The 57375-nt window shown below is 66.3% G+C and carries 47 protein-coding genes, 1 pseudogene and 1 riboswitch (1 of these 49 running past the window's edge); of the genes and pseudogenes, 17 read left to right on the forward strand and 31 right to left on the reverse strand.

What is annotated here, in order from left to right; all coding sequences use genetic code 11:
- Positions 1-127 precede the first annotated feature (127 nt).
- From TEP_RS16060 to TEP_RS16070, 3 genes are all read right to left on the reverse strand, one after another.
- On the reverse strand, positions 128-1288 hold the full coding sequence (locus tag TEP_RS16060; protein ID WP_132825920.1) for an MFS transporter: 1161 nt from the start codon (positions 1286-1288) through the stop codon (positions 128-130).
- Between the two features lie 219 nt (positions 1289-1507).
- Positions 1508-2257: a TerC family protein gene (locus TEP_RS16065; protein ID WP_059066043.1), complete on the reverse strand. Its 750-nt coding sequence runs from the start codon at positions 2255-2257 to the stop codon at positions 1508-1510.
- A gap of 31 nt (positions 2258-2288) precedes the next feature.
- Positions 2289-2684, reverse strand: coding sequence for a diacylglycerol kinase (locus TEP_RS16070; RefSeq protein ID WP_132825921.1), 396 nt, complete (start codon positions 2682-2684; stop codon positions 2289-2291).
- A 224-nt stretch (positions 2685-2908) separates the two neighbouring features.
- Here TEP_RS16070 and TEP_RS16075 point away from each other — a divergent pair, with 224 nt between their 5' ends.
- A complete protein-coding gene (locus TEP_RS16075; protein WP_132825922.1) occupies positions 2909-3607 on the forward strand; it encodes an SGNH/GDSL hydrolase family protein in 699 nt (232 codons plus the stop codon).
- Positions 3608-3758: 151 nt separating this feature from the next.
- Here the strand turns inward: TEP_RS16075 and TEP_RS16080 are convergent, their stop codons facing one another.
- From TEP_RS16080 to TEP_RS16090, 3 genes are all read right to left on the reverse strand, one after another.
- Entirely contained in the window at positions 3759-5030 is a 1272-nt protein-coding gene (locus tag TEP_RS16080) for a HAMP domain-containing sensor histidine kinase (RefSeq protein ID WP_132825923.1), read from the reverse strand.
- A gap of 150 nt (positions 5031-5180) precedes the next feature.
- Positions 5181-5894, reverse strand: a complete 714-nt coding sequence (locus TEP_RS16085) for a response regulator transcription factor (protein WP_002811889.1) — start codon at positions 5892-5894, stop codon at positions 5181-5183.
- A 90-nt stretch (positions 5895-5984) separates the two neighbouring features.
- Positions 5985-6632 (reverse strand): arylesterase, encoded by a 648-nt coding sequence (locus TEP_RS16090; RefSeq protein ID WP_059066041.1) that lies wholly within the window; start codon positions 6630-6632, stop codon positions 5985-5987.
- A 75-nt stretch (positions 6633-6707) separates the two neighbouring features.
- Here TEP_RS16090 and TEP_RS16095 point away from each other — a divergent pair, with 75 nt between their 5' ends.
- Positions 6708-7355, forward strand: a complete 648-nt coding sequence (locus tag TEP_RS16095; protein WP_132826556.1) for an ATP-binding cassette domain-containing protein — start codon at positions 6708-6710, stop codon at positions 7353-7355.
- Positions 7352-9865 (forward strand): FtsX-like permease family protein, encoded by a 2514-nt coding sequence (locus TEP_RS16100; RefSeq protein WP_132825924.1) that lies wholly within the window; start codon positions 7352-7354, stop codon positions 9863-9865. The genes TEP_RS16095 and TEP_RS16100 overlap by 4 nt, the downstream gene beginning before the upstream one ends.
- Before the next feature lie 285 nt (positions 9866-10150).
- Here TEP_RS16100 and TEP_RS16105 read toward each other — a convergent pair whose 3' ends face one another.
- From TEP_RS16105 to TEP_RS16125, 5 genes are all read right to left on the reverse strand, one after another.
- Positions 10151-11086 (reverse strand): DUF6607 family protein, encoded by a 936-nt coding sequence (locus tag TEP_RS16105; RefSeq protein WP_132825925.1) that lies wholly within the window; start codon positions 11084-11086, stop codon positions 10151-10153.
- Between the two features lie 72 nt (positions 11087-11158).
- On the reverse strand, positions 11159-11761 hold the full coding sequence (locus tag TEP_RS16110; protein WP_099782885.1) for a Hemin transport protein: 603 nt from the start codon (positions 11759-11761) through the stop codon (positions 11159-11161).
- Between the two features lie 4 nt (positions 11762-11765).
- A complete protein-coding gene (locus TEP_RS16115; RefSeq protein WP_206140230.1) occupies positions 11766-13952 on the reverse strand; it encodes a TonB-dependent hemoglobin/transferrin/lactoferrin family receptor in 2187 nt (728 codons plus the stop codon).
- A 152-nt stretch (positions 13953-14104) separates the two neighbouring features.
- Entirely contained in the window at positions 14105-14299 is a 195-nt protein-coding gene (locus tag TEP_RS16120) for a hemin uptake protein HemP (protein ID WP_005412278.1), read from the reverse strand.
- Between the two features lie 198 nt (positions 14300-14497).
- Positions 14498-15469, reverse strand: coding sequence for an aldo/keto reductase (locus TEP_RS16125; RefSeq protein ID WP_132825926.1), 972 nt, complete (start codon positions 15467-15469; stop codon positions 14498-14500).
- A 192-nt stretch (positions 15470-15661) separates the two neighbouring features.
- On the opposite strand from TEP_RS16125, the gene TEP_RS16130 reads away from it, so the two are divergent.
- The 5 genes from TEP_RS16130 to TEP_RS16150 all read left to right on the forward strand — a co-directional run bounded on the left by TEP_RS16130 (position 15662) and on the right by TEP_RS16150 (position 20511).
- Complete coding sequence (locus tag TEP_RS16130) at positions 15662-16960, forward strand: nucleoside transporter C-terminal domain-containing protein (RefSeq protein ID WP_032974926.1); 1299 nt, start codon at positions 15662-15664, stop codon at positions 16958-16960.
- A 26-nt stretch (positions 16961-16986) separates the two neighbouring features.
- The gene (locus TEP_RS16135) at positions 16987-17952 is read left to right on the forward strand and encodes a ribokinase (RefSeq protein ID WP_100462979.1); all 966 of its coding nucleotides are present in this window, start codon (positions 16987-16989) and stop codon (positions 17950-17952) included.
- Between the two features lie 130 nt (positions 17953-18082).
- A complete protein-coding gene (locus tag TEP_RS16140) occupies positions 18083-18493 on the forward strand; it encodes a hypothetical protein (protein WP_132825927.1) in 411 nt (136 codons plus the stop codon).
- 184 nt (positions 18494-18677) lie between these two features.
- Positions 18678-19673: a tRNA dihydrouridine synthase DusB gene (dusB, locus tag TEP_RS16145; RefSeq protein ID WP_132826558.1), complete on the forward strand. Its 996-nt coding sequence runs from the start codon at positions 18678-18680 to the stop codon at positions 19671-19673.
- A 10-nt stretch (positions 19674-19683) separates the two neighbouring features.
- Positions 19684-20511, forward strand: a complete 828-nt coding sequence (locus TEP_RS16150; protein ID WP_099841926.1) for a class I SAM-dependent methyltransferase — start codon at positions 19684-19686, stop codon at positions 20509-20511.
- A gap of 109 nt (positions 20512-20620) precedes the next feature.
- Here TEP_RS16150 and TEP_RS16155 read toward each other — a convergent pair whose 3' ends face one another.
- The 3 genes from TEP_RS16155 to TEP_RS16165 form a co-directional block, all read right to left on the reverse strand.
- On the reverse strand, positions 20621-21679 hold the full coding sequence (locus TEP_RS16155) for a metal-dependent hydrolase (RefSeq protein WP_132825928.1): 1059 nt from the start codon (positions 21677-21679) through the stop codon (positions 20621-20623).
- 117 nt (positions 21680-21796) lie between these two features.
- Complete coding sequence (locus TEP_RS16160) at positions 21797-22597, reverse strand: UDP-2,3-diacylglucosamine diphosphatase (RefSeq protein ID WP_132825929.1); 801 nt, start codon at positions 22595-22597, stop codon at positions 21797-21799.
- Entirely contained in the window at positions 22594-24303 is a 1710-nt protein-coding gene (locus TEP_RS16165) for a GNAT family N-acyltransferase (RefSeq protein WP_132825930.1), read from the reverse strand. The genes TEP_RS16160 and TEP_RS16165 overlap by 4 nt, the downstream gene beginning before the upstream one ends.
- A 314-nt stretch (positions 24304-24617) precedes the next feature.
- Between TEP_RS16165 and metK the strand changes: the two genes are divergently transcribed.
- Both metK and TEP_RS16175 read left to right on the forward strand, forming a co-directional pair.
- On the forward strand, positions 24618-25829 hold the full coding sequence (gene metK, locus TEP_RS16170; protein ID WP_132825931.1) for a methionine adenosyltransferase: 1212 nt from the start codon (positions 24618-24620) through the stop codon (positions 25827-25829).
- A 191-nt stretch (positions 25830-26020) separates the two neighbouring features.
- On the forward strand, positions 26021-26527 hold the full coding sequence (locus tag TEP_RS16175; RefSeq protein WP_025876535.1) for an acyl-CoA thioesterase: 507 nt from the start codon (positions 26021-26023) through the stop codon (positions 26525-26527).
- A 67-nt stretch (positions 26528-26594) separates the two neighbouring features.
- On the opposite strand, the gene ppc is transcribed toward TEP_RS16175, so the two are convergent.
- Both ppc and TEP_RS16185 read right to left on the reverse strand, forming a co-directional pair.
- Positions 26595-29306, reverse strand: a complete 2712-nt coding sequence (gene ppc, locus TEP_RS16180; RefSeq protein ID WP_132826559.1) for a phosphoenolpyruvate carboxylase — start codon at positions 29304-29306, stop codon at positions 26595-26597.
- Positions 29307-29471: 165 nt separating this feature from the next.
- Positions 29472-31988: a prolyl oligopeptidase family serine peptidase gene (locus TEP_RS16185; protein ID WP_132825932.1), complete on the reverse strand. Its 2517-nt coding sequence runs from the start codon at positions 31986-31988 to the stop codon at positions 29472-29474.
- A gap of 123 nt (positions 31989-32111) precedes the next feature.
- A riboswitch (S-adenosyl-L-homocysteine riboswitch) is annotated at positions 32112-32194 on the forward strand.
- Positions 32195-32230: 36 nt separating this feature from the next.
- Here TEP_RS16185 and ahcY point away from each other — a divergent pair.
- The 3 genes from ahcY to TEP_RS16200 all read left to right on the forward strand — a co-directional run bounded on the left by ahcY (position 32231) and on the right by TEP_RS16200 (position 35064).
- Positions 32231-33676: an adenosylhomocysteinase gene (gene ahcY / locus TEP_RS16190; protein ID WP_132825933.1), complete on the forward strand. Its 1446-nt coding sequence runs from the start codon at positions 32231-32233 to the stop codon at positions 33674-33676.
- A gap of 411 nt (positions 33677-34087) precedes the next feature.
- A complete protein-coding gene (ybaK, locus tag TEP_RS16195; RefSeq protein ID WP_132825934.1) occupies positions 34088-34561 on the forward strand; it encodes a Cys-tRNA(Pro) deacylase in 474 nt (157 codons plus the stop codon).
- The gene (locus TEP_RS16200) at positions 34561-35064 is read left to right on the forward strand and encodes a hypothetical protein (RefSeq protein ID WP_132825935.1); all 504 of its coding nucleotides are present in this window, start codon (positions 34561-34563) and stop codon (positions 35062-35064) included. The genes ybaK and TEP_RS16200 overlap by 1 nt, the downstream gene beginning before the upstream one ends.
- Here TEP_RS16200 and TEP_RS16205 read toward each other — a convergent pair.
- Both TEP_RS16205 and TEP_RS16210 read right to left on the reverse strand, forming a co-directional pair.
- Positions 35061-35723 (reverse strand): energy transducer TonB, encoded by a 663-nt coding sequence (locus TEP_RS16205; RefSeq protein WP_132825936.1) that lies wholly within the window; start codon positions 35721-35723, stop codon positions 35061-35063. The genes TEP_RS16200 and TEP_RS16205 overlap by 4 nt on opposite strands.
- Positions 35724-35764: 41 nt before the next feature.
- Positions 35765-36322, reverse strand: a complete 558-nt coding sequence (locus tag TEP_RS16210; protein WP_132825937.1) for a DUF3228 family protein — start codon at positions 36320-36322, stop codon at positions 35765-35767.
- A gap of 136 nt (positions 36323-36458) precedes the next feature.
- On the opposite strand from TEP_RS16210, the gene TEP_RS16215 reads away from it, so the two are divergent.
- From TEP_RS16215 to TEP_RS16225, 3 genes are all read left to right on the forward strand, one after another.
- Positions 36459-37982, forward strand: coding sequence for an amidohydrolase family protein (locus TEP_RS16215; RefSeq protein WP_132825938.1), 1524 nt, complete (start codon positions 36459-36461; stop codon positions 37980-37982).
- Between the two features lie 72 nt (positions 37983-38054).
- Positions 38055-38882, forward strand: a complete 828-nt coding sequence (gene metF / locus TEP_RS16220; RefSeq protein WP_132825939.1) for a methylenetetrahydrofolate reductase [NAD(P)H] — start codon at positions 38055-38057, stop codon at positions 38880-38882.
- Positions 38883-38923: 41 nt separating this feature from the next.
- Positions 38924-39502, forward strand: a complete 579-nt coding sequence (locus TEP_RS16225; RefSeq protein WP_132825940.1) for a DUF4124 domain-containing protein — start codon at positions 38924-38926, stop codon at positions 39500-39502.
- A 152-nt stretch (positions 39503-39654) separates the two neighbouring features.
- Here the strand turns inward: TEP_RS16225 and TEP_RS16230 are convergent, their stop codons facing one another.
- The 5 genes from TEP_RS16230 to TEP_RS16250 form a co-directional block, all read right to left on the reverse strand.
- The gene (locus TEP_RS16230) at positions 39655-40608 is read right to left on the reverse strand and encodes a Nudix family hydrolase (RefSeq protein ID WP_132825941.1); all 954 of its coding nucleotides are present in this window, start codon (positions 40606-40608) and stop codon (positions 39655-39657) included.
- Positions 40609-41652: 1044 nt separating this feature from the next.
- On the reverse strand, positions 41653-42471 hold the full coding sequence (locus TEP_RS16240; RefSeq protein WP_165933933.1) for a HEAT repeat domain-containing protein: 819 nt from the start codon (positions 42469-42471) through the stop codon (positions 41653-41655).
- A gap of 54 nt (positions 42472-42525) precedes the next feature.
- Complete coding sequence (locus TEP_RS20035) at positions 42526-42651, reverse strand: hypothetical protein (protein WP_276321419.1); 126 nt, start codon at positions 42649-42651, stop codon at positions 42526-42528.
- Positions 42652-43395: 744 nt separating this feature from the next.
- The gene (gene secA / locus TEP_RS16245; RefSeq protein WP_132825944.1) at positions 43396-46122 is read right to left on the reverse strand and encodes a preprotein translocase subunit SecA; all 2727 of its coding nucleotides are present in this window, start codon (positions 46120-46122) and stop codon (positions 43396-43398) included.
- Between the two features lie 292 nt (positions 46123-46414).
- The gene (locus TEP_RS16250) at positions 46415-47368 is read right to left on the reverse strand and encodes a M23 family metallopeptidase (RefSeq protein ID WP_132825945.1); all 954 of its coding nucleotides are present in this window, start codon (positions 47366-47368) and stop codon (positions 46415-46417) included.
- Positions 47369-47380: 12 nt separating this feature from the next.
- Between TEP_RS16250 and TEP_RS16255 the strand changes: the two genes are divergently transcribed.
- Positions 47381-47830, forward strand: coding sequence for a DUF721 domain-containing protein (locus TEP_RS16255; RefSeq protein ID WP_165933934.1), 450 nt, complete (start codon positions 47381-47383; stop codon positions 47828-47830).
- A gap of 280 nt (positions 47831-48110) precedes the next feature.
- Here the strand turns inward: TEP_RS16255 and lpxC are convergent, their stop codons facing one another.
- From lpxC to ftsW, 8 genes and pseudogenes are all read right to left on the reverse strand, one after another.
- Positions 48111-49022, reverse strand: a complete 912-nt coding sequence (lpxC, locus tag TEP_RS16260; RefSeq protein ID WP_132825946.1) for a UDP-3-O-acyl-N-acetylglucosamine deacetylase — start codon at positions 49020-49022, stop codon at positions 48111-48113.
- Between the two features lie 171 nt (positions 49023-49193).
- A complete protein-coding gene (gene ftsZ / locus TEP_RS16265; RefSeq protein ID WP_025876577.1) occupies positions 49194-50429 on the reverse strand; it encodes a cell division protein FtsZ in 1236 nt (411 codons plus the stop codon).
- Between the two features lie 171 nt (positions 50430-50600).
- A complete protein-coding gene (gene ftsA / locus TEP_RS16270) occupies positions 50601-51836 on the reverse strand; it encodes a cell division protein FtsA (RefSeq protein WP_025876580.1) in 1236 nt (411 codons plus the stop codon).
- A gap of 68 nt (positions 51837-51904) precedes the next feature.
- Positions 51905-52582, reverse strand: a pseudogene (locus TEP_RS16275) (cell division protein FtsQ/DivIB); the annotation flags it as partial.
- Positions 52579-53583 carry a D-alanine--D-alanine ligase gene (locus TEP_RS16280; RefSeq protein ID WP_132825947.1) on the reverse strand — a complete coding sequence of 335 codons (1005 nt, stop codon included), beginning with the start codon at positions 53581-53583 and terminating at the stop codon, positions 52579-52581. The gene TEP_RS16280 and the pseudogene TEP_RS16275, both read right to left, overlap by 4 nt.
- Positions 53580-55016: a UDP-N-acetylmuramate--L-alanine ligase gene (gene murC / locus TEP_RS16285; protein ID WP_132825948.1), complete on the reverse strand. Its 1437-nt coding sequence runs from the start codon at positions 55014-55016 to the stop codon at positions 53580-53582. Before murC ends, TEP_RS16280 begins: the two co-directional genes overlap by 4 nt.
- 40 nt (positions 55017-55056) lie before the next feature.
- Positions 55057-56145 (reverse strand): undecaprenyldiphospho-muramoylpentapeptide beta-N-acetylglucosaminyltransferase, encoded by a 1089-nt coding sequence (gene murG, locus TEP_RS16290; RefSeq protein ID WP_132825949.1) that lies wholly within the window; start codon positions 56143-56145, stop codon positions 55057-55059.
- A protein-coding gene (gene ftsW, locus TEP_RS16295) for a putative lipid II flippase FtsW (RefSeq protein ID WP_132825950.1) crosses the window boundary here: on the reverse strand, positions 56142-57375 show its 3' portion. 86 nt of this gene lie beyond the right edge of the window; 1234 of the gene's 1320 nt are visible here — the last part of the coding sequence; the start codon falls outside the window, past its right edge — the gene reads right to left on this strand; it ends in the stop codon at positions 56142-56144. Before ftsW ends, murG begins: the two co-directional genes overlap by 4 nt.

Consider the following 57375-nt stretch of genomic DNA (forward strand, 5'->3'; position numbering starts at 1 on the left):
CGTCCCCCTCAACCGGACCCACCCCGCCAACCCACGGAATGCCCGCCGTTGCTGTTGAGGTTGCCGGCCAGCGGCCGGCACTACCGCCTCTCTGGGTGCAGGGCGCAGCCCTGCCGGAACACATCCCTCAGCAAGCCTCAGCCACCGGCGCGCGTGCCCGCCCCAGCCACGCCAGCAGCAGCGCCGACGCTGCCAGCAGGCCACCGGCCACCGGAATCGCCGCGTACCCCAGCCCCAGGCTGATCACCGCACCACCCAGCGCCGCGCCCAGTGCATTGCCGAGGTTGAATGCACCGACGTTGATCGACGACGCCAGGCCCGGCGCCTCGCTGGCCGCCTGCATCACCCGGATCTGCAACGGCGGCACGATGGCGAAGGTCGCCGCACCGAACAGCAGTACACCCAGCGCCGCAGTCGCGTGGCTCATGAAGGCCAGCGGCAGCACGAACATCAGCACCGCAAGTACCGCCAGCAGGATCCGGGTGGCGCCGTCCAGCGACCAGTCGGCCAGGCGCCCGCCAATACCGTTGCCGAAGGTAAAGCCGATGCCGATCAATGCCAGCGACAGCGCGATGAAAGCATTCGACGCACCGGTCAGTTCAGTCAGCACCGGCGCCACGTAGGTGTAGAGGGTGAACATCGCACCTGCACCCAGCACCGTAGTGGCCATCGCCAGCAGCACCTGCGGCTGCATGATCGATTTCAGTTCACGCCGCACATCCGGACGCGCGCCCGCGGCCGACGGCGGCAGTGCCATGGCCAACGCGGTGATCGCAACCACACCGAGTGCGGCGGTACCGGCAAAGGCCAGGCGCCACCCCAGCTGCTGGCCGACCCAGGTCGCCAGTGGCACGCCACCGATGTTGGCGATGGTCAAGCCCATGAACATCGTCGCCACCGCCGCGGCCTGCTTTTCCTTCGGCACCAGGCTGGCGGCGACCACCGCGCCGATGCCGAAGAACGCACCGTGATTGAGGCTGGTCACCAGCCGTGACAGCAGCAGCAGGCCGTAGTTCGGGGCCAGCGCCGACAGCAGGTTGCCGATGACGAAGATCGACATCAGCAGCATGAGTGCGGTGCGCTTGCCGAAGCGTCCCATCAGCAGGGTCATCACCGGTGCGCCCAGCATCACGCCCGCCGCATAGGCGGTGATCAGCATGCCGGCGGTGGGGATGCTGACGCCCACTCCGTTGGCGATGACCGGCAGCAGGCCCATCGGCGTGAACTCGGTGGTGCCAATGGCGAAGGCGCCGACGGCGAGGGCCAGCAATGCGGCTCTGGAATTCATGGGGGTTGCCTGCGTGGGGCAGGCCCTGTGGAAAATGAGCGCGTAGCCTGCGCGCTTTGCCGGCCGGGAGTAAGCCACTACGCGGGAAAACAGTGTTGATCCCGATTCACAAGTGGCGGGCAGTTGGGCCATCCGGGTAGCGCCGGGCCATGCCCGGCGAGCGCAGCGGCGCCTGGAACGCAGAACCCCCGGCCGGGCCGGGGGTTCTATCTCGCTTGCTTACCAGTCGCCGGCGCCCGGCACGTGGTGTTCGCGTGCGCGGCGGCGCATCAGCAGGTTCAGCCACTCCACCAGCACCGAGAAGCCCATCGCGGCGTAGATGTAGGGCTTGGGCACGTGCACGTCCAGGCCGTCCAGGATCAGCACCGCGCCGATCAGCAGGATGAAGGCCAGGGCCAGCATCTTCACGGTCGGGTTGGCATCGATGAAGCGGCCCAGCGGATTGGCCGCCAGCAGCATCACCGCCACCGACAACAGGATCGCAGCCACCATCACCGGCACGTGGTCGGCGATGCCGACGGCGGTGATCACCGAGTCCAGCGAGAACACGATGTCGATGACCGCGATCTGCGCGATCACGTAGCCGAACACGGCCGAGGTCTTGGTGGTGGTCGGGTCCTCGTCCTCGCCACCGGTGATCATCTCCTTGATCTCCATCCAGCCCTTGATGATCAGGAACAGGCCACCGACGATCAGCACCAGGTCGCGGATGGAGATGCCCATGCCGGCCACGGTGAACAGGTTTGCCTGCATGTGCGCCAGGTACGCCAGCGACACCAGCAGACCGATACGGGTGATGCAGGCCACGGCGATGCCGAGGCGGCGCGCGAACGGGCGGCGGTTTTCCGGCAGCTTGCTGACGGCGATGGAGATGAACACCAGGTTGTCGATGCCGAGCACGATTTCCAGCGCGCTGAGGGTGAACAGGGTCAACCAGACGTTCGGATCGGCGAGAAACTCAAGGGACATGGGAAGTCTTCAACAAGGGGGGGAAGAAGGATCAGCCGACGCTGACCGGGAACAACCGCGGCACCAGCACCAGGGCCCAGCACAGCAGCACGTTCATCATCAGCACGAACACCGCTGCCGAGCCCATGTCTTTGGCGCGGCCGGCCAGTTCGTGGATTTCCGCGCCATAGCGCTCGATCACCGCCTCGATGGCCGAATTGGCCAGCTCCATCGCCAGCACCAGCAGCATCGAGCCGATCATCAGCGCGCGCTCCACCGGGGTCTGGCCCAGCCAGATCGCCAGCGGGGTCAGCAGCACCAGCAGGTAGACCTCCAGCCGGAACGAGGACTCGTGCAGCCAGGCAGCACGCAGCCCCTGCCACGACCAGCGGGCGGCCTGGAAGATGCGGCGCGGCCCGCGCGGCATGTGGCCGAACTGATCAGCCACGGGTGAAGCATCCAGCAACAGGGGCGCGGCGCAGCGACCGCTCAGACGCACGGCAGGACATCATGGGTGCACAGGGATAGGCAGACAGCCCCCATTTTGCCACAAGGGCGGCAACGGCACCCCGCACGCCCCGCCGCGTGGCCGCGCGAACGGCCCAGCACAGCCAAGCGCGGGTCCAGCCCAGCTTCTATGATGGATATCCCCCTGCCCTGCCGGAGAGCCTGATGACCCGTCCCCGCACCTGCCTGATCCTGCTCGGCCTGCTGGCCGCGCCGCTGGCCCAGGCCCTGAGCCCGCCGGCACCGCCGCAGATCCCTGCGCAGGTCTCCAACGTAGCCTGGGAGGCCGACATGGCCGCCTTCGCCGCCGCCGACCGGACCAATCCGCCGCCGCGTGGTGGCATCGAGTTCATCGGCAGTTCGTCCTTCCGCATGTGGGACAGCCTGGCCCGGGATTTCCCGGGACAACCGGTGTTCAACCGCGGCTTCGGAGGGTCGGAAGTCCGCGACAGCACCTGGTATGCCGGCCAGGCCATCGTGCCGTACGCGCCGTGCAAGGTGTTCTTCTACGCAGGCGACAACGACCTCAACAGCGGCCGCAGCGCGACCCAGGTACGCGACGACGTGGTGGCCTTCGTGCAGCGCGTGCATCGCGACCTGCCGCAGACGAAGGTGGAATACGTATCCATCAAGCCCAGCCCATCGCGGGCGCACCTGCTGCCGGCGATCAACGACGCCAACGCCAAGATCAAGGCTGCGTTGGCGAAGCTGCCCAACACCGGCTACACCGACATCTACACACCGATGCTCGGGGCCGACGGCCAACCCGATGCGTCGTTGTTCCGCGAGGACATGCTGCACATGACCCCTGCCGGCTATGCGATCTGGACCAAGGCGCTGGCGCCAAAGGTCAACTGCAACTGACTGATGCTGTGGTTGCCGGCCAGCGGCCGGCACCACCGCGACAACGCGCGTGCTCCGGTAGTTGCCAACCTTGGTTGGCATGAATGCGTCCACCTGCATCCCAGTGAAAGCGCCGACCAAGGTCGGCAACTACCGAGGTGGCAAGCGGCCCTCAGCGGAAAATCACCGTCGCCTCGGTGCCCTTGCCCAGCTCGCTGGCCAGGCTGACCTTCCAGCCGAAGCGGTCACACAGGCGGCGCACGATCGACAACCCCAGGCCAGTGCCCTGCGGTCGGCTGGGATCGGCACGATAGAACGGCTCGAACGCACGCGACAGCGCGTCAGCGGACATGCCGATGCCGGTATCGCTCACCACCACCCGGTCGTTGTGCACGTGCACGTCGATGCGGCCTTCATCGGTATAGCTGCAGGCGTTGCGCACCAGGTTGCTGACCACCACCTGCAGCACCCGCGGCGGTGCGTGCAGCTGCACGGCCGCGTCGCTGTGCAGGTGCACCGCCAGCGGCCGGCCCACCAGCAGCTCGTTGGCGTTGTCCACTTCGTAACGGACGATGTCGTTGACGTCGAACAGCTCCACCTGCGGCTCGACGTCGGCCTCACGGGCCAGGATCAGGAAGGCATCGATCACCGCTTCCATGTCCCGCCCGGCACGCTGGATGCGCTGCAGGCTGCGGCGCAGGCGCGGCTCCAGGCTTTCATCGCCCAGCGCCATGTCGCTGGCCACGCGGATGACGGTCAGCGGCGTGCGCAGTTCATGGCTGGCATCACGGGTGAAGTTGCGCTCGCGCGCCACGTGCGCGGTGACCCGGTTGGCCAGAGAATGCAGCGCTGCCGCCAGCTGCCGGGTCTCGCCCTGCATGTCCGCCGGCAGCTTGTCCGGCTCCAGGTCGGCCGCTTCCGGATGGCCCGGATCCCAGCGCGAGACACGACGCGCCAGCCAGTTCACCGGCGATACCAGGCGTTTGGAGGCACGGTAGGTGATCCAGGAGGCGCCATATACCGCCAGCAGGGTCAGCAGCACCGGCACGATGCCGAACCAGAACGCCAGCATTTCCGCGCGCGAGCGCAGGAACACCAGGTACAGGCGCCCCTCTTCGCGGGCGTCGACCAGCACCAGCTGATCGTCGTCGGGCAGTTCGTGGAAACCCGGTTCCAGCGTGCGCAGGTTGGCCGGCAGTGACAGGCTGGACTGCCCGCGTTCCAGCAGGTAGCCACGGATGTTCTGGGTATTGGGCGGCGGCTGCACGGGCGAGGCCTGGTGCAGTGTCCAGTAGTACGCCGCTTCTTCGCGCAGGGCAGCGCCCACCAGGCTGTGCTTGATCACCAGCGAAACCAGCCAGGCACCCAGCAGGATACCCAGGCTGGCCAGCACGGCTTGCAGGATGAAGGCGATACGGATCTTGCGCGGCAGGCCGTGCGGCATTGCGGTGTCCCGGTCAGAGCGCTGCGATTATAGGCAGCGCGCTGTGCCGTGATCGTGCATGGACGATGACGACCCGGTATCCGGAACGTGCACCCCTTCCCTGCCGACCACGGCCGTGCCGGTTCTGCTGCAACACCGGCACGACGTCGATCAGGCCATCGGCTGGGCGATATCGGCGATGCGATAGCCCGCGCTCTGCACGGTGTGCAGCAGCGGCCGATCAAACGGCTTGTCGATGATCTTGCGCAGGTTGTACAGATGGCTGCGCAACGTGTCCGAATCAGGCAGGCCGTTGCCCCAGATCTCGCGCTCGATTTCCTGGCGGGTGACCACACGCGGCGATTCACGCATCAGGATGGTCAGCAGGCGCAGGCCGATCGGCGACAGCTGCAGTTCGGTGCCGGCACGGGTGGCACGCATGCTGACCGGATCGAGCACCAGGTCGGCGACCTTGAGCACTTCCGAACCCACCTGGCGACGTTCGCGGCGGATCAGCGCGCGCAGGCGGGCTTCCAGTTCCTGGATCGCGAACGGCTTGGTCAGGTAATCGTCGGCACCAAAGCCAAGGCCGGTGAGCTTGTCATCCAGCGTGTCGCGCGCGGTCAGCATCAGCACCGGGGTCGACTTGCGCGCGTCGTTGCGCAGCCGGCGGCACACTTCGATGCCATCCAGCCGCGGCAGCATGAGGTCCAGCACGACGACGTCGTAGCTGTTCTCGGCAGCCAGACGGTAGCCGTCCAGGCCATCCTGCGCATAGTCGACCTCGAAGCCACGGCCTTCCAGGTATTCACCGATCATCTCGGAGATATTGCGGTTGTCTTCGACCACCAGCACCAAGCCGGAAGTCTCCTTCGTCTGACGCATGAGAATCCCTCTTTCTTCAGCTTTGTGAAACATGCCCGATCGACGGTGCACGCGATGTGAAGTTGCGTCAATGAAAAGAAGATGGCGTGCTCACAGCAGCGGTTTCAGCAGCGGCCAGACATTGTCCAGCACCTTCGGCTGCGCCTGGGCGGTGGGATGCAGGCCGTCGGCCTGCATCAAGCCGGGCTGCAGGGCCACGCCTTCCAGCAGGAACGGCAGCAACGGCACCTTGTACTGCGTGGCCAGTGCCCGGTACGCCGCAGCCAGGCGCTGGCGGTAGCCCGGCCCATAATTGGGCGGCACGTCGATGCCCAGCAGCAGCACCTTGGCACCGGCCTTCTGGCTGGCCTGCACCATCTTTTCCAGGTTGCCCTGCACCTGCGCCGGGGTCAGCCCGCGCAGCGCATCGTTGCCACCGAGGGCGATCACCACCACCGTGGGCTTCTCCCGGCCAAGCAGGCCCGGCAGGCGGGTCAGCGCGCCAGCGGTGGTTTCCCCGCTCATGCTGGCGTTGACGATGCGCGGCGGGGTTTTCGACTGCTGCCTGACCCGCTGCTGCAGCAGGCTGACCCAGCCGGCATCGGCCGGGATATTGTGGGCGGCACTGAGGCTGTCACCGAGCACCAGCACGGTACCGCCGCCCGGACCTTTGGCACACGCCAGTGCCGGCAACAGCAGCAACCCTAGCAGCAGCATCATCATTGCGCCGGCTTGCCGGCTCCATTCCGTCTTGTGCATTGGAGTCTCCTCATCGACAGCCTGTCCCCCCGCAGCGCGCCCGTCGCCATCGCCGTCGACCAGGTCGGCAAATCCGTGCATGGCCCGGAGGGTGAAGTCCACATACTGGACAACATCACCCTGACCGTCCATGAAGGCACCAGCGTGGCCATCGTCGGCGCCTCTGGTTCCGGCAAGACCACCCTGCTCGGCCTGCTGGCCGGGCTGGACCTGCCCAGCCGTGGCCGCATCGCGCTGGCGGGCCAGGAGCTGACGGCACTGGACGAAGAAGCGCGGGCACAGCTGCGCGCGCGCGAGGTCGGCTTCGTCTTCCAGAGCTTCCATCTGCTGCCGGCGCTGACGGCGGCCGAGAACATCGCGCTGCCGCTGGAACTGGCCGGGCGCGAGGACCGCACGCGGGTGGACGAGGTGCTGGCGGCGGTCGGGCTCTCGCACCGCGCCCGCCACTACCCGCGGCAGTTGTCCGGCGGCGAGCAGCAGCGTGTCGCCCTTGCCCGCGCATTCGTCAGCCGCCCGCGCATCCTGTTCGCCGACGAACCCACCGGTTCACTGGACCAGGCCACCGGCCAGCACATCAGCAATCTGCTGTTCGAACTCAATGCCGGCAGCGGTACCACGCTGGTGCTGGTCACCCACGACCTGCGCCTGGCGCAGCGCTGCCAGTACATCCATCGCATCGACAACGGCCGCCTGCAGCCGGTGGAACATGGAGTGGACGCATGAACCTGCTGCGGCATGCGTGGCGCGCGCTGCGCCGCGAGGCCCTGGCAGGTGACCTGTTGACCGTGTTCGCCGCCCTGGTACTGGGCGTGGCGGTGATGACGGCGGTGGGCACGCTGGTGAACCGGGTCAACCTGGCATTGACCGGCAGCGCGGCGGAAATGCTCGGCGGCGACCTCGGTGTTGCCGGCCGCGATGACCCGCCCGCCGCGTTCGCTGAGGAGGCGCAGCGACGCGGCCTGGCGCATACGCGGCTGGCCAGCTTCGGCAGCGTGCTGTTCCAGGGCGATGCCAGCCAGATGGCCAGCATCAAGGCCGTGGAAGCGGGCTACCCCCTGCGCGGCGCGCTGCGCGTGCGCGCCACGCCCGGCGGTGCGCTGATCGCTGATGCCGGCATGCCGGCCAAGGGCCAGGCCTATGCCGACCCACGCCTGCTGCAGGCACTGGGCCTGAAGGCTGGCGACGATCTGGAATTCGGTGCGGGCACGCTGCGCATCGCCGGCATCATCGAATCGGAACCGGATGCCGGTGGCGACCTGCTGACGCTGTCGCCGACCCTGCTGGTCAACCGCGCCGATGTGGAAGGTACCGGCCTGCTCGGCCCCGGCAGCCGCATCAATTACCGGGTGATGTTCGCCGGCCCTGCCGCCGACATCGCGTCATTCCGGCAATGGCTGCTGCCGCAGGTAAAAGGCATGCGCCTGCTCGGCGTGAACGATACCCAGCGCGGTGTTCGCCAGGCCTTCGACCTGGCCGGTCGTTTCCTGGGCCTGAGCGCGCTGCTGGCGGTGCTGCTGGCCGGCGTTGCCACCGCACTGGCGGCCAATCGGTTCGCGCTGCGTCGCATCGACCAGGTGGCGATCCTGCGCTGCCTGGGTGCACGCCAGCGCGACATCCTGGCCGGCCTGGCCCTGCAGCTGCTGATGCTGGCGGTGCCGGCGTGTGCGATCGGCATCGGCCTGGGCATGGCGGCACAGGAAGGCCTGGTACAGGTACTGGGCAGCCTGGTGCCACAGCGCCTGCCGCTGCCCGAAGCCATGCCTGCGCTGACCGGCGCGGGAATCGGCCTGTTGCTGCTGTTCGGCTTCGGACTGCCACCACTTCTGCGCCTGCGTGGCGTGCCGCCGATGCGCGTGCTCAACCGTTCGTTCGCTGCCTTGCCGCCGGCCTCGCTGCTGGCCTATGTGGCTGCGCTGGCGGCCAGCCTGGTACTGGCGGTGCAGGTCACCGGCGATCTGAAACTGGCGCTGTGGGTGCTGGGTGGCCTGGCCGGGCTGGCGGTGGCCGCGGGCGTGGTCGGGTTCCTGCTGCTGCAGCTGCTGCGCGGCCTGCAGCACCGACTGCACGGCAACTGGCGGTTGGGCCTGGCGGCGCTGACGCGGCGGCGGATGCTGGCGGTGATGCAGCTGGTGGGGCTGTCACTGTCGCTGTGCGCCCTGCTGTTGCTGGCGGTGATCGGCCCCGGCCTGCTGCAGCAGTGGCGCGAGCGCCTGCCTGCGGACACGCCCAATTATTTCCTGATCAACATCCAGCCGGAGCAGCGCGACAGCGTGCTTGCCACCCTGCAGGGCCTGGGTGCGCACGATGCCAGCATCGAACCGATGGCCACCGGCCGCCTGATCGCGATCAACGGCAAGCCGCCGCTGCGGGTGGATCGCACGCCGGCCGACGACAATCAGCCGCAGGGCGAAGGCCAGCGCGACGACGATGACGAGAACCGGCCGCTGAACTTCAGTTGGCGCAGCACGTTCCCGCCGGCAAATACGCTGGTCAACGGCACCTTCTGGAAACCGGACAGCACCGCCGCCGAGGCCTCGGTGGAGATCGGCTGGGCCAAGCGCTACGGCGTGTACCCCGGTGACCGCATCACCATTGCGGTGGGCGAGCAGGAGCGCGAGTTCAGCGTCACCAGCGTGCGCAAGGCGGACTGGAACACCTTCCGGCCGAACTTCTTCGTGTTGTTGAACCCGAACGCGGTGGGCGATACACCGCACAACCTGCTGTCGGCGTTCCACCTGCCGGCGGGACAGGCAGCGGGTCTCGGGGCCCTGGTGCGCGCGCAGCCGAACCTGTCGCTGCTGGACGTGGATGCAGTGATCTCGCAGGTGCGCGATGTGATGGAACGGGTGGCGCAGGCGGTGCAGCTGGTGATGGTGTTCAGCCTGCTAGCCGGCGTGCTGGTGCTGCTGGCGGCGCTGCAGGCAACAGCGGGCGAGCGTCGCTATGACAGCGCGGTGCTGCGCACGCTGGGTGCGACGCGGCGCCAGCTGCGTGGCGCGGTGCTGGTGGAGTTCGGTGCCCTGGGCGCGCTGGCGGCGCTGCTGGCGGTGGGCGCGGCAGCGGTGATCGGCGTTGCGGTGTCGCAGAAGGTGTTCGAACTGCCACTGCTGCCGCCGTGGCCGGGCCTGCTGCTGGGTGGCCTGCTCGGCATCGCGCTGAGCCTGCTGGCCGGCTGGCTGGGGACCCGTCGGATCCTGCACACGCCACCGGCATTGGCGCTGCGCGAGGCCTGACGCTGTTCTGTGGCAAAGGCATCCACGCATGGCGTGGATCTACCAGCGAGCCCAGTAGATCCACGCCACGCAAGCAGGTGGATCCACGCCATGCGTGGATGCAGTGCCGATGATCCCGGTAGATCCACGCCGCGCACGCAAGTAGATCCACCCCATGCGTGGATGCCGGGTGCAATCACCGCCGGAGAGCGTGCCGAGCAAGCTCGGCACCCACCAGAGCAGCGCGCGTCCGGTAGATCCACGCCATGCGTGGATACGGTGCCGGCCGGCACCGCACCGCGCCGATCAACCTTCCTTCGGCGCCTTTTCCACGTACTTGGCGAAGACTTCGTCGATCTGCGCGTCCTTCACCTTCTTGCCGGCCTGCACGTCCTCGGCCTGGGTGAACAACGGGATGATCATCGCCATGCCGTCGAGCCTGGTCTTCAGGTGCACGCCCGGGGCCTGGGTCAGGAAACCGTCCCAGCGCTGGCGCACCTTGCTCCAGTAACCGGCGGTGGCCTTCCAGTAATCGCGCGCCGGGGTGAAGTCGACCTCGGTGGTCCTGATGTAGTCGTTGAAGCCGAATTCGCGGGCGATTTCCACCTGGCTGCCATCCGCGTTGCGCTGCACCTTGGTGTTGAACTGCTCGTGGGTCCAGCCGTTCGGGGTCAGGGTGTGGCGGTTGACCACCGCCAGCGCGTTGTAATCGCTGCGCTTGGTGTACTCGCGGCGTGGCAGCGGCCGCCAGCTGATGTCGCTGGTCCAGGTCGGCACATTGTTGGCGTAGGTCCACGTGCCGGTGCCGCAGTAGCGCGGTGCATCGCTGACTTCGTACACGCACTGGGTCCAGGCGCCCTGGTTGGTCGCAGCTGCGATCGTGCGCACCTGCCAGGTCTGGTCGGCGCTGAACTCGAAGCGGTTCGGCGCTTCGTACACCCAGTCCTGCCGCCAGTGCTTGGTCACGTGGCCGCTCTTCTCGTCCAGCAGCAGGTGCTGCAGCACGATGCGCTTCGGCGTGTCCTCGACCACGATCACCACTTCGTTGCCACCGCTGCGCATGGCCGGCGCGCGCTCGTAGCCCGGCTTCAGCAGCACGGTCTCATCGAAAGCGAAATCCACCGTGTACTCACCCTGCATGGCAAGGATGCTGTCATGGTCGCGGGCGATGTCGGAGGGCTGCGCGCTGGCGGCGCCACTGGCGGCGAGCAGCACCATCACGCTGGCTGTCTGGAACTTCATCGGGTCTTCCTTCGGGGTTGCAGGTTTCGTGGAAAGGCCATCCTGGCCGGCAGGCAATCCATCGCAATCAGGTCACAGGCGGACCAGCGGCAGGTCGCCGGGAGCGCGCGCGGCAGGGCGGCGTGCGGCGTCGGCGCAACAGCAGTCGTCGATCGCCAGTTCGCCTTCGGCGCCTTCCATGCGTGCGATGCGGCGCGCGGTGGCGGCACCGAGCGAAGACAGCGTGGACAGGCTGGCGGCCAGGGTCCGGCCCTCGTCGGCGGCGTGCAGGCGCAGCGTGCACAGACGCCAGCGTTGTCCGCCCAGGTGCCCGGCCAGGCGCCGCCACAGGCGCTCACCGACGCTGCCATCGCTATCGTGCGAAGGACCCGGCGGCAGCGTCGCCACCAGCCGGTCCCAGGCCAGGAAATCGCTGTCCGGCAACAGGTACAGGCGCCACACGCAACGGCCACGTGCATCGAGGAAGCACAGGCTTTCGCGCAGGCCCTCGCTGTCCACGCCCTGGCAGGCATGCACCGATACCGCCTGGCGCCAACCGCCCAGCTCGTTGCCATCAGCGTGATACAGGCACAACACGGTGCCGAGCGCTGCCAGCTGTGCCGGCGCAGGCCAGGCCCGCAGCGACGAACGCGACAGGGAGGACGGCAGGCGACGCGCGGACAGGGCTCGGCTCATGGGATCACCAGGACACGGCAAGGCTGGCCGACAGAGTGCGGCCGGGGCTGGTATAGCGGTCCAGAACGGTACTGGTGGCCGACAGGGTCGAGCCGACGTTGGACCAGTCGATGTAACGCTTGTCACCCAGGTTGAAGACACCGACGTTGAAGGTGGCGCCCGGGGCGAAGTTCCAATGCGCCATCAGGTCGGCCACGCCATAACCGGCCGGGCGATAGGCGGTGGTGCTGGCCAGCCGGTCCTTGCGCTTGACGAAGGTGCCTGCCAGTTCAACACCCCAGGTATCGGTGTCGTACATCAGGCCGACGGTGCCGCGGAGCGGATCGACCGAATCCAGCGGCGTGTCTTCGGTCTTGTTGTCGCCGCGCGACCACGCCACCGCACTGCGCAGTGCCCAGCCCTGCAGTGCCGGACGGATCTGGCCGAAGTCGACGCCGGCCTTCAGTTCGGCGCCGTAGATGCGTGCGTCGGCGATGTTGCGCGACTGGAACACCATCAGGCCCTGCGGGTTGGTACCCACCAGCGTCTGCGACTCGATGAAGTCCTTGTAGTCGTTGTAGTAGCCGCTCACGCTCACGTACGCCGCCGGCGACAGGAAGCGCAGGCCCAGCTCAACGCCGTCGCTGGTTTCCGGCTTCAGGTCAGGATTGGGAATGGCGGTGTAGCCGAAAGCGAAATTGGTGAAGCCGAGGTTGACGTCGTTGTACGGCGGCGAGCGGAAACCACGCGAGTAACCGGCAAACAGCGACCACTCGTCGGTGAAGCGATAGACCAGGCCGAACTTCGGCGACACGCTGGTCTTCTTCAGCTCCGACACGGCCACGCCGGGGTTGTCCTCGGCGAAGATGCTGTCCACGTCCGGCTTCAGTTCGTAGCGGTCCACGCGCACGCCCGGCACCAGCGACAGCCTGCCATCGGCCAGGCGCATTTCATCCTGCGCGTACAGGCCCAGCTCGGTCGTCTTGCTGATGGGGAAATCGCGCACGGGGAACGCGTCGGGCAGGATCGTCGTGCTGACCACGCCACGATTGCTGACCTGGTAGCCATCGCGCTTCTGGCGGATCTCGGTGCGGGCGCCATCGAAGCCATAGGTCAGCGCGTGTTCGACGCTGCCGGTGCTGAAGGCCTTGTTGAACACCGCCTGCAGGCCATACACGCGCTGGTCGAAACTGAACTCGCGATGGCGGCGGCTGCCATTGGCGCGCGCCTCATCGGTGCGCTGCGTGGTTTCGCTGTCCTGCGTGTAGACCTGCCAGTGCAGGCTGTCGGCGAAGCCCTTGTCCAGCGCATCCATCTCGTGGGCGAAGGACACGCGGGCGCGGTTCTGCTTGTCGCGCGCCTTCATGCCGGTGGTGGTGGTGCGGTCGATGGAGGACAGCACGTCGGTATCGGTGTTGTCTTCGTTGCCTTCCACGGTCAGACGGAAACGCTGGTCTTCGCTGGGCGCATAGACCAGCTTGGCCAGGCCGCTGCGACCATCGCGGTCCTGCGGGTTGGCCGCGGTGCGCGTGTTGTCGTTGCTGCGCACATCGCCCTTGTTGTCGGTTTCCTGGCCCTGGCGGTGGTTGATGTTGACCATGCCGCTCCAGTGTTCGCCACCGAAGGCGCTGGTGACGCCGCCGAGCAGGCCCTTCCACTCGCCGTCGTAGCCGAATTTCAGGGCGACGTAGCTGTCCTTGCCCTCCTTGAGGTAATCAGCCGGATCCTTGGTGACAAAGGCCACCACGCCGCCAAGTGCGTCCGAGCCGTACAGCGAACTGGCCGGGCCGCGCACGATCTCCACGCGCTTGAGCGTGTCCAGGTCGGTGAAGTTGCGGTTGGCGTTGGAGAACGAACCGATGTTGAAGCTGGTCGGCATGGCGATGCCATCGGTCTGGATGCGCACGCGGTTGCCATCCAGGCCACGGATGCGGATGCTGCCGAGGCCGAAACGGGTGGCACTGCGGCTGACCGACAGGCCCGGCTCGTAGCGGACCAGATCCTTGATGTCCTGCACCAGCTGCCGGTCCATCTGCTCGCGGTCGATCACATCGACGGTGGCGGCGACATCGCTGACCGCACGTTCGGTACGGGTGGCGGTGACCTGCACGCGATCGAACTCGCGCGCGTCGGGCGCGGCATCGGCAGCAGCGTGGGCGGACAGCGGCAGAGCCATCCACAGGGCAATGGAAAGGGCAGTCGGGCGGGTCATCGGCATCGTTCGGTCAGGCAGGGGGACCCCCGGCCACCGCCACGCCAGACAGGCATGAACGGTAGACCGAGGGGGAGAGAGCAGGCGCGGACGGGTCGCCCACCCTGCCGGCGCTGCCGACAGGAGGGAGGGAGGCGGGCGACCAGACCGCGTTACTTGGTCAGGATCAGCTTGTCGTTGCTGGTATGACGCAGACGGTAGAAGCGGTCACCGTGCTGGATCAGGATTTCACGACGGCCCTTGAGCAGGGCTTCGCTGTCGATGACCTCTTCCGGCGGCACGACACGCACCGGGCGGTCGCGGAGGGTCAGCGTTTCGGGGCGCAGCAGTACAGGTTGAGCATTCATGAGCATCTGGACTCGTGCGAGGGACGAGTTAAATGATAATGATTCTCAGTTGACAATCAACAACCATTCTCAACTTCATTGATGGAATTAATGATCGAAATTTAAAATTCGATAGTTACCATCTATTGAAAATGGGCCCGGCTGGGCGCGGGAGGGCCGACCAAGCGTGGGTCCGGCCCTGCCACCTGTCCCCGTTCCTCAGGCGAATACGGCTTCTACCTGCGCCCAGCCGGCGTCGTCCACCTGCGCCAGCACGTCCAGCGCCTGCAGGTTCTGCAGCAGCTGGCTGACCCGGCTGGCGCCGAGGATCACGCTGGAGACGTTGGGATTGCGCAGGCACCAAGCGATGGCCACGCTGGCCGGGGCGTGACCCAGCTCGCGGGCCACCGCACTGAAGCGGCGCACCCGGGCCAAACGCTCATCGGCGTTGTCGCCCAGCACCAGGTCCTGCAGCCAGCCCATGCCTTCGCGGCCCAGGCGCGCATCGGCCGGCACGCCGTCGTCGTACTTGCCACTCAGCAGGCCCGAGGCCAGCGGCGAGAAGATCGTGGTGCCCAGTCCGGCGGTGGCATACAGCGGCGCGTACTCCACTTCCACGCGCTGACGGTGCAGCAGGTTGTACTGCGGCTGCTCCATCGACGGCGCCTGCAGGTTGTGGCGCGCGGCGATGTCCACCGCCTCCTGGATCTGGTTGGCCGACCATTCCGACGTGCCCCAGTACAGCACCTTGCCCTGCCGGACCAGGGTGTCCATGGCATGCACCGTCTCAGCGATCGGCGCGTCCGGATCCGGGCGATGACAGTAATAAAGGTCCAGGTAGTCCACCCGCAGGCGCTTGAGCGCAGCATGGCAGGCGTCGGTCACATGCTTTCGCGACAGGCCGCGCTGGGTGGGCCGGGGGTCCTTGGCACTGCCGAAGAACACCTTGCTGGACACGCAGAAGCCATCGCGCGGCAGGCGCAGGTCGGCCATCACATCGCCCATCACCTGCTCGGCGCGGCCGTTGGCATAGCCCTCGGCGTTGTCGAAGAAGTTGATGCCATGGTCCCAAGCCGCCGCCACAAGATTGCGCGCCTCGTCGCGCGGCACCTGGTCGCCGAAGGTCACCCAAGCGCCGAAGGACAGGGCGGACATCGGCAGGCCGGTGGAGCCGAGGCGACGGTAGAGCATGCGATTCTCCTGCTGCGGGCCCGCATACGGGCCGGATCAAGCAACCATTCTACCTGTCCCGGCAGGCGCAACCCCTTGCTGTTGCTGGCCTGATCGGAGCCGATGGCCGCGCGCAGACGGCTTTTCCTTGCTCCGGCCCCTGCCCTGCACTAGGCTTCCCGTTTTTCGCGACGCCCCAGGGGAGTCACTCAGATGGTCGAAGGTTTGGGCAGGATCGGCTTCGGCCTGTTCGGTTTGGCGGTGCTGATCGGCATCACCTGGCTGTTTTCCAACAACAAGCGCGCGGTGGACTGGAAGCTGGTCGCCACCGGCATCACCCTGCAGATCGCCTTTGCGGCCCTGGTGATCCTGGTACCGGGCGGGCGCGACGTGTTCGATGCGCTGGGCCAGGGCTTCGTGAAGGTGCTGAGCTTCGTCAACGAAGGTTCGAAGTTCATCTTCGGCTCGTTGATGGACGTCAAGAACTACGGTTTCATCTTCGCCTTCCAGGTGCTGCCGACGATCATCTTCTTCTCGGCGCTGATGGGGGTCATGTACCACCTCAATGTCATGCAGGCGATCGTGCGGGTGATGGCCTGGTCGATCACCAAGGTGATGCGCGTGTCCGGTGCGGAAACCACCAGCGTCTGCGCCAGCGTGTTCATCGGCCAGACCGAGGCACCGCTGACGGTGCGTCCGTACATCGCCAGGATGACCCAGTCCGAGCTGCTGACGATGATGATCGGCGGCATGGCCCACATCGCCGGCGGCGTGCTTGCCGCGTACGTGGGCATGCTGGGCGGTGGCGATCCGGTGCAGCAGGCGTTCTACGCCAAGCACCTGCTGGCGGCCAGCATCATGGCGGCCCCGGCCACCCTGGTCGTGGCCAAGCTGCTGATTCCGGAAACCGGCACCCCGCTGACCCGCGGCACGGTCAAGATGGAAGTGGAGAAGACCTCCAGCAACATCATCGACGCGGCCGCCGCCGGCGCCGGTGACGGCCTGAAGCTGGCCCTGAACATCGGTGCGATGCTGCTGGCCTTCATCGCCCTGATCGCCCTGCTCAATGCGCCGCTGACCTGGATCGGTGAAGTGACCGGCCTGGCGGCTGCGATCGGCAAGCCGACCGACCTGTCGACCATCTTCGGTTACGTGCTGGCCCCGATCGCCTGGGTGATCGGCACCCCGTGGGCCGACGCCACCACCGTCGGTTCGCTGATCGGCCAGAAGGTCGTGATCAACGAGTTCGTCGCCTACACCGAACTGTCGAAGATCGTGAATGGCCAGGTGCCGGGCATGAGCCTGTCCGACGAAGGTCGCCTGATCGCCACCTACGCCCTGTGCGGTTTCGCCAATTTCAGTTCGATCGCGATCCAGATCGGCGGCATCGGCGGGTTGGCACCGGAACGTCGCCACGACCTGGCCAAGTTCGGCCTGCGCGCGGTGCTGGGCGGTACCATCGCCACCTTCATGACGGCTACCATCGCCGGCGTGCTGACGCATTTCAGCTGAACCCCAGTTTCGAGAACAGATTCCCTATGAGCAGCAGTGTCGTTGTCGTCGGTTCCTTCAATGTCGATCACGTGTGGCGGTGCGAGTCGCTGCCGGCACCGGGTGCGACCATTGCCGGCCGCTACAGCACCGGTCCCGGTGGCAAGGGCTTCAACCAGGCCGTTGCCGCCTGCCGTGCCGGCGCTGACACCAGCTTCCTGTGTGCGCTGGGCGACGACGCCGGTGGTGCCACCGCCCGTGACCTGGCCGCGCAGGATGGATTCGCGCTGATCGCCGAAGCCAGCAGCGAGCCGACCGGCACCGCGGGCATCTACGTCGATGCCCGTGGCCGCAACACCATCGTCATCGGCCCGGGTGCCAACGCGGCGTTGAGCACCGATTTCGTACAGCAACAGCAGGCCCTGCTGACCGGCGCCAAAGTGGTGCTGGTGCAGCTGGAATCGCCGGTGCAGACCATCGAAGCGGCCCTCGCCGTGGCGCGCGAGGCCGGTGTCACCACCGTTCTCAACGCCGCCCCGGCCGACGCCCCGTCTAGCATCGGCCTGCTGAAGCTGGCCGATGTGATCACCCCGAACGAGACCGAGTTCGCCGCCCTGCTCGGCCGTCATGTCGGCGAGCGCGTGGATGCCAATGACGTCGCCGCGCTGGACGGTGCCAGCCTGCACGCGCTGTGCCGCAAGCTGGTCGGCAACGGCACGGTGGTGGTGACCCTGGGTTCGGTGGGCGTGTTCGTGTCGCATGCCGACGAGCACCTGCGTGGCGACACCCAGCCGTACTACCGCGTGGGTGCCGAACAGGTGCAGGCCATCGACACCACCGGTGCCGGCGATGCCTTCAACGGTGCGCTGGTGGCCTCGATCGCACAGGTGCCGGACGCTCCGTTCGCCCGCCACGTGCGCTTCGCCAACCAGTTCGCCGGTCGCTCGACCGAGAAGGAAGGCGCAGCGGCGGCGATGCCGCGCTTCACCCCGGCCGATGCCGAAGTGAAGTAGATCCACGACATGCGTGGATGAGAGGCCCGGGTGTGCAGACACCCGGGCTTTTTTTCGCGCAGGCCTGCACACGCGATGTGCGACGCTCTGACGCATTGCCCCGGGACGCGACCGCTTCCACCATCGGCACATGAACGGATTCCCCTGGCTGCTGGTCGCGGCCGCCGGCAGTGCCATTGCGGCCCTGTTGCACATCGGCTGCATCGCCTTCGGTGCCTCCTGGTATGAACGCTTCGGTGCCGGTCGGCGGGTGGTCCGGCTGGCCGAGGCCGGGCATTGGTGGCCGCCGCTGATGACAGCCGGCATCACCGCCGTGCTGCTGCTCTGGGCCCTGTATGCGCTGGCCGCAGCACGGCATGCGCCTTTGCCCGGTAGTGACTGGGTGCTGCCCGGCATCGCCACGCTGTTGCTGCTGCGCGCCGCCATGGGGTTCGCGCTGGGCGTGCTCCGCCCGGGTTACAACGGGCGCCGGTTCTGGCTTCTCAGTTCACTGGCCTGTCTGGCCCTGGGCCTGGCGTTCGCCTTGGGCGCGGCCCGCTGAATCCAGCCGCAGGGGTCTGCGCGCAGTGCAGCCTCAACCCACCATCCTTCCCTGCCCTTTGGGGCGGCGGAAGCAACCGTCAAGCATCTGCTGATGCCGGTACGGCATGAGCTCGGTGCTGATCGGCCTGAACCCGGCCGTACCGGACACGATCGCGTGGGCGCCCGCGCCCTACAATGGGCACATGCAGATCGGCCCGTACTCCATTGCCCCCAACGTCGTGCTGGCGCCCATGGCCGGCGTTACCGACAAACCCTTCCGCCTGCTGTGCAAACGGCTGGGCGCGGGCCTGGCCGCCTCGGAAATGACCATCAGCGACCCGCGCTTCTGGAACACGCGCAAGTCCATCCACCGCATGGACCATGCGGGTGAACCGGCGCCGATCAGCGTGCAGATCGCCGGCACCGAGCCGCAGCAGCTGGCCGAGGCCGCGCGTTACAACGTCGACCATGGCGCGCAGATCATCGACATCAACATGGGCTGCCCGGCCAAGAAGGTGTGCAACGCCTGGGCGGGGTCAGCGCTGATGCGCGACGAGCAGCTGGTCGCGCGCATCCTCGAAGCCGTGGTGAACGCGGTGGACGTGCCGGTGACGCTGAAGATCCGCACCGGCTGGGACTGCGACCATCGCAACGGCCCGCTCATCGCGCGCATCGCCGAAGACAGTGGCATCGCTGCGCTGGCGGTGCACGGCCGTACCCGCGACCAGCATTACACCGGCCAGGCCGAGTACGCCACGATCGGCGAGATCAAGGCGGCGCTGCGCATCCCGGTGATCGCCAACGGCGATATCGATTCGCCACGGAAGGCCGCCTTCGTCCTGCAGCAGACCGGCGTGGACGCGGTGATGATCGGCCGCTCCGCACAGGGCCGGCCGTGGATCTTCCGCGAAGTGGCGCACTACCTGGCCACCGGCGAGGAACTGCCGCCGCCGTCTCTGGCCGAAGTGCGCGACATCCTGCTGGGCCATCTGCACGCGCTGCACGATTTCTATGGCGAACCGCAGGGTGTGCGCATCGCGCGCAAGCACCTGGGCTGGTACGCCAAGGACCGGCCGGAGAATGCCGCGTTCCGCGCGGTGGTCAACCGCGCCGAAGATCCGGCCAGCCAGATCGCGCTGACCACCGACTATTTCGATCGCCTGATCGCCGGGGAACCGGCGCTGTCTTCTGCTGCCTGAGCCCGCCCCCATGACCCCGCCTATTTCTTCCCCGACCTACCTGCACGGGTTCTCCGGCACCGAGCAGCAGCGCCTGATGACCCAGGCGCGCCTGCTGGAATCGAGCATCTTCGGCCAGATCGATTACAGCGGCGCAAAGCGCCTGCTGGAAGTCGGCAGTGGCGTGGGCGCGCAGACCGAGATCCTGCTGCGCCGCTTCCCCGAGCTGCACGTGACCGGCGTGGACCTGAGCGAGGCCCAGCTGCAAACCGCGCGGGAAAACCTGGCGCGCACGCCGTGGTGCAACGACCGTTACACCCTGCAGCAGGCCGATGCCGGCGAACTGCCTTTCGAGGCGCGCAGCTTCGATGCAGCCTTCCTGTGCTGGGTGCTGGAACACGTGCCGTCGCCGGCGCGCGTGCTGAGTGAAGTGCGCCGCGTGTTGGCCCCGGGTTCGCCGGTGTACATCACCGAAGTGATGAATGCCTCGTTCCTGCTTGATCCGTATTCGCCGCACATCTGGCGCTACTGGATGGCCTTCAACGATTTCCAGTACGACCACGGCGGTGATCCGTTCGTCGGCGCCAAGCTGGGTAACCTGCTGCTGGCCGGTGGCTTCCGCGATGTGCACACCGAGATCAAGACCATCCACCTGGACAACCGCGAACCGGCACGTCGCAAGACGATGATCGCGTTCTGGGAACAGCTGCTGCTGTCGGCGGCCGACCAGCTGCTGCAGGCCGGCACGGTGGACGAAGAGACGGTGGAGGGCATGCGCCGCGAGTTCCGGCTGGTGCAGAACGATCCGAACGCGGTGTTCTTCTATTCGTTCGTGCAGGGCCGCGCAACGGTGTATTGAGCGGCCGCGGTATACGCCATCCACGCATGGCGTGGATCTACTGGTGCCGACGCATTGCGCTATCCACGCGTGGCGTGGATCTACTGTGCTGATGGGCTGTGGCGTGGATCTACGGGTGCGCGGCGGCGCCGTCCGCCGCCGCCGGTTCGTGCCAGATGCGCTGCCACATCGCCGACAACCGGCGGCCGGCATCGGCACGCGCGGCCGGGCTGCTGTAGTCCACCCGCAACTGCTCGGGCACGATCGCGCGCCACTGACCATCAACCTGCTCGGCCACCGCGAAATTGAAGGTGTAGTCCGGCTCCAGCCCCATGCGCAGGTCGCTCAGCACCAGCCTGCCGTGCACCACCTGTGCGCGCATGAAGCCACGGTTGAACCACTGCAGGCGCCGTACTGCCGGAATCCCCGCCGCTTCGCGCAAGGCCTGCACGTTGGAGGGGTGCCCCTCGAAACGCATCGGCCCGTGGTCAGCCACCAGCGAACGGTCACCGACCACGTAGCCATTCGGGGTCATCGCCACGACCCGCCACAACAGGGTGTTGAACGGCATCGGCACCGAGAACCGCGGCGCATCGCCCAGGCCCATCGCGGCCAGGCTCTGCTGCGCGGCGCGGTCGACCCGTGCCTTGGCGATCAGCCCCCAGCCCAGGTACGCACTGCTGAGCAGCAACGAAACGCAGAGCACCTTGCCCACCCACGCGTGCGCGCGGCCGAACCACGCCAGCACGCAGCCCAGCAGCAGCCACACCGTGTAGCCGGGATCGATGATGAAGACACTCGAGCCCATCGCGGGATGGGGCTGCAACGGCCACCACAGCTGCGTGCCGTAGACCGTGAACGCATCCAGCACCGGATGGGTGACCAGCGCCAGCTGGATCGCCCAGAACCAGCGCAGCGGTGATTGCGCCACCCGGCCATTGCCGAAGTGCTTGAACAGCCACCAGATCAGCGCGGCCACCCACGGCAGCACCAGCAGCGAATGGCTGAAGCTGCGATGGTCGGTCATGTTCGCCACCGGGTCGGCGGCGGCAAAGCCCAGCCAGAGGGCATCCAGGTCCGGCAGGGTACCGAGCGCGGCGCCGGCCAGCAGGGCGGCACGGCGGTGTCCAGGCGGGGCGATGGCGGCCGCGACGGCGCCGCCGAGAACGATCTGGGTCAATGAGTCCATCGGCCGATGCTAGCGGCTTGGCGCCCTCCGTGCAGGGGCGGTTTCCTGCCCGGCGGCGCGTCGGTCAGCTGCCAGTGCCGCTGCGGCCGCGCGTGGGCCTGTGCCTGCAGCTGTGCATCACGCCGCCTGCGACAACCGTGCTCCCGGCAGCTCCACCAACGTCCGCCCGTTGTGGTCCAGCAGGCGCAAGGCGCCGTCGTGGTCCTCGGCCAGTGCCGTCAGGCTCTCCACCCAGTCGCCGTCATTGGCGTAGACCAGACCATCGCGTTCGATCAGTGCGGCGCGGTGGATGTGCCCACAGATGATGCCGTCGAGGCCTCGCCGGCGCACATCGTCCAGGCCGGCCTGCACGAAGCGCTCAATGTAACGTTCAGCGGCACCACTCTGCCGTTTCAGGAGTTCGGACAGTGACCAGTAGCGCATCCCGAGTCGGCGCCGCACCGCATTCAACAGATGGTTGCCGGTGAGGATGCGATAGTACAGCCAGTCACCAAACCGCTCCTGCAGGCCGCCGAAATGGGTGACACCGTCATAGTCGTCGCCATGCGCCACCAGCAGCCGGCGGCCATCGGCGGTGGTGTGGATCGCGCGGCGGCGCACCTGCATCGCCGGCAGCATCAGGCCGCACACCTGGCGCAGCGAGGCGTCATGGTTGCCGGGGATGTAGATGATCTCGGTACCGGCGCGTCGCAGCGCGTGCAGGGCCAGGATGACCTCGCTGTGCGACTGCCGCCAGTTGGCGCGCCGGTGTGCCATCCACCACAGGTCGATGATGTCGCCGACCAGATACAGGCGTTCGCAGCGCAGAGTGCCGAGGAAACGCGCCAACTCGGTGGCGTGGCAATGTCGCGACCCGAGATGAACATCGGAGACGAACACGGCGCGACGATGCGGTGCCAGGTTCGCCAGCGTGCTCATGCCGGCATCCCCGCATCGCGCAGATAGCGTTTGCGCTTGTGTGGCCGGATCGCGTGCAGGTCGACTTCGATCAGGCCGTCGATCGAGTCGCTGAAATCAGGATCGACGCCAAACGCCAGGAACCGTGCACCGCCGGGTTCGCACAGGTCTGTGTACTGCCGGTACAAGGTGGGCACACCGGTACCGAGCGCGGCGAGATTGGCTTTGAGCACGTCGAAGGCGGCCGCCGCATCCATCTCACCAAAGCACGGTGGCGCGGCGAAGTACTGGAACGGCCGGTTCGACTGCACCCGGCCATCGGCTGCGCCGTAGTAACGCTGGTAATAGGCCACCAGCTGTTCGCGCGCATCGCGTGGCAAGGCGGCGCTGATCGACACCGCACCGAACAGGTAGCGGATGCCGGGCTGGCATTGCAGGTAGGCGCCGATGCCCTGCCACAGGTAATCCAGGCTGCGGCTGCCCCAGTAATCGGGCACCACGAAGCTGCGGCCCAGTTCCAGGCCTTCGGCAATGCGGGGAATGGCGTCGTCGGAATAGCGGAACAGCGAAGCGCTGTAGAGCCCGGCCAGGCCCCGGCGCGCCAGCGCCTGCGCGCCCCGCATGATCCGGTAGGCACCGGCGATGCGCTGCGCGGCGCTGTCCCAGATCACGATGTGCTGGTAGTGCAGGTCGAAGTCATCCAGGTCGCGACTGCGCCCAGTGCCCTCGCCCACCTGGCGGAAAGTCAGTTCGCGCAGGCGCCCCAGCTCGTGCAGCAGCGGCGAATCGGCCGTGCAGCGGGCCAGCAGGATCTGTTTGCCATCGGCGGTCTGCCCCAGCACGGTGGCGGCTGCAATCGCAGCAGCGACCTGTGCAGGCGGCACCGGCGCGGCCATCGGCTCGGGCCCTGCCGGGCAGCCTTCGGCAATCGCTGTGCCTCGCCCCAGCGCATATACCGCGCGGCGCACCGCCAGCAGCTGCGCGCCGGGATCACCCTGCCCCAGCTGCATCGGTTGCCCGATGCGCAGCCGCAGCGGCCGGCCGCGGCGGGCGAACATCTCCCGTGCCAGCAGTGCCGTACCGGCCGGCTTGAACAGGGTGGATGCGCCGTAGAACAGCGCCGAATTGCGCGCTTCCACCCGCACCGGCAGTACCGGTGCGGCGGCGCCACGGGCAAAGCGGACAACCCCCCGCTGCCAGCGGCCATCGCGGATGCCAAGCAGCGACAGCCGCGAGACCTCGCCGGCCGGGAACACGATCACGCACTGCTCGGCCGCCAGCGCCTGCTCCACCGCCTGCAGGCTGCTGCGCTGGACCTTGCCGCCGAGGATGCGTACCGGCAGCAGCAGGTCCTGCAGCGGCCCGATCGCGCCCAGCAGATCATTGGCCACGATGCGCACGTCGCGGCGGATGCGGCCGACCGCATCCAGCAGCGCCAAGGCATCCAGCGCGCCGGAAGGGTGGTTGGCCACGATCAGCAGGCGGCCGGTGGCCGGGATCCGCGCCAGCGCGGCGGGGTCCACATGGTAGCGGCCCTCGATGAACTCCAGCCCGGCGGCGACGAAGTCGAAGCCGCGCACGTTGGCGTTGCGGCGCAGGAACGACTCGATCCGGTCCAGCCGCGACCAGCGCCCGACGCTGCGCAGCAGGGGCCGGGCCAGTTGGCCGCGACGGCCACGGAACCAGTCGGGATAGCGTTGCTGCAGACGCTGTTCGAGTTCCTGCATGGCGTGTCCACTCCTGCCCGGCGGCCGGGTTGGCCGAGAGCCTGCGCCCGGCAGGCGGCAGCCAGATGGCGGTTTGGCGGCAGAATGATGACGGCGCAGGTGCTGGCACATCCGGTCCCGGCGGGGGGCGGCAATGGTCACGCCAGTGGAACACTGCCTGTGCACGATGTCGCCGCAATGCCCGCCAGGCCTTGCCCTGCCGGGCACAACACCTTAACCACCGGCAACCCATACGGGTTCACAATGCACAGGCGGCGCGCCCCGTGTATCATTCGCGCCCATCTTTCCATCCGAATCAAAGGATATTAAGCCTGATGTCCAGCTACCTCTTCACCTCCGAGTCGGTCTCTGAAGGCCATCCGGACAAGGTTGCCGACCAGATCTCCGATGCGGTGCTGGACGCGATCCTGACCCAGGACCAGCGCGCCCGCGTGGCCTGCGAGACCATGGTCAAGACCGGCGTTGCCATCGTTGCCGGCGAAATCACCACCAGCGCCTGGATCGACCTGGAAGCGCTGACCCGCAAGGTCATCGTGGACATCGGCTATGACAGCTCCGACGTCGGCTTCGACGGCGCCACCTGTGGCGTGCTGAACCTGATCGGCAAGCAGTCCCCGCACATCGCCCAGGGCGTTGACCGCAAGAAGCCGGAAGAAATGGGCGCTGGCGACCAAGGCCTGATGTTCGGCTATGCCACCAACGAAACCGACAGCTACATGCCGGCGGCGATCCACCTGTCGCACCGCCTGGTCGAGCAGCAGGCCAAGATCCGCAAGAAGCGCAACTCGGCGCTGTCCTGGCTGCGTCCGGACGCCAAGAGCCAGGTCACCCTGCGCTATGAAAACGGCGTGGTCTCGGCCATCGACGCGGTGGTGCTGTCGACCCAGCACGCCCCGGGCATCAAGCAGAAGGACCTCATCGAGGCCGTCCGCGAAGAGATCATCAAGCCGGTGCTGCCGGCCAAGTGGCTGCACAAGGGCACCAAGTTCCACATCAACCCGACCGGCAAGTTCGAGATCGGCGGCCCGGTGGGCGACTGCGGCCTGACCGGCCGCAAGATCATCGTCGACACCTACGGCGGCTGGGCCCGTCATGGTGGTGGCGCGTTCTCCGGCAAGGACCCGTCCAAGGTCGATCGTTCGGCTGCCTACGCTGCCCGCTACGTTGCCAAGAACGTGGTGGCCGCCGGCCTGGCCGACCGTTGCGAAGTGCAGGTCTCCTACGCCATCGGCGTGGCTGAGCCGACCTCGATCTCGGTCACCACCTTCGGCACCGGCAAGATCAGCGACGACAAGATCGAGAAGCTGATCCGCAAGCACTTCGACCTGCGCCCGTACGGCATCATCAAGATGCTGGACCTGGTGCACCCGATGTACCAGCAGACCGCGGCCTATGGCCACTTCGGCCGCAAGCCGAAGGAGTTCAGCTACATCAACGGCGAAGGCGAAACCGTCAACGCCACGGCCTTCTCCTGGGAGAAGACCGATCGCGCCGCCGCCCTGCGCGCCGATGCGAAGCTGAAATAAGAAACACGAAGGGCCGCTGTAGAGCCGACTGTCAGTCGGCTGACCTTCAAGAAGGGCCGCGCAAGCGGCCCTTCTGCTTTCGGTAGTGCTGGCCGCTGGCCGGCAACCCTGCATCGGTTTGCGCACATCATGAGGGTCCCGGCCGCTGGCCGGCAGATGGTAGTGCCGGTGGTTGCCGATACAATCGCCCCATGTCGACCGAACTCAAATCCCACCAGCTGTCCATGACCGTGCTGATGTCGCCGGAGATGGCCAATTTCTCCGGCAAGGTCCACGGTGGCGCGATCCTGCGCCTGCTCGACCAGGTCGCCTATGCCTGCGCCAGCCGCTATGCCGGCCGCTACGTGGTCACCCTGTCGGTGGACCAGGTGGTGTTCCGGCAGCCGATCGCGGTCGGCGAACTGGTCACTTTCCTGGCCTCGGTGAACTACACAGGCACCTCGTCGATGGAAATCGGCGTCAAGGTGGTGGCCGAGGACATCCTCAAGCGCAGCGTGCGCCACGCCAACAGCTGCTTCTTCACCATGGTGGCGGTGGACGAGGACGGCCGGCCGACGCCGGTTCCATCGCTGCAGCCGGCCAGCTCGGACGAAAAGCGCCGGCAGGCCGCAGCCTTGATCCGCCGCCAGCTGCGGCAGGAAATGGAGCAGCGGCATCTGGAACTGTTGGCGTCCAATCCGCCTTCGCCGGAAGAGTGAGGGCGTGCGGGGCAAGCCCCGCACCCACCGAGGCAGGTAGCGCCGGGCCATGCCCGGCGGATGCGCATCACCCGGTGTTCTGCACGCCCTGCGAGACACCATTCACGCAGGCCACCAGCGCGCGCAGCAGGTCGTCGTCCTCGCGCCCGCTTTCGCGCCAGCGCTGCAGCAGGTCCACCTGCAGCACGCTGATCGGGTCCACATAAGGATTGCGCAGGCGGATCGACAGCGCCAGCCGCGCGTCGTGGTCCAGCAGGGTCTGCTGCTCCATCAACGCCAGCAGCCAGTGCCGGGTCAGTTCAAGTTCGCGTTCGACCTGCGGGAAGAACGCGTCGTGCAGTTCGCCCGACAAACGCGAGAACTGTTCGGCAATGGTGATGTCCCCCTTGGACAGCACCATCGCGATGTCGTCCAGGAAGGTGCGGAAGAACGGCCAGTCCCGCGCCATTTCACGCAGCGTGGCTTCATGGCCGGCGTCGGCGGCCGCCTGCAGGCCGCTGCCGACCCCATACCAGCCCGGAATCACCGCGCGCGCCTGGCTCCAGGCGAACACCCACGGAATCGCGCGCAGGTTGGTCAAGGCCGCATCCTGGCCGAGCCGGCGCGACGGCCGCGACCCCAGCGTCATCCGTTCGATCACATCGATCGGCGTGGCAGTACGGAAATAGTCCATGAAGCGTGGCTGGCCGACGAACGCCCGATAGACCTCGCTGCTGGAACCGGCGACCACGTCCATCACCGGGCGCCAATCATCCTCGCGCGGTTCGGCGGCACGCGGGCGCAGGCTGGCGCGCAGCACCGCACCGGTGGCCTGCTCCAGCGAACGCAGTGCCAGCGCGCGGATGCCGTACTTGCGGTGGATCACCTCGCCCTGCTCGGTCACCCGCAGGCGGCCATCGATGCTGCCGCGTGGCGAGGCATCGACCGCGTGCGTGGTTTTGCCACCACCGCGGCTGATCGAGCCACCGCGGCCATGGAAGAAGGTCAGGCGCAGGCCCGCTTCGGCGGCCACCTCCAGCAGTTCCACCTGTGCGCGCTGCAGGCCCCAGCGTGATGCGGCAATGCCACCATCCTTGCTGCTGTCCGAATAGCCGAGCATCACCATCTGCACGTCCTCGCGTGCCCGCAGATGCGCGCGGTACACCGGATCGGCCAGCAGATCGCGCAGCGTCGCGGTGCCGCGCTTGAGGTCGTCCACGGTTTCGAACAGCGGCGCGATATCCAGCGGCACGTGGCCGGCGTCATCGACCAGGCCGCCACGACGCGCCAGCGCCAGCACCGCCAGCACATCGCCACGGTCGTGCGCCATCGAGATGATGTAGCTGCCCAGCGCGTCGCCACCATGCCGCGCACGTGCATCGGCCAATGCAACGAACACCGCATCCAAGCGCTGGTTGCCTTCATCATTGCCAACGGGCAAGGGTGTTTCGCCACTGGCATGCGGTGCCAGCAGGCGTGCGCGACCCGCTGCATCCAATGCGTCCCATGCCGCATCGCCACCCAGCGCTGCCGCCAGCGCGCGCGCATGCACGCTCGATTCCTGGCGCACATCCAGCCGCGCCAGATGGAAACCGAAGGTCTTCACCCGCCACAACAGGCGCTGCACCGCGAAGCCACCGGCATGTTCGCCCCGGTTCGCGCGCAGGCTGTCGAGGATCAGCTGCAGGTCATCGATCAGCTCGTCCGGGCCGGCATAGGCGCCGTCGGCATCATCCAGCGTGGCCTGCAGGCGTGCGCGCATGCGGTCGTTGAGCAACCGATACGGCATGTCGGCATGGCGGGGGCGCGACTGCACCTGCGGCAGCAACTGCTGGTAATGCGCTACACGCGCCTGCAGTGCATCGCTCACCCCTACCCGTTCGGTGGATTGGCTGAGCAGGCTGGCCAGCTGCAGCAGCTCCTTCTGATAGCGGCCCAGCACGGCAACGCGCTGTGCATCCAGCGTGTTGCGGATGGTGTGCGCATCCACATTGGGATTGCCGTCCATGTCGCCGCCCACCCACGTGCCGAAACGCAGCAGGCGCGGCAGCGGCAGTTCCGCACCATAGGTATCGCGCAGTGCCTGCTGCAGCGATTCGTACAGCACCGGGATCACCCGGTACAGCACCTGCACCAGATAGAAGCCGACGTGCTCGCGTTCGTCATCCACGGTAGGGCGCACCGGTGAGGAATCGGTGGTCTGCCACGAGGCGGTCAATGCCATGCGGAAGCGTGCAGCGTCTGCGGCCGCTTCACCCGGCGTGCGCTGGCCGTCGAGGTTGTCGACCAGGCTGGCCACCATCAGCTGCTCTTTCTCCAGCAGCGCGCGGCGCACCGCTTCGGTCGGGTGCGCGGTGAACACCGGCTCGATATCGATGCGTGGCAGCCACTGCGCCAGTTCGTCCAGGCCAACGCCCTGCGCCTTCAGGTGCTGCAGGGCATCCTGCAGGCCATCGGGTTGCGGCGCGGCGGCGACGGCGCGCTGGTAGTCGCGGCGGCGGCGGATGCGATGCACGCGCTCGGCGATGTTGACCACCTGGAAGTAGGTGCTGAACGCACGCACCATGGTCTCGGCCTGCTGCGGCGCACGCCCGGCCAGCCCATCGGCCAGCTCCGACAGCGGCGCCTGGTTCTCGCGGCGGGCAATGGCACGCGTACGCACGTCCTCGACGTCATCGAGAAAGGCGGCCGACACCTGCTCGACCAGCAGGTCACCGACCAGTGCACCCAGACGGCGCACGTCGTCACGCAGGGGAAGATCGGGGGAAGCGAATTCGATACTGCTGCGGTACTCGTTCATCGGCGACGCACAGGCCTCGGTCAACGGATCCAGACCCCCAAGCCTAAACCAGAACGCGTGCCGTGCTGCGATGCAAAAATGGTTTCATCTGCACGTATCCGCCGGGCATGGCCCGGCGCTATCGTGGGAAGCGGCCCCGTTGCGGGGGCCGCCATCGTGCGCGGATCAGCGCTGCTTCTTCGCCTTGCCCTGCTGCACCGGGCCCAGGTTCTGCTCCAGCCAGCGCTCGCTTTCGGCCAGCATCGTCATGATCGATTCGCGTGCGCGGTAGGCATGCGATTCGTTCGGCAGCATCACCAGGCGGGCGGTGCCGCCCAAGCCCTTCACTGCGGCGAACATGCGTTCGCTCTGCATCGGGAACGTGCCCGAGTTGTTGTCGTCCACGCCGTGGATGAAGAGGATCGGATCCTTGATCCTGTCGGCGTAATTGAACGGCGCCATCTTCTGGTACACGTCCTGCGCCTGCCAGTAGTTGCGCTCTTCGGCCTGGAAACCGAACGGGGTGAGCGTGCGGTTGTAGGCGCCGCTGCGCGCGATGCCGGCCTTGAACAGGCGGGTGTGCGCGAGCAGGTTGGCGGTCATGAACGCACCGTAGGAGTGGCCACCGATGGCGATGTGCTCGCGGTCGGTCACGCCACGCCGCACCACCTCGTCCACCGCGGCCTGCGCATTGGCCACCAGCTGTTCGATGTAGGTGTCGTTGGGTTCCTTGTCGCCTTCGCCGATGATCGGCATCGACGGACTGGCCAGCACCACATAGCCCTTGGCCAGGAACGCCTGCGGGCCCCAGTAGCTGATGGCGTTGAAGCGGTACGGCGAATCGGTCACCTGGCTGGCGGCCGCCGCGCTCTTGAACTCACCCGGGTAGGCCCACATCAGCAGCGGCCGCGGACCATCGCGCTTGGGGTCGTAGCCCGGCGGCAGCAGCAGGGTCGCGGTCAGGTCCACGCCGTCCTTGCGCTTGTAGCGGATCTGCTCCTTCTGCACGCCCTTCAGCTGCGGCAGCGGATGGGCGAAATGGGTCAGCGCACGCGGTGCGGCGTTGGTGTCGGCCAGCGACTGCACGTAGAAGTTGGTCGGCTCGTCCGGGCTCTCGCGGCTGATCAGCAGCGAGCTGGCCTGCGCATCCAGCAGCGTTACCGGCGCGGCGTAGGTCGGTGCCTGCGAATGGAACAGGCGGGTCGCCTTGCCGCTGGCCACGTCGAAGCGATCCACGAACGGACGGTCGCCTTCCGGCGATGCACCGGCACCGGCCAGGTACAGGCTGCCGCCATCGGCGGTGGTCTGCAGCAGCGAGCGGCCGCGGTCATCACTGGCCATCAGAGGGCGGCCCGGATCGGCGTAGCGGTCCTGCGCGTCGCGATCCCACAGCAGCCTGGCATCGGCGCTGGCGTTGTCCGGTGCGATCAGCCAGGTCTTGCTGCGGCGGGTCTTCCACCATGATTCGTTGAGCAGTGCGAGGTCGCCGCGGCCCCAGCTGATGCCGGCATAGCGGCTGCCGAGCTGGGCCAGGGTCACCGGCGGGGTGTCGAACGGTGCGGCCTGCATGAACACCGCATCGCGCACCTTGGCTTCCCGGTTCGGGTCGCCACCATCCTGCGCTTCGGCCCAGACCAGGGTGGCATCGGCATCGCCGCGCCAGCTGATGTCACGCACGCCGGTCACTTCGGCATCGTTGCCGGTCGGCAGGCCTTCCACCAGCGGCCGTACGGCCACGGTATGCACCAGCTTGCCGGTGCTGCGGTCGAGCACTTCGATACGGCGCGGGAAGCTGCTCAGCGGCACCACGTAGGAGTACGGACGCTGCACCGGCTGGCTGAGCACGAAGCGGCCGTCGGGCGACACCGCAAAACCCATGAAGATGCCGGCCGCACCGATGGCACGGCTCTGCCCGTCCAGCCCCACTTCCATCGGTTGGGTAGTGGCGTAGTAATCGAACTGGCGCGCGTCGGCCTCGTTCTTCAGCAGGTCCTGGTAGGTGCGGATGGACACCACGCCACCGCCCTGGCTGGTCTGCTGCACGGCCGGGCCGGTCGGGATGCCATCAGCAGCCGGGGCGGCGCCAAGGTTGGCCGGGCGGGTGAACACCACCAGGCCACGGCTGTCCGGCAACCACTGGTAGCCACTGCCCAGAACGGTATTCAGGCCGGCGACCAGGCGACGGGCGCTGCCGCCAGCCACGTCCACCAGCCACAGCTCATTGGCACCGGTAGCGGCATCGACCTGGTTGAAGGCCAGCCACTTCTGGTCCGGCGACCACATCAGGCTGGCGATCGACAACGAGGCCGGCAACCCGCTGATCTGCCGCTCCTTGCCGTCGGCCACGTTCATCAGCCACAGCTTCTGGCCGAAGCTGAAACGGCTGTCGGAGAAGGTTCTCGGATTGATGCGCAGGCCCGCCAGCTTCAGCTCCGGCTGTGCCACCACCTGGATCGACGGCAGCGACGGCATCTGCATCAGCGCGGCGACATCGCGGCGCGGCGACAGGAACAGCGACGGCGCCCGCGGCGCGTCGACCACCGCCTGCAGTGCGGCCGAGGGCAGCTCGTAACCGGCCACGCCTTGCGCCTGCGCCGCGGCCGCCTGCGGTGCCGCAGCCCAGGCCTGCGGGACCACCGCCAGCAGGGCCATCGACAGGACCAGGCCAGTCAAGCGCCGGTTGCGGCGTGCGTGCGTGCTCATCATTGTTCCACCTGTTCGCTGCATGAAGCCCTCGACCTTAACAGGCCATGCACCTCCGCCCATCTGCCGATGGTTGGGTCATCGCCGTGTCACAGCGGAGGCGCGATATAATGGGCATCCTCCCCTGCCGAGGGGCGCTGCGACCGGATCCCCTGAGACCGGCCAGGCTCGGCCAGGTGGCTTTGCAACAACGGCGCCCGGCCAGATGCGAGCATCCGCTCGCCCACAACCGGAGCTACTGCATGAATGCTGTTGCCAAGACCTTCTCCACCGAAGGCGACTACAAGATCCGCGACATCACCCTGGCCGACTGGGGCCGCAAGGAACTGGACATCGCCGAGCACGAAATGCCGGGCCTGATGTCGATCCGCCGCAAGTACCAGGCCGAGCTGCCGCTGAAGGGCGTGCGCGTGACCGGCTCGCTGCACATGACCATCCAGACCGCGGTGCTGATCGAGACCCTGAAGGACATCGGCGCCGACGTGCGCTGGGCCTCGTGCAACATCTTCTCGACCCAGGACCACGCCGCTGCGGCGATCGCCGCCACCGGCACCCCCGTGTTCGCGTGGAAGGGCGAGTCGCTGGAAGAGTACTGGGACTGCACTCTGGACGCGCTGACCTTCACCCTGCCCGACGGCACCCTGACCGGCCCGGAGCTGGTGGTCGACGACGGCGGTGACGTGACCCTGCTGATCCACAAGGGCTACGAGCTGGAAAACGGCAGCACCTGGGTCGACGAAAAGGCCGCTTCGCACGAAGAGCAGGTCATCAAGAACCTGCTCAAGCGCGTGGCCAAGGAGCGCCCGGGTTACTGGGGCCGCGTGGTCAAGGACTGGAAGGGCGTTTCGGAAGAAACCACCACCGGCGTGCACCGCCTGTACCAGCTGGCCCAGGCCGGCACCCTGCTGATCCCGGCAATCAACGTCAACGACTCGGTCACCAAGAGCAAGTTCGACAACCTGTACGGCTGCCGCGAGTCGCTGGCCGATGGCCTCAAGCGCGCGATGGACGTGATGCTGGCCGGCAAGGTCGCCGTGGTCTGCGGCTACGGTGACGTCGGCAAGGGCTGCGCCGCGTCGCTGCGTGCCTACGGCGCGCGCGTGGTGGTCACCGAGATCGATCCGATCTGCGCGCTGCAGGCGGCGATGGAAGGCTTCGAGGTCAACACCATCGAATCCACCCTGGGCCGTGCCGACCTGTACGTCACCACCACCGGCAACAAGGACATCATCCGCATCGAGCACCTGAGCGCGATGAAGGACCAGGCCATCGTCTGCAACATCGGCCACTTCGACAACGAGATCCAGGTCGATGCGCTGGTCGCCTTCCCGGGCGTGAAGCACGTCAACATCAAGCCGCAGGTGGACAAGTACATCTTCCCCAACGGCAACGCGATCTTCCTGCTGGCCGAAGGCCGCCTGGTCAACCTGGGCTGCGCCACCGGCCACCCGAGCTTCGTGATGTCCAACTCGTTTGCCAACCAGACCCTGGCGCAGATCGACCTGTGGGCCAACAAGGACAGCTACGAGAAGAAGGTGTACCTGCTGCCGAAGAAGCTGGACGAAGAAGTGGCCCGCCTGCACCTGGAGAAGATCGGCGTGAAGCTGACCACCCTGAGCCAGGAACAGGCCGACTACATCGGCGTGCCGGTGGAAGGTCCGTTCAAGCCGGATCATTACCGCTACTGATGCCGTGCGCGGGGTCGGATCCCTTTCCGCGGGAAAGGGCTCTGACTCCAGCAACGGATGCACACGGACGGGCGCCTTCGGGCGCCCGTTCTGGTTTGCGTGCGGTCGTGCACCACGCATCCACGCATGGCGTGGATCTACTGATCCTCCGTTCCGCCAGATCCACGCCATGCGTGGATGCCGTCCATCCGTCCCGAGGTAGATCCACGCCACGCGTGGATGCCGTCCGTCCCGAAGTAGATCCACGCCATGCGTGGATGCCGTCCATCCGTCCCGAAGTAGATCCACGCCATGCGTGGATGCCGTCCATCCGTCCCGAGGTAGATCCACGCCACGCGTGGATGCTGTTCATTGGCCAAACGCAATAGTCTCAGTCAAGGCAACACCCGCGCGCGGCGCTACGATATGCCCATGACCCCGGCCATCAACCTGCTCAGGCGCGAGAAGATCGCCCATAGCGTGCACAGCTACGTGCACGATGCCCATGGCGAATCCTACGGTGGCGAGGCCGTCGAAAAGCTGGGCCTGGACCCGGCACAGGTATTCAAGACCCTGCTGGCCAGCACCGAAACGCACGAGCTGCTCGTTGCCATCGTGCCGGTGGCCGGCCAGCTTGATCTGAAAGCACTGGCCGAGGCGGCCGGCTGCAAGAAGTGCGAGATGGCCGCCGTCGATGCCGCGCAGCGCGCAACCGGCTATCTGGTCGGTGGCATCAGCCCGCTTGGACAGAAGAAGCGCCTGCGCAGCTTCCTCGACGCCAGCGCGCAGGCGCTGCCCACCCTGCACGTCAGCGCGGGACGGCGTGGCCTGGAGGTGGAACTGGCACCGGCCGACCTGCTGCGCCTGACCGGCGGCCACTACGCCGCAATCGGCAGACCCCGTTGATGCGCTGGCCCTGGTCCACATCGCCGCCACCGCGGCTGGACGACCCGCAGGCCGACGTACTGCTGCAGGACCTGCTGTCGCGCGATGCCAGTCGTATCCATGCCGCCAGCAGCCGCCTGGCGCGGTTGTTCAGCGCCACGACGCTGGACGCGCTGGCGCCGCATGCCGAGCGGATCGAGCAGGCCTGCGAGGGCGTGCAGCTCGGCGGTGCGCTGGTCAGCAACGGTGTGCACCTGCAGGCCGCGCTGCGCCGCCTGCGTTATTGGCGTGAGCGCAAAGGCTGCCTGTGCGCGCTGTATCCGGATTACCTGTTCTTCGACCCACGCCGGCTCATCGAACAGGGGCATGTGCGGCTGCTGGAACAGGGCGTGGCCGAGGATGGCTGGGGCGACCGCCACCGGGTGGCCTGCACCTGCTGCGACCAGCACTGGGATGCCACCGACCGCGAGTACCACTACCCGTGGTGGGAGTGGACATCGCTGGCCGGGGCTTCGAGCCGTTAGTCGCCCGCAAACGTTGTCGTCGCGGGCACCATGCTCATGCGTGTGGCGCTGAATGCCCACCACTCCCGCTTCCATTGCCATCCCAGCGCTGCCTTGACCGCCGCTTCATCCAGCAACGGGTGTCCACTGGATTCAGCCACGATGGCAGCCTTGACGCGGCCCTCGTCGTCCAACAGCAGGCGCATGCTCACTTTGCCCTGCAGATTCTCGCCGCGCGCCACGGCCGGGTAGCTTGGCATCGATGGGCGTTCGAGACGCCAGCGTGGGTCGTCGCGGACAAACAGCGACGTGCGTGCTGACAGCGGGCAGCGTGATGGCATCTGCAGTTCGAAGCCCTGCGCCCCCTGTATCGGCTGGATCTGCGCGGGTTGGCCACAGGCGATTACGGAGATTGCATCCAGCATGTGCTGCTGGCGTTGCAACGCTGCCGGGTCACGCCCTGTCATACGGAAGGCGCAGCGTCCCCCGTCATGGGAGGCATGCAACTGGTCGATACTGGCGTCGCGTACCGGCGCCAGGTCCGACAGACTCCCACACGCGGCGGCGGCATCGTATTTCGTCGAGCAACCGCTGGCGGCAAGCAGGGCCACCAACAGTGCGCCCCATGAAAATACGCTTCCCATCATCATCCTGCGCTCCCAGCACCGATCTGCTGCCATGGTAGCGTCTTGCGCAGCAGACCTTTTCTACAGCGTCCCGATCACGGCCGCCAGTTGGCGTTGTTCTCCCAGAACGCCACCGCGCGCTGATAGGCTTGGCGGTCCAGCGGCACGCCCGAACCACCTTCGTCCACGCCCAGCGCATTGCGCATCATGGTGATCGGCGCCATTGGCACTTCTTCCGGCTCGGCGGTATAGATGCAGCCGACGATGCCCCAGTCGGCATCGATGGGTGAACCTTCCTTGGCCAGCTGCTCGGCGCTGTACAGGATCACCACCAGGTAATTGGCCCGTGGCGATTCCACGCCCTCGAACCAGCGCACCAGCACCGGCAGTTCCTCACGGTTGCGCGCCTCGTAGCCGCTGCGCAGCAGGTGCCGGTTGGCATCGGTGACCGGCACGGTCAGGCAACGCGTGCTGGTCCAGTTCTCATAGACGAACAGCTTGCAGAACTGTGCATAGCCATCGAGCACCTTCAGCGGCGGGTGCGCGTTGAGATGTGCCTGGAACTGCTCGGCACTGCAGTCCTGGATGGTGTTGGCGCGTGGTACGCGCGGGAACAGGCGGGGGCGGGCGAAATCGGTGAGGACGATGGACATGGCGCGGTGTGATCGAAGAATCCGCTGCACAGGGTAACCGCCACCGGCGGCGCAAGGGGAGCAGGCCGAGAGTCACTGGCATCCACAACGGACTTGCCCCACCCTGCCTTCGACCTACCGTAGGGATTGCAGGCTCATGGATGCAGCACGCGCGTTGTCCCCTTTCCCTCGATCACACCAACGGCCTCTGCTGAAGGCAGTGGCGGCTGTGCTTCTGGCTCCGCCCCTGCTGTTCGCTGCCGCCCTGATCTGGCCGTTGCCAGCGCCGCCGCCACCCGATGTCGGCAACAGCCGGGTGATCATCAATGCGCGGGTGGTGGACGTGCAGAACGGCGTCGCCAGCGCGCCCACCACTGTGACGGTGCGCAACGGCACCATCATCGCCATCGGCAATGGCCCCCACGACGCCACCTTGCACGTATTCGACGCCGGTGGCCGCTGGCTGCTGCCTGGCTTCTGGGACATGCATACCCACGCACTGCAGCTGTCTCCGCAACTGCAGTTCCCGTTGATGCTGGCCAACGGCATCACCGGCACCCGCGACATGATGGACTGCCCGCAGCCGACCGATCCGCTGATCGCCTGCGTCGCTGACAAGCGTCGCTGGAGCGCACAGGCCATCGCTGGCACGTTGACCGCGCCGCGATTCGTGCAGGTGGCAAGCTTCTACTTCGAAGACCCTGCGCTGGCACCAGAGGACGCCGTGCGTCGCGCGCGTGAGTACGCCGAGCGCGGCGTGGATGCACTGGAGGTCTACAACCGGCTGCGCCCGGATACCTACCAACGGCTGGCTGCCGAGGCTCGGCAACTGCATCGTCCGCTGGTGGGCCACCTGCCCAGGGCGGTGGCGCTGGAAGAGGCACTGCAGGCCGGACAGCACAGCTTTGAACACGCGCATCTGTTCGTTCGCCACTGCTCCGGCTCCGCAGCTGCATGGCGCAGCGGGACGCTGGACGGTGAAGACCCGACAGCCTTGGCCGAGCACATGGTGGACAGCTATGCGCCTGCAAGGTGCAAGGCCGCCTTCGCGCTGATGCAGGCCAGCGGCAGCGCCTTCGTGCCCACTCATGTCACCCGCGAGGAGGATGCCCGCGCGCGCGATCCGGGCTTCATCGATGATCCGCGACTGGCGTACCTCGATCCGCTTTCGCGCTGGGCCTGGCGCGACGACCTGCAGGCCACGGTCACCCGCCATCCAGGCCAACGTGGCGAGCGCGCGCTGCACGCCTATTTCAATCATGGCCTGGCACTGACCGGCGCTGCGCACCGCGCCGGTGTTCCGGTGCTGGTGGGCACCGACACCGGGCTTGGCGGCTTCCGCTATCACGATGAACTGCAACTGCTGCACCAGGCCGGGCTCAGCCAGGCGGACGTGCTGCGCGCAGCCACGTTGCACGCCGCACAGCACCTTCGCCTGCAGGCCCGGCATGGCAGTGTCGAGATCGGCAAAGCGGCCGACCTGGTGCTGCTGGACGGCAATCCTCTGCTGGACATCGGCAACAGCCGACGCGTGCACGCGGTGCTGCTGGCCGGCCACCTCTACGACCGTCCAAGGCTGGATGCACTGCTGGCCTACTCCCGCGCGCAGGCACGCTCACCTGCGGTGATGGCGCGGCTGCTGTGGGGATTCGTGACCAGCCCGGTCAGCGCGGAACTGTAGCGGCCGTCTTGTTTTTACATCCATCTCGATTGAGAGATATACTGCTTCACACCCGATGCCGCCGCCCGTGCCATGACCGCCATCAGCTTCGAGTTCTATCCGCCCAAGACCGACGAACAGCGCACCCAGCTGGACCGTGCCGCGGCCAGGCTGAAGACGTATGCTCCCAAGTACGTGTCCTGTACCTTCGGCGCCGGTGGCTCGACCCTCAGCTACACCTCCGAGACCGTGCGTCATCTCAACCAGCACCATGGCTTCGAGGCCGCGCCGCACCTGTCCTGCGTCGGCGGCACCCGCCAGGAAATCCGTGAACTGCTCAAGCTGTACCGCGCCATCGGCTGCCGGCGCCTGGTCGCACTGCGCGGCGACCTGCCCTCGGGCATGGGCTTCCCGGGCGACATGCGCTATGCCTCCGAACTGATCGCCTTCATCCGTGCCGAACACGGTGATGCCTTCCGCATTGAAGTGGGCGCGTATCCGGAAACGCATCCGCAAGCGCAGGACGCCCTGCTCGACCTGAAGCACTTCAAGGCCAAGATCGACGCCGGTGCGGATGCGGCCATCACCCAGTACTTCTTCAACCCGGATGCCTACTTCCACTTCGTCGACGAAGTGCAGCGGCTCGGCGTGCAGGTGCCGATCACCCCGGGCATCATGCCGATCTCCAATTTCAGCCAGCTGCGCCGCTTCTCCGAACAGTGCGGTGCGGAAATCCCCCGCTGGATCAGCCGCAAGATGCAGGCCTACGGTGACGACGTCGAATCGGTGCGCGCCTTCGGCGCCGAAGTGGTGGCCAAGCTGTGCCAGCGCCTGGTCGAAGGCGGCGCACCGGGCCTGCACTTCTACACCTTGAACCTGGCCAAGCCGACGGTCTCGGTACTGAAGCTGCTGCAAGGCTGAAAAGTACGCTGCGTTATCGCAATCGGCGCTACGCTGCGTCGATGAAGCTCGTCCTGTCCCTGTTGCTGGTCCTGCTGCTGCCCGGTGTCTGCGCCGATGTGCAGGCGCAGTCCACGCGCTTGAACCGCTGCACCGATCCGCAGGGGCAAAGTGTCTATACCGACCGCCCCTGTGACAGCCTGGGTGCGCAATCCCGGCGCCCGCCGCCGGCGCCTTCCGGCAATACCCTGCAACGCGACAGCCTCGGCAGCAGCTGCCCACGCCGGCTGAGCGAACTGGTGCAGGCTTTGCACACGGCGGTCAGCATCGGTGATGTGAACCGGCTTTCTTCGCTGTACATGTGGGGCGCGGTGTCCGATGCCGGCGCACAGCGGATTCTTGGCCAGCTGGAATCGGTGGTGCGGCGGCCGCTGGTGGACGTGGTGCCGGTGTATCCGCGCCAGGATCTGGATGAGGGCCAGGGCATCGCCTCGCAGGATTCGGAGACGGTGCCGATGCCGGCTGCACGGCGCCATCCGATCGGGTTGCGGTTGGAGCAGACCCTGCCGGGCAGCGCCACGCGTGCGGCGACCGTGCTTGGGCTGCGGCGGCAGTATGGGTGTTTCTGGATTACGTTGTGAGCGGGTGCTGCTGAACCGCCATCCACGCATGGCGTGGATCTACTGCTTGCGGTGAGGGGTCGGATCCCTTTCCAGCGGAAAGGGCTCCGACCCCGGATTCGAGCGAGGAGGTCAGAACCCCGCTTCGCGAGGATCCGACCCCGTGTATGGCGCTACACCGGCCACAGTCCGCGGATGGCGGCGATACCCTGCCCGCCATGCCGGCGTGCCTCGGCCACATGCTGCGGTGTCATGCCGCCGAGCGCATAGATCGGCAGCGAGACCTGCGCGCGCAGCGCGGCGAAGGCCTCCCACCCCAACGGCATTGCATCGGGATGGCTCGCGGTGGCCTGCACCGGCCCCAGCACGGCAAAGTCGCAGCCGAGCCGCTGTGCAGACAACAGCTGTTCAAGGTCATGGCAGGAGGCCGCCACCAGCTGCCCGGCCGGCAGCGGGCGCTCCTGCAGCGACTGCAGCTGCTCGCTGCCCAGGTGCACGCCAACGCCGAGGGTGCGCGCCAGTTCGATATCGCGGTTCAGCAGCCACTGGACGCCGCGCTGGTGCGCGCGCACGGCCTGCTCGATCACGCCCTGACGTTGCGGATGCTCGGCGGGCAGGCGCAGCTGGATGCGTTGCTGCCCCGAAGCCACGGCCTGCTGCAGCTGGCCGTGCCAACGCTGCAGGCCGACCTCATCGATGTCCGGCGCAGGGGTGATCAGGTAACAGTCCGGCTGGCGCAGTGCGGCCACCACTGGCAGGTCGGCCGGCGGCATTGAATAACGGGCCAGCTTGTCCGGCGTCACCCAGGTGATGGCCTGGCCCTCGCGTCCGCGCGGGGCACCCTTCCAGCTGCGCACGTGGCGCACTTCCAGGGTCAGGTCCTTGTCCGGGTAGCGCTGCGGCACGTCCATGATCCACTCGCCCACCTCGGCCTCGATGCCCAGCTCCTCGTGCAGCTCGCGCACCAGCGCCTGTTCGGAGGTCTCACCGGGCTCGCGCTTGCCGCCCGGGAATTCCCAGAGGCCGGCCATGTCGCGGCTTTCGGTACGACGGTTGAGCAGGATGCGGCCGCGGGCGTCAGTGATGACCGCGGCTACGACGTGGATCGATCGTTTCGGGGAAGGCATGGGGGGAGCATGCCGAAAACAACCAGATCCGCGCAACGGTGCGCTCGTAGAACTGGAGATCGCATTTACGGGCGCGGGAAAGAGTGAGGCAAGAAAACGACCCTGAGCACCAAAGGAGGCTGCAAGGCCATCAGAACAGCTCCCAGCTCCCGAGGCGGGTGCATGTAGCTGAAGACCGCACGCCCCTCAGCTAGAACAAAGGGCCACTCGGAGAGGATGGAGCCTCCAGCACTTCGCGGCGTACATATGAACTACTGTCGCGCAATACCAAATCGACGTATCTCGTATCCAGATCCACCAGCGCTTTCAGCGCTGCGGCCCTTGCGTACTCTGAGGGTGCAAATCTCGCAACCTCCTCAACATAGTTCACCGCCTCACCACCCACTGCACAAGCCGCCCTGACAAACAGAGGAATAGGATTAACATTCAAGACTCTCTTAATTTCCGAAAATCCATCGTTAAACTCATATTGGCGTCGCTTTATGCCGAAAGCCGAGATGTCCTGAATTACGTTAAAGCTTATTGATAGCGCCTCAGGAGGATGTTGATTATGTATATCCCTACCGCCCTCATATAGAACCACCCTCCGTTCTTTAAGCGTAAAACACTCCCCCTGCAGTGGAGAGACATTTTCACCCACAAGCCCAACTACTGAGCCTTGATCATACGAACGCACTTCAGTTTCATAACCAGGACCAAAGTACCCCAAGGTAAAGAATGAAAAATCATGGTCATGCGGCATCTCGTAGAGGAACATCTCTTCACCCGCAACTCCGCGCGGCGGCTCCCATAGCACAGCTCGGAGAGTGAAGAATTTTGACTTCTTTAGAACAAACACTTGCGATGAATACTCGTTACCCACATCCAGTTCACTTCGCAACTGAGCCGCCAAATAGTTGACCAAGAACGTTCGATCTTCGTAGAGTCCACGAAGAACCAATGCAGTCTCGTCCAGATCCTCTGAAAATAGCCGCTGCCCCATGTCATCAAGATAATTCACCGCATCACTGAATGCGACCCCACTCCCATCCAAANCCCATTTTTTCACAGCTCCCCCTCCTGTAGGGCATAAATATTCTTCTCACACGCAGCCCTTACATGCGGATGAGGATCAAACAGTGCTCGTTCCCGCAGCAGGCGCAACAAGTCTGGATACCCAAGAATAAATAGAGACCGCAATGCCTCCATCCGGACGAAGTGAAATCCATGATCTCGCGCAACTTCGCAGATCAATGAGTAGGACTCGGCATGACCCATCTCCGCCAGCGCGCGACATACAAGCTGGTCTCTACTAGCCGCAATAGAAGCAGACGAAGCGAACTTCGCCCTTCCGCTCGCCCTATCAAAAGTCCACACGAGGCGATCCGAACTTCTATTTGACACCTGTAGAACAAACACCCCGCCGCGGTTTGCTTCAAGGCGTAAGCAATGCGACCCTCGAAATATTTCCAGAATATCGCCAATCCCACATATTCCTTCCTCACTGGGAACGAGAGCAGCATCCCTGGTGAAAGTGTCTCTGTCAAAATCGCCATCAACAGTCCATCTGCTAAAATCGAGCGACCCTCCAGCAACCGGCAGAATGAGAGACGATACTGGGGATGTTGAAACTGTACCATTCAGTGATTTTTTTCGAATCGAGTTGGCCAGATATCTAAGATGGACGACAACAAAATCGTCCTCAAACACCGTGGCGGTGTTCTCATCTCCAGCGCCACCCCTTACCGGCAACCCGTCGCCACGAACGAAATGTCGAACCCACAGAGCGATACACTCTCGATACGCGCCAGATTTATAAAAGCTCGTCATCCACTGGCGATAGCTTTCAATTTCGCCGCTCTTGATGCACTCAATGCCTTTCATTGACACCCTCCCAGCAAGAGGGAGGGGCAAGCGCCCCTCCCCTATCCTCATGCATCAGGAATGAGCGTAAACCCACACCGCCGCAATAAGCACGACTGCAGGCAACCCCGCCTCCATGTCGATACTTTGCGTGTAGCCGACCTCTTCTTCCAAACCGACAAATTTATTCGTTGAACGCATTTCGCCTTCTCCAAATTGGCCACGAAGTCATGGCAATTCGAAATTCTCCCACCTCCAAAAACCTGTCAACCGCCATTCACTTATTCGTGACGCGGTTCAAATGAAAGATGAGGAGTGGAACAAATATCAGCAAGAATTCGACCCACTTTGAAGAGCAGCACTGAAAAAAAAAGGTCGTTCACGACTTAGGAGCACTGCATATGCTCCGCTAGGCACCGTCAGATGGATCGCGCACTGACCGCGATTGGACAATCACAATTGTCTATTGAAGACCGCGCCCATCAAGGACATCCAGGCAGGCGCCTCGTGCCTGCGAGATTTGTGCTTTTAAGGTAATAACAAGCACAATCTGTGCCTCGCCTTAGGCGTAGGCGACCCACGTAGCAAACAAGTCGCGCCTATTCGCACCCTCCCGCTACCGGACCATTGGGAGAGTTCCCCTGTGCGGTTTCGTGCCAGAGTGGCAAAGTTGGCCTAGGCCAGACCCTCTGTGGTGCGATTGATCGCCGCGCGGATGCTTGGGCGAAATTCGTTCTTTAGATTGCTTGATATGCCGACGCGACGAACCCCGCATAAAGCGGGGTTCGTCATGCGGCCGAGCGCGTGGACCAAACTGGACCTGCTCCATACTGCGCCTGCCACCGGACGAGTTTGGAGACTAGCGCAGATGGTTTCGCATACCCGTTGTGCAGCGCGTGCACAGATCTGCGAGAGGGCGCCCACCGGGGCGAGGGCCTCTTCTTGTCAAGTCAACTGCCCATGGCAATGTTTGTACTTCTTACCACTGCCACACGGGCACGGTTCGTTACGACCCACCTTGGGCTCGTCCAGGCGAACCCGGCCATTCTGAGCCGCCTGCACCTGCGCGGCCTCTTCGTCGGCACTGTAGCCGCCTGCGTCCTGGTGCTGGAACTGCGACTGCTTCAGGCGGGCCTCCACCTGCTGGCGCTCGGCCGCTTCCAGTGCCTGCACTTCCTCGTCGCTGCGGATACGCACGCGGGCCAGCAGGGTCACCACTTCGCGCTTGACGTTTTCCAGCATGTCCGAGAACAGCTCGAAGGCTTCCTTCTTGTATTCCTGCTTCGGCTGCTTCTGCGCATAACCGCGCAGGTAGATGCCCTGGCGCAGGTAATCCATGCGCGCCAGGTGCTCCTTCCAGCTCTGGTCGAGCACGGTCAGCATCACGTGCTTCTCCAGCGCGCGCATGGTCTCTTCGCCGACACCCGCTTCCTTCTCGGCGAAGTGCTGGTTGATGCGCTCCTGCACCTTGGCGGTGATGCCTTCGGCGTCCAGCTCCTCGTGCGACTTCACCAGATCGGTCAGCGACATGTCCACGCCGAAGTCCGACTGCAGGGTGGCTTCCAGGCCACGCAGGTCCCACTGCTCGTCCACCGAGTTCGGCGGCACGAAGCGGGCGACCACGTCGAAGATCACGTCGTCACGGATGCCGTCGACGTTGTCCTTCACCGACTCGGCGTCAAGCAGTTCGTCGCGCTGGGCGTAGATCACCTTGCGCTGGTCGTTGTTGACGTCGTCGAAATCCAGCAGGTTCTTGCGGATGTCGAAGTTGTGGGCTTCCACCTTTCGCTGAGATTTCTCGATCATTCGAGTGACCAAGCGGTCCTCGATGACATCTTCTTCCTTCATGCCCATCATGCGCATCATCTTCTGCACTCGCTCCCCCCCAAACACCCGGAGAAGGTTGTCTTCCAAGGCCAGGTAGAAACGGGACGAGCCCGGGTCACCCTGGCGGCCCGAACGGCCACGCAGCTGGTTGTCGATACGACGCGATTCGTGGCGCTCGGTGCCGACGATGTGCAGGCCGCCGGCCGCCTTGACCGCGTCATGGCGCTTCTGCCACTCGGCCTTGACCGCTGCCTTCTGTTCGTCGGTCGCGCCTTCGCCCAGCTCGTGGATTTCCGCTTCCAGCGAACCACCCAGCACGATGTCGGTACCACGACCGGCCATGTTGGTGGCGATGGTCACGGCGGCCGGACGACCGGCGTTGGCAACGATGGTCGCTTCGCGGTCGTGCTGCTTGGCGTTGAGCACTTCGTGCTTCACACCCGCCTTGCGCAGGTGCTCGGACAGCATTTCCGAGGTTTCGATCGAGGTGGTACCCACCAGCACCGGCTGGCCGCGCTTGGCGCACTCTTCGATGTCGGCCAGCACCGCATTGAACTTGCCCTTGCGGTTGAGGAACACCTGGTCCGGGCTGTCCTTGCGGATGGTCGGGCGGTTGGTCGGGATCACCACCACTTCCAGCCCATAGATGCTCTGGAATTCGAACGCTTCGGTATCGGCCGTACCGGTCATGCCGGACAGCTTCTTGTACATGCGGAACAGGTTCTGGAAGGTGATGCTGGCCAGCGTCTGGTTCTCGCGCTGGACCGGCACGCCTTCCTTCGCTTCCACCGCCTGGTGCAGGCCATCGGACCAGCGGCGGCCGGCCAGGGTACGGCCGGTGAATTCGTCGACGATGACCACTTCGCCATCGCGCACGATGTAGTCCACGTCACGCTGGTAGATGGCGTGCGCGCGCAGGGCGGCGTTGAGGTGGTGGACCACGGTCAGGTTCTGCGCCGCGTACAGGCCTTCGGTCTCGGCATCGAGGATGCCCGCTTCCACCAGCAGCTGTTCGGCGTGCTCCATGCCCGCTTCGGACAGGTGCACCTGCTTGCCCTTCTCATCGACCCAGAAATCGCCTTCGCCGTCTTCCGCTTCCTGCTTGACCAGGTTCGGCACGATGCGGTTGACGCGGATGTACAGCTCCGGGGAATCATCGGCCGGGCCGGAGATGATCAGCGGGGTACGCGCTTCGTCGATCAGGATGGAGTCGACTTCGTCGACGATGGCGTAGTGCAGGCCGCGCTGGTAGCGGTCAGCCTTGGACAGCGCCATGTTGTCGCGCAGGTAGTCGAAACCGAATTCGTTGTTGGTGCCGTAGGTGATGTCCGAACCATAGGCTTCGCGCTTGTCGCTGTGCGGCATGCCCGGGTAGACCACGCCCACGCTCAGGCCCAGCCAGTTGTACAGCTTGCCCATCTGCGCGGCATCGCGGCGGGCCAGGTAGTCGTTCACGGTGACCACGTGCACGCCCTTGCCTTCCAGCGCGTTGAGGTACACCGGCAGGGTCGCCACCAGGGTCTTGCCTTCACCGGTGCGCATTTCTGCGATCTTGCCCAGGTGAAGCACCATGCCGCCGATCAGCTGCACGTCGTAGTGGCGCATGCCCAGCACGCGGCGACCGGCCTCGCGGCAGACCGCGAACGCTTCCGGCAACACCTTGTCCAAGGCTTCACCAGCGGCGATGCGCTGCTTGAATTCCGGCGTCTTGGCCTGCAGCTGCTCGTCGGAAAGCTTCTCGATCTCCGGCTCCAGCGCATTGATCTTGGCGACGATGCGGTTGAGCTGGCGCAGCTGTCGTTCATTACGACTGCCAAATACGCGGGTAAGCAGGCTGTTGATCATTGAGGGAACCGGGTTGGATGGAAATGCCGCACGGCTCCGGGAAGGATCCGTCCGCCGCAAACGAATCAGGGCGCCTGGCGCCCTGTCGATGGCAACACCCATTGTAGCTTGGGATGGGCCGCTGGGGTTTCAACCCTGTGCGGTCGTATTGGCGGGCGGGACAGGGGTCGCGGTGGCCGCGCTTCGCGCTCGCGGGGCCTGGCCCCGCGCTACCGCCGGGATCCGACGGCGTTCCGGTACCGCCGGGATCCGACGGCATCCCGGTAGCGCCGGGCCATGCCCGGCGTTGCGATCAACCGCGGGTGATACGCCCGACCGGGGTATTGCCGCCATCGCCGAGGAACTTGCGCGGGTTGACCACGTTGCCGTTCTCCCACACTTCAAAGTGCACGTGGGCACCGGTCGAACGACCGGTGGAACCGGCCTTGGCCACTTCCTGGCCCGCACGGACAAGGTCGCCGACCTTCACCACCAGGCGCGAATTGTGCGCGTAGCGGGTGACGTAGCCATTGCCGTGGTCCACATCGACCACGTTGCCGTAGCCACCCTTGACGCCGGAGAAGCTGACCACGCCGTCGGCCACGGCCATCACCGGGTCACCGACGCGGGCGTGGAAGTCCATGCCTTTATGGGTGGCGGCACCGCGACCGAACGGGTCGGCACGGGTACCGAAGCCAGAGGTGACGTAGCTGTTGCGGATCGGCATGCGCGAGGGCACGGCGTTCTGCTGCAGCTGGTGGTCGAACATCAGCGATTCCATCACCGACAACTGGCGGCCTGAAGCAGCAAAGCGCTGCTCCAGCACCTGTAAGTCGGCGTTGACGTCCTTCACAGGAATGTCGGCGGTCGGGCCACCGGCATCGCCGTCACCGAGGCCGGGGGTCTCGTTGAAGTCGAATTCGCCGTCTTCCAGCTTGCCCATCTGGGTAAGCCGCTCGCCCAGCGCGTTGAGGCGGGTGGCCTGCGCCTGCAGCTCGCCGAGGCGGGCCGCCAGCGCGTTGACCTGGGTCTGCGCATCGCGCTGGACCTTGGCCAGTTCGGCCTCCTGGCGGTCGACCTTGGCCTGCAGGCGCGCGTCATTGAGCGCGCTGACGCCGATTCCACCGGCAAGGCCGATAATGCAACCTGCGCCGAGCACGCTGCCCAGCAGGGCTCGGGGGCGGTCCTCGAAGTAGAACCGCAAACGCGTGAGCGCCGATTTGGCCTGTCCTTCACGCGTTTTGATTACGATCTTTTTGAATGCCATCAGTGAGTTTTCATGTCTGAGCCGAAATCCAGCGTTCGTCCCGCATCCCGACCGAAACCGGCCCTGGATGCAGTGATGGCGGACAAAAGCGGGAACCCGCTGCGGCGTGCCTTATGGCTCGACGCGCTGGACCGTCAGTTGCGCCCCCAGTTGCCGCCACCTCTGCGCAGCCGTTCCCGGCTGGCCAATGTGGACGGGGAACACCTCGTTTTTCTCGTCGAGTCCCCGGTCTGGCATGCCAAGTTGCGGCTTGCCGAAGCCCAGTTGCTCGACGCGGCCCGGTCCATCGGGCTGAAGGCCACCAAGGTGACCGTCAAGACTGCGTCTCCCACTCCCACGCGCTCCCCAGCGCTCGACAACCGGAATGGACCCCACGCAGTTTCAGCCGCCACGCACAAAGGGCTACGCGACGCCTTGGCAGCTCTGCAGGACCTTCCTTCGAAACCGAAGCGGGAAACCTGAAAGCAGCGGAGCGTCCTGCTCCACTCCCCGTCGCGCGTGTCACCGCAGCGTGAAACATTTCGGGGGCCGGGTCGCATCCTAGCGGTCCCCGGTGGAGCAGTCGTTAGATTGTTGTTAAAACAACGTTAAATTCAGGCTTCCGATCCAACAGGTTCACAAAACCGTGACCTCGGCCCTACCGTCGCGTCACTGGTTGCGCCAGTGCGGCAAGCAACGCCGGAAACGCAGACGCCGCCCTGGAAGGCGGCGCTTTTTCGTTAAAATTCAATAACTTGATAAATCAGGCATAGGCCGGCGTGGCGTACACCACCGGGTCCGGCACGGCCGGCGAGTCGTAAGTGACCCATTCCCAGGCGGTGGCGTCGGCCATAAGCGCCCGCACCAGCTTGTTGTTGAGCGCGTGGCCGGACTTGAAGCCTTCGTAGGCACCCAGCACCTGGCCGCCGGCCAGATAGAGGTCGCCGATCGCGTCAAGAATCTTGTGGCGCACGAACTCGTCGGCGTAGCGCAGGCCGTCTTCGTTGAGCACGCGGAACTCGTCGAGCACGATGGCGTTGTCCATCGAACCGCCCAGGCCGAGATTGCGCTCGCGCATGTATTCCAGATCGCGCATGAAGCCGAACGTGCGCGCGCGGGAGATTTCCTTGGTGTAGGCCATCGTCGAGAACTCGATTTCCTGGCGCGACTGCTTGGCCGGGATCATCGGGTGGTCGAACTGGATGGTGAAGCCCAGCTTGTACCCCTCATACGGGGTAAAGCGGGCCATCTTGTCGCCCTCGGTCACTTCCACGGTCTTCAGCACGCGGATGAAGCGCTTGGGCGCATCCTGTTCGACGATGCCTGCCGACTGCAGCAGGAACACGAACGGGCCGGACGAACCGTCCATGATCGGCAGCTCGGCCGAGGACAGTTCGACGATGATGTTGTCCACACCCAGGCCGGCCAGGGCCGACATCAGGTGCTCGACGGTCTGGATCTTGGCCTCGTTGCAGGTCAGGCCGGTGCACAGGGTCACTTCGGTGACCAGTTCGGCCTTCGCAGGCACTTCCACGACCGGGTCCAGGTCCACGCGCCGGAACACGATGCCATGGTTGACCGGCGCCGGGCGCAGGGTCATGTAGACCTTGTCGCCGCTGTGCAGGCCTACACCGGTGGCGCGGATCGTGTTCTTGAGGGTGCGTTGCTGGATCATGGGGGACGACCGGAAGTGACACAGTAGATTAACACGCAGGGTCCCCTACCCCGGCTGAAACGCCGGCAGGACGCGCGTGAAGCGGGGCGGCCGGGCCCATCCTGGCCCGGCGCCCGCGTTTTCAGGACATGGTGGCGCAACCCGGGGGGGACAAGCCCCGGGCAGCGTCGATCAGTCCGCTTGGCGGCGCAGGAACGCCGGGATGTCCAGGTAATCGTTCGGCAGTTCCGCCGCGGCCGGAGCCGAGGAGGCCGGAGCCGACGGGGTGGATGCCGCCACGCTGTCGCTGCTGGCCCGACGCAGGCCCAGGCCCATGCCGCCGACGGCCTTGGACACCGCATCGCCGCCGTTGTCGAACTCGCCGAACTCCGGCTGGCCGGTGGTGGCGTTGCGGACCAGCTTGATCGGTGCACGCTCGCCCGGACGCTGGGTCTTGCTGGCCGAGACGCGGTTCAGGCCCGTGGCGACCACGGTCACGCGCACTTCGTCCTGCATGTCCGGATCGAGCACGGTGCCCACCACCACGGTCGCGTCTTCCGAAGCGAAGCCGTCGATGGTGCGGCCGATCTCGTCGAACTCGGCCATGGTGAAGTCGGCACCGGCGGTGATGTTGACCAGGATGCCGTTGGCGCCGGCCAGGTTCACATCGTCCAGCAGCGGGTTCTGGATGGCCGACTCGGCCGCGGCCTGCGCGCGGTCATCGCCGCGGGCGGTACCGGTACCCATCATCGCCAGGCCCATTTCGGACATGACGGTGCGCACGTCGGCGAAGTCGACGTTGATCAGGCCCGGACGCACGATCAGGTCGGCGATGCCCTGCACGGCGCCCTGCAGCACGTCGTTGGCGGCACGGAAGGCCTGGATCATGGTCGCGTTGCGACCCAGCACGGTGATCAGCTTCTCGTTGGGGATGGTGATCAGCGAGTCGCAGTGCTGGCTCAGTTCTTCGATGCCCTTCAGCGCGACCTGCATGCGGCGGCGGCCTTCGAACGGGAACGGCTTGGTGACCACGGCCACGGTCAGGATGCCCATTTCCTTGGCCAGCTGTGCCACCACCGGCGCAGCGCCGGTACCGGTGCCACCGCCCATGCCAGCGGTGATGAACACCATGTCCGCACCCTGCAGCGCGTCCATGATGCGCTCACGGTCTTCCAGCGCAGCCTGGCGGCCGACTTCCGGGTTCGCGCCTGCGCCCAGGCCCTTGGTGACATTGGTACCCAGCTGCAGCTGCAGCTTGGCACCACAATTCTTGATGGCCTGCGAGTCGGTGTTGGCGGTGATGAATTCCACGCCATCCACTGCCGAGTTGACCATGTGCGCCACGGCATTGCCGCCGCCGCCGCCCACGCCAACCACCTTGATCACCGCATTGGGTGCCATCTTTTCGATCAGTTCAAAATGCGCCATGTCCGTGTCCTCGTTGTATCCGCTTGTCGGTGGCATGGACGGTCGGGCCTCCTGCCTTCGCGTGTCATGTTGCCGTTGCGGCTGTGTGGGTTGTGTATTGCGTTGTTGCGTCGTGATGCGGGTACTGCGGGTGTTGCAACCGGGCAGCGCCCGGGGGGTACAGGTGCCGCGTCAGAATTCGCCGCGGAACCAGGTCTTGAGTTTCTTGAACATGCTTCCGGCGCGGCCGGTCGGCAGCGACGGCCGCCGCGGATGCTCGATCTGGCTGCCCATCAGCAGCAGGCCCACGCCGGTGGCATGCACCGGGTTGCCCACCACTTCGCCCAGCCCGGTAACGTGCTGCGGGATGCCCACGCGTACCGGCATCTGCAGCATTTCCTCGGCCAGTTCGACCACGCCTTCCATCTTCGAGGCACCACCGGTCAGCACCATGCCGGCGCGCACCAGTTCCTCGAAGCCGGAGCGGCGCAGTTCGGCCTGCACCATTTCGAAGATCTCTTCGTAGCGGCCCTGCACGGCCTGCGCCAGCGCGTGGCGCGGCATGCGGCGCGGCGGACGATCACCGACCGACGGCACCTGGATGCTTTCCTCGGCGGTGGCCAGCTGGGCCAGGGCGCATGCATAGCGCACCTTGATCTGCTCGGCTTCCGGGGTCGGCGTGCGCAGCATGTGCGCGATGTCGTTGGTCACGTGGTCGCCGGCGATCGGCAGCGAGGCGGTGTGGCAGATCGCGCCCTGCACGAACACTGCGATGTCGGTGGTGCCGGCGCCCATGTCGACCAGCACCACGCCCAGCTCGCGCTCGTCGGCGGTCAGCACCGCCACGCTGGACGCCAGCGAGGACAGCACCAGGTCGTCCACCTGCAGGCCGCAGCGCTGCACGCACTTGCTGATGTTGGCTGCGGCCGACTGCGCGCACACCACCAGGTGCGCATGCACCTCCAGGCGCACGCCGGTCATGCCGACGGGGTTGCGGATGCCTTCCTGCGAATCATCCAGCACGTACTCGCGCGGGATCGCATGCAGGATCTTCTGGTCGGCCGGAATCGCCACTGCCTTGGCCGCATCGAGCACGCGATCCAGGTCGCCCCAGGTCACTTCGCCGTCGCGGATCGGCACGATGCCGGGCGAGTTCTTGCACTGCACGTGGTTGCCGGAAATGGAGGCATACACCGAGCGGATCTCGCAGCCAGCCATCAGCTCGGCTTCTTCGACCGCACGCTGGATCGACTGCACGGTCGATTCGATGTCCACCACCACGCCGCGCTTGAGGCCGCGCGACTCATGGGAGCCGATGCCGATCACTTCGATCGGGTTGCCCGGCGAATACTCGCCCACCAGCGCCACCACCTTGGAGGTGCCGATATCCAGGCCGACGATCAGCGATTTGTCACCCTTGCGATTCATGTTCTTTCCTGCGTCCTTCTTGCCGGGGTGCCCGGTGCATTGGCGGGGGCGGCCGGAGTGCCCCAGCTCAGCGTGAAACCATTGGTATATCGGAGGTCGGCGCGCTCGATCGGCGCGGCCTGGTTGGCCAGCTGCGGCAGCACGCGCACGAAGCGCTGCAGGCGCGAGCGGGCATCGTCGCGGCCGACCACCACTTCAGTGCCGTTGCTCAGCAGCAGCGACCAGCTGCCGCGCGCGTCCATCGTCAGCCGGCGCACGTCGACGCCTGCCGGCGCGAACAGCGCGCGCGAATCGTTGTACAGCTTGACCACTTCCTCGGTCTGGCTGTCCGGGCCATCCAGCTCGGGCAGCTGCAGGTCGGCCAGCTTCTTCGGCGTGGGGAACAGCTTGCCCTGCTCGGACAGCAGGCGATCTTCGCCCCAGCGCGCGAACGGCTTGTGCTCGACCAGCGTCACTTCCAGCACGTCCGGCCACTGCTTGCGCACCTGCGCGCTTTCCACCCACGGCAGTTTTTCCAGTGCGTCCTGCGCGTCCTGCAGCTTGACCGCGAAGAAGCCGGCATGCGCATACGGCAGCAGCACCTGCTGCAGCTGTTCCGGCGGCACCCGCTTGAACTCACCGTGCACGCGCAGCTTCGCCAGCGGCCAGCGCTCGGCGCCGACCCAGCCATTGACCACGGCCACCACCGGCAGTGCAACCACCGACAGTGCCAACAGCCAGACGAAGATGCGCAGCACCGCGTTCATGCGTGCGATGCCTCCAGGGTCTGTTCCAGCACGCGCCACACCAGCTCCTCGAAGCTGATGCCGGCCTGCCCGGCCGCCTTGGGCACCAGCGAGTGGCTGGTCATGCCCGGCGCGGTGTTCACTTCCAGCAGGAAGAAGCGGCCGCTGGCGCGGTCACGCATCACATCCACGCGACCCCAGCCCCGGCAACCTGCGGCGCGGAAAGCCGCCAGCGCGATGCGGCGGATCTCGTCTTCGTCCTCACCGTCCAGGCCCGGGCACAGGTACTGGGTGTCTTCGGCGATGTACTTGGCGTTGTAGTCGTACCACTGGCCCTTGGGCACGATGCGGATCGACGGCAGCGCGACATCGCCGAGGATGGCCACGGTCAGTTCGTCGCCCACCACCATCTGTTCCATCAGCAGCTGGCCGTCATAGCGCGCGGCCAGGGCGACGGCTTCGTCCAGGCCGGCGTCGTCGGTGACCCGGCTGATGCCCACGCTGGAGCCTTCGTTGGCTGGCTTGACCACCACCGGCAGGCCGAGCTCGGCCGCCAGCGCGTGGACGTTCTTTTCGGCCGCTCCCGGCATCCTGCCTGCCGCGGCACTCGTACCTCCGTGTACTTCGCGGTACTGCGGGGTCGGCAGGCCCAGCGACAGCCACACCTGCTTGGTGCGGATCTTGTCCATGCTCAACGCCGAGCCCAGCACGTTGGAGCCGGTGTACGGCACGCCGAAGGCCTCCATCAGGCCCTGCACGATGCCGTCCTCACCGCCACCGTTGTGGCCGTGCAGGATGTTGAACACGCGATCGATGCCGCCGGCCGCCAGTGCCTTGGCCAGCGCCGGAATGCCGTCGATGGCGACGGCGTCGACGCCGCGCGACTGCAGGGCTTCGAGCACGTTGCGGCCCGAATCCAGCGACACTTCGCGTTCGCTGGAGCTGCCGCCGAGCAGCACGGCGACGCGCCCGAACACGGCCGGGTCGGTGCTGCGCAGCGGCGGGAAGGTCAGCGTGCTCACGCCTCGCCCTCCGCCTTGAAGCCTTCCACGGCAATGTGGCTGGCGACGGCGCCGATGTCGCCGGCACCCATCATCAGCAGCAGATCGCCGTCCTGCAGCACGTCCGGCAGCACGGTGGCCAGCTCGGATGCCTTGCCAACCACCACCGGCTCGCTGCGGCCGCGCGCACGGATGGCGCGGGCCAGCGCATGCGAATCGGCGCCGGCGATCGGCTCTTCACCGGCCGGGTAGACCTCGCTCAGCACCAGTGCATCGACGCTGGAAAGCACGGCGGCGAACTTGTCGAACTGATCGCGGGTACGGCTGTAGCGGTGCGGCTGGAAGGCCACCACCAGGCGCTTGTCGGCCCAGCCACCACGCGCGGCGGCGAACACCGCTTCCAGCTCGCTCGGATGGTGGCCGTAGTCGTCGATGATGCGGACCTTGGCACCGCTGGCGATGGTCACTTCGCCCAGGTCGTTGAAGCGGCGACCGACACCGGCGAAGCTGGCCAGCGCACGCGCGATCGCGTCCGGGGCCACGCCCAGCTGCCAGCCCACCGCCGCAGCGGCCAGTGCATTGAGTACGTTGTGCTTGCCCGGCAGCGCCAGCACCACTTCCTGGCTGGTGCCCTGCGGCAGGCGCAGGGTGAAGCGCATGCGCGAACCTTCCTGCACCACGTTCTCGGCGCGTACGTCGGCCTGCGGGCTCATGCCGTAGCTCATCACGTGGCGCGGGGTCCTGGCGGCCAGTGCGGCCACTTCCGGGTCGTCGATGCACAGCACTGCCAGGCCGTAGAACGGCAGGCGCTGCAGGAACTCGGCGAACGCCGCCTGCACGCGGGCGAAATCGTTGCCGTAGTTCTCCAGATGATCGGCATCGATGTTGGTGATGATCGACATCAACGGGTTCAGGCGCAGGAAGCTGCCGTCGCTCTCGTCGGCCTCGGCCACCAGCCACTGGCCACCACCGAGCTTGGCGTTGGCGCCGGCCGCCAACAGCTGGCCACCGATCACGAAGGTCGGGTCCAGCCCACCCTCGCTCAGCACCGCAGCGGTCAGGCTGGTGGTGGTGGTCTTGCCGTGGGTACCGGCCACAGCGATGCCGCGGCGGAAGCGCATCAGCTCGGCCAGCATCGCTGCGCGCGGCATGATCGGAATGCGCTGGCTGCGCGCTTCCATCAGCTCCGGGTTGTCCTCGCGGATCGCGCTGGAGACCACCACGCAGTCGGTGCCCAGCACGTTGGCGGCCGAGTGGCCGCGCATGATGCGCGCGCCCAGGCCGGCCAGGCGGCGGGTCGCCGCATTGTCGGCATTGTCCGAACCGGAGACTTCATAGCCCAGCGTCAGCATCACTTCGGCGATGCCGCTCATGCCGGTGCCGCCGATGCCGACGAAATGCACGCGCGGGAAAGCGCGCACCAGATCGTTGGTGTCATGCAGGCGGCGGATCATGCGCGGCCTCGCGCAGGGCAGGCGCTGGAGCGTGCCTTCTTCATACAGCTTCCTCGAGAATGATATCGGCGATGCGCTCGGCGGCATCGACCTTGGCCAGGGCACGCGCGGCTTGCGCCATCTGCATGCGGCGGGCGGGATTTTCGGACAGATCACGCAGCAGCGCGGCAATGCCGCCTGCCAGCGTTTCGTCCTGCTTCAGCAATACGGCTGCATCGCGCTCGACCAGGTACTGCGCATTGCGGGTCTGGTGATCGTCGACAGCAGCGGGGAATGGCACCAGCACGCTGCCGATGCCGACCGCGCAGAGCTCGGCGAGCGTGGACGCGCCGGAACGGCACACCACCAGGTCGGCCCAGGCGAAGGCTTCGGCCATGTCGGCGATGAACGGTGTGACCTCGCCCTGCACCCCGGCCTTGGCATAGGCCTCGACCGCTTCGGCATGCAGCTTCTCGCCGCTCTGGTGTCGCACCACCACCGGCACCTGCGCACCCAGGCTGGCCAGTGCCTGCGGCACGCCACTGTTGAGCGCGCGTGCGCCCTGGCTGCCGCCCAGCACCAGCAGGCGCAGCGGACCGCTGCGATCGGCCAGCCGCTGCTGCGGCGGCGCGACGGCGGCGATTTCCGCGCGCACCGGATTGCCCACGAACTCTTCGCGTGCAGCGAAGGTGCCCGGGAAACCGGTCAGCAGGCGGCGCGCATAGCGCGACAGGATGCGGTTGGTCAGGCCCGGCGCGCGATTCTGTTCGTGCACGATCAGCGGCAGGCCGTGCAGGCGCGCGGCCATGCCACCGGGGCCGGAAGCGAAGCCACCGAAGGCGACCACCGCACGCGGCTGGCGATCACGGATGATCAGGCCGGCCGCACGCAGCGCGCGCATCAGGCGCCACGGCGCGGCCAGCAGGGCCAGCTTGCCCTTGCCACGCAGGCCGGTGATGGCCAGCGTATCGATGGCGATGTCGTGCTGCGGCACCAAGCGGGTTTCCATGGCGCCATCGGCACCCATCCAGGTGACCGGCACGCCACGCGCGCGCAGCACGCGGGCCACGGCCAGACCCGGGAAGATGTGCCCGCCGGTACCACCGGCCAGGATCATCACCGGCCGGCTGTTGTTCTGGGTCGCGCTCATCCGAGCCTCCCGAAGGTGGGTTCGACGCGCGACTGCAGGCGGCTGGTGCCGCGCACGGCGGCCGGCTCGGCCGCAGCCGGCTCGGCGCCCTTCGACACATTCTTCGCCACCGGTGCAGCAGAAGACACGGCGGCGGCAGGGCCGGCAACATCGTCGGCGGCCCCCATGCGCACAGCCTGGCGTCGCTCGGCACGCTTCAGTTCGTAGGACACGCGCAGCAGCAGGCCCATGGCCACGCAGGTCATCAGCACCGACGAACCACCCGAGGAGATCAGCGGCAGGGTCAGGCCCTTGGTCGGCAGGATGCCCAGGTTCACGCCGATCGAAACGAAGGTCTGCATGCTGATCCACAGGCCGATGCCGAAGGCGATGTAGCCGGAGAAGTGGCGCTTCATTTCCACGCAGCGCATGCCCAGCCAGAAGGTGCGACCGACCAGCAGTGCGTACAGCGCCACGATCACGCAGGTGCCCAGGAAACCGAATTCCTCGGCGGTGACCGAGAAGATGAAGTCGGTGTGCGCCTCGGGCAGGTAGTACAGCTTCTGCACCGAATTGCCCAGGCCAACGCCGGTCCACTCGCCGCGGCCCACCGCCATCAGCGCGTTGGACAGCTGGTAGCCGTCGCCCTGCTGGTCGGCCCACGGGTCGAGGAAGGAGGTGATGCGGCGCATGCGGTACGGCTCGATGATCGCCAGCGCGCTCATGCCGACCAGGCCGATCACCACCGGCATCGACATGCGCGGCATGTTCACCCCGCCCAGCACCAGCATGCCGGCGGTGATCGCCAGCAGCAGGGTGGACGAGCCGAAGTCGGGCTGCAGCAGCAGCAGCACCACCAGCGCACCGGCCACGCCCAGCGGTTTGAGCATCGCCGGCCAGGTCGCGTTGACCTCGTCGCGGAAGCGCACCAGGTAGCTGGACAGCCAGACGATGTAGAGCACCTTCACCGCTTCGACCGTCTGGAACTTGGAGATGCCCAGGTTGATCCAGCGGCGGGCACCGTTAACGCTGCTGCCCAGGCCGGGCACGAACACCACCACCAGCAGCGCGAAGCAGCCCAGCAGCAGCATCTGGTTGTACTGCTCGATGGTCTTCAGTTCGGTACGCGCGGCGAAGATGGCCAGCACGATGCCGACCGCCAGGAAGATCAGGTGGCGGTTGAGGTAGTAGAACGGGCTGCTCATCAACGCGATCGAGCTGGACGCCACCATCACCACGCCCAGCCCGGTG

It is taken from the genome of Stenotrophomonas sp. TEPEL, from assembly GCF_004348785.1.
GTDB lineage: Bacteria > Pseudomonadota > Gammaproteobacteria > Xanthomonadales > Xanthomonadaceae > Stenotrophomonas > Stenotrophomonas indicatrix.

What these genes read in the sequence shown, in the direction of transcription:
- TEP_RS16060 (WP_132825920.1), bottom strand. Translation starts at nt 1,288, where the DNA reads ATGAATTCCAGAGCCGCATTGCTGGCCCTCGCCGTCGGCGCCTTCGCC.
- TEP_RS16065 (WP_059066043.1), bottom strand. Translation starts at nt 2,257, where the DNA reads ATGTCCCTTGAGTTTCTCGCCGATCCGAACGTCTGGTTGACCCTGTTC.
- TEP_RS16075 (WP_132825922.1), top strand. Translation starts at nt 2,909, where the DNA reads ATGACCCGTCCCCGCACCTGCCTGATCCTGCTCGGCCTGCTGGCCGCG.
- TEP_RS16080 (WP_132825923.1), bottom strand. Translation starts at nt 5,030, where the DNA reads ATGCCGCACGGCCTGCCGCGCAAGATCCGTATCGCCTTCATCCTGCAA.
- TEP_RS16085 (WP_002811889.1), bottom strand. Translation starts at nt 5,894, where the DNA reads ATGCGTCAGACGAAGGAGACTTCCGGCTTGGTGCTGGTGGTCGAAGAC.
- TEP_RS16090 (WP_059066041.1), bottom strand. Translation starts at nt 6,632, where the DNA reads ATGCACAAGACGGAATGGAGCCGGCAAGCCGGCGCAATGATGATGCTG.
- TEP_RS16100 (WP_132825924.1), top strand. Translation starts at nt 7,352, where the DNA reads ATGAACCTGCTGCGGCATGCGTGGCGCGCGCTGCGCCGCGAGGCCCTG.
- TEP_RS16105 (WP_132825925.1), bottom strand. Translation starts at nt 11,086, where the DNA reads ATGAAGTTCCAGACAGCCAGCGTGATGGTGCTGCTCGCCGCCAGTGGC.
- TEP_RS16110 (WP_099782885.1), bottom strand. Translation starts at nt 11,761, where the DNA reads ATGAGCCGAGCCCTGTCCGCGCGTCGCCTGCCGTCCTCCCTGTCGCGT.
- TEP_RS16115 (WP_206140230.1), bottom strand. Translation starts at nt 13,952, where the DNA reads ATGACCCGCCCGACTGCCCTTTCCATTGCCCTGTGGATGGCTCTGCCG.
- TEP_RS16120 (WP_005412278.1), bottom strand. Translation starts at nt 14,299, where the DNA reads ATGAATGCTCAACCTGTACTGCTGCGCCCCGAAACGCTGACCCTCCGC.
- TEP_RS16125 (WP_132825926.1), bottom strand. Translation starts at nt 15,469, where the DNA reads ATGCTCTACCGTCGCCTCGGCTCCACCGGCCTGCCGATGTCCGCCCTG.
- TEP_RS16130 (WP_032974926.1), top strand. Translation starts at nt 15,662, where the DNA reads ATGGTCGAAGGTTTGGGCAGGATCGGCTTCGGCCTGTTCGGTTTGGCG.
- TEP_RS16135 (WP_100462979.1), top strand. Translation starts at nt 16,987, where the DNA reads ATGAGCAGCAGTGTCGTTGTCGTCGGTTCCTTCAATGTCGATCACGTG.
- TEP_RS16140 (WP_132825927.1), top strand. Translation starts at nt 18,083, where the DNA reads ATGAACGGATTCCCCTGGCTGCTGGTCGCGGCCGCCGGCAGTGCCATT.
- dusB (WP_132826558.1), top strand. Translation starts at nt 18,678, where the DNA reads ATGCAGATCGGCCCGTACTCCATTGCCCCCAACGTCGTGCTGGCGCCC.
- TEP_RS16150 (WP_099841926.1), top strand. Translation starts at nt 19,684, where the DNA reads ATGACCCCGCCTATTTCTTCCCCGACCTACCTGCACGGGTTCTCCGGC.
- TEP_RS16155 (WP_132825928.1), bottom strand. Translation starts at nt 21,679, where the DNA reads ATGGACTCATTGACCCAGATCGTTCTCGGCGGCGCCGTCGCGGCCGCC.
- TEP_RS16160 (WP_132825929.1), bottom strand. Translation starts at nt 22,597, where the DNA reads ATGAGCACGCTGGCGAACCTGGCACCGCATCGTCGCGCCGTGTTCGTC.
- TEP_RS16165 (WP_132825930.1), bottom strand. Translation starts at nt 24,303, where the DNA reads ATGCAGGAACTCGAACAGCGTCTGCAGCAACGCTATCCCGACTGGTTC.
- metK (WP_132825931.1), top strand. Translation starts at nt 24,618, where the DNA reads ATGTCCAGCTACCTCTTCACCTCCGAGTCGGTCTCTGAAGGCCATCCG.
- TEP_RS16175 (WP_025876535.1), top strand. Translation starts at nt 26,021, where the DNA reads ATGTCGACCGAACTCAAATCCCACCAGCTGTCCATGACCGTGCTGATG.
- ppc (WP_132826559.1), bottom strand. Translation starts at nt 29,306, where the DNA reads ATGAACGAGTACCGCAGCAGTATCGAATTCGCTTCCCCCGATCTTCCC.
- TEP_RS16185 (WP_132825932.1), bottom strand. Translation starts at nt 31,988, where the DNA reads ATGAGCACGCACGCACGCCGCAACCGGCGCTTGACTGGCCTGGTCCTG.
- ahcY (WP_132825933.1), top strand. Translation starts at nt 32,231, where the DNA reads ATGAATGCTGTTGCCAAGACCTTCTCCACCGAAGGCGACTACAAGATC.
- ybaK (WP_132825934.1), top strand. Translation starts at nt 34,088, where the DNA reads ATGACCCCGGCCATCAACCTGCTCAGGCGCGAGAAGATCGCCCATAGC.
- TEP_RS16200 (WP_132825935.1), top strand. Translation starts at nt 34,561, where the DNA reads ATGCGCTGGCCCTGGTCCACATCGCCGCCACCGCGGCTGGACGACCCG.
- TEP_RS16205 (WP_132825936.1), bottom strand. Translation starts at nt 35,723, where the DNA reads ATGGCAGCAGATCGGTGCTGGGAGCGCAGGATGATGATGGGAAGCGTA.
- TEP_RS16210 (WP_132825937.1), bottom strand. Translation starts at nt 36,322, where the DNA reads ATGTCCATCGTCCTCACCGATTTCGCCCGCCCCCGCCTGTTCCCGCGC.
- TEP_RS16215 (WP_132825938.1), top strand. Translation starts at nt 36,459, where the DNA reads ATGGATGCAGCACGCGCGTTGTCCCCTTTCCCTCGATCACACCAACGG.
- metF (WP_132825939.1), top strand. Translation starts at nt 38,055, where the DNA reads ATGACCGCCATCAGCTTCGAGTTCTATCCGCCCAAGACCGACGAACAG.
- TEP_RS16225 (WP_132825940.1), top strand. Translation starts at nt 38,924, where the DNA reads ATGAAGCTCGTCCTGTCCCTGTTGCTGGTCCTGCTGCTGCCCGGTGTC.
- TEP_RS16230 (WP_132825941.1), bottom strand. Translation starts at nt 40,608, where the DNA reads ATGCCTTCCCCGAAACGATCGATCCACGTCGTAGCCGCGGTCATCACT.
- TEP_RS16240 (WP_165933933.1), bottom strand. Translation starts at nt 42,471, where the DNA reads ATGAAAGGCATTGAGTGCATCAAGAGCGGCGAAATTGAAAGCTATCGC.
- TEP_RS20035 (WP_276321419.1), bottom strand. Translation starts at nt 42,651, where the DNA reads ATGCGTTCAACGAATAAATTTGTCGGTTTGGAAGAAGAGGTCGGCTAC.
- secA (WP_132825944.1), bottom strand. Translation starts at nt 46,122, where the DNA reads ATGATCAACAGCCTGCTTACCCGCGTATTTGGCAGTCGTAATGAACGA.
- TEP_RS16250 (WP_132825945.1), bottom strand. Translation starts at nt 47,368, where the DNA reads ATGGCATTCAAAAAGATCGTAATCAAAACGCGTGAAGGACAGGCCAAA.
- TEP_RS16255 (WP_165933934.1), top strand. Translation starts at nt 47,381, where the DNA reads ATGTCTGAGCCGAAATCCAGCGTTCGTCCCGCATCCCGACCGAAACCG.
- lpxC (WP_132825946.1), bottom strand. Translation starts at nt 49,022, where the DNA reads ATGATCCAGCAACGCACCCTCAAGAACACGATCCGCGCCACCGGTGTA.
- ftsZ (WP_025876577.1), bottom strand. Translation starts at nt 50,429, where the DNA reads ATGGCGCATTTTGAACTGATCGAAAAGATGGCACCCAATGCGGTGATC.
- ftsA (WP_025876580.1), bottom strand. Translation starts at nt 51,836, where the DNA reads ATGAATCGCAAGGGTGACAAATCGCTGATCGTCGGCCTGGATATCGGC.
- murC (WP_132825948.1), bottom strand. Translation starts at nt 55,016, where the DNA reads ATGATCCGCCGCCTGCATGACACCAACGATCTGGTGCGCGCTTTCCCG.
- murG (WP_132825949.1), bottom strand. Translation starts at nt 56,145, where the DNA reads ATGAGCGCGACCCAGAACAACAGCCGGCCGGTGATGATCCTGGCCGGT.